This window comes from Lysinibacillus sp. NPDC097231 (genome assembly GCF_044761885.1).
Classification (GTDB): domain Bacteria; phylum Bacillota; class Bacilli; order Bacillales_A; family Planococcaceae; genus Lysinibacillus.
Genome location: NZ_JBIWDH010000041.1, coordinates 1 through 48,759 on the forward strand (window position 1 = coordinate 1; position 48,759 = coordinate 48,759).

Consider the following 48,759-nt stretch of genomic DNA (forward strand, 5'->3'; position numbering starts at 1 on the left):
TTGCGTTATTCATCTTAATTGAACCGCCGTATACGGATCCGTACGTACGGTGGTGAGAGAGGTCGGGGGTTAGTCACCCCCTCCTACTCGATTGTCATGGAAAGGCCATGAACTTAGTGAGTTCTTTCAAAACATATGAAAGGAAATTTAAATTTCAAAAATGAATGATGCTTTTCTATGAATGTTCATATAATTGAAAGAAAACAGTTCTATTCACTAAAATTAGGTGAAATTACCAATGGTGTATGATAAAATATTCTAGATAAAGAGATAAAATGAACGTTATGTAGTTGGAACTGGCGGGAAGGAGAATATATTGAATGTTTTCAAAAGATATTGGCATTGACTTAGGAACTGCGAACGTATTAATCCACGTTAAAGGTAAAGGGATTGTCCTAAACGAACCATCTGTTGTGGCGATTGATAAAAAAACAAATAAAGTATTAGCGGTAGGGGAAGAAGCTCGCCAAATGGTAGGGCGCACGCCAGGTAATATTACTGCAATTCGACCATTACGTGATGGTGTCATTGCAGATTTTGACGTTACGGAAGCGATGCTAAAACATTTCATCAACAAGTTAAACGTCAAAGGATTTTTAGCTAAGCCACGTATTTTAATTTGCTGTCCAACAAACATTACAAGTGTTGAGCAAAAGGCTATTCGTGAAGCAGCCGAAAAATCTGGCGGAAAAAAAGTATATTTAGAGGAAGAGCCAAAAGTTGCGGCTATTGGCGCAGGTATGGATATATTCCAACCTAGTGGCAATATGGTAGTCGATATTGGCGGCGGAACAACAGATATTGCAGTCCTTTCAATGGGTGATATTGTAACAAGTGAATCCATTAAGGTTGCAGGGGACGTTTTTGATAATGATATTTTACAATATATTAAAAAAGAATATAAATTGCTAATTGGTGAACGTACTGCAGAGGCCATCAAAATGACAATTGGTACAGTCTTTAAAGGTGGTAGAGATGAGTCTATGGATATTCGTGGTCGGGATATGGTGACAGGTTTACCACGTACAATTACAATCCACTCAGATGAAATTGAACGAGCGTTACATGAATCTGTAGCTATGATTGTCCAATCCGCAAAAAATGTTTTAGAAAAAACGCCACCTGAGCTATCAGCTGATATAATTGATCGTGGAGTTATTATTACTGGCGGTGGTGCATTATTACATGGTATGGACCTGCTTTTAATCGAAGAGTTAAAGGTACCTGTGTTCATTGCAGATCGACCAATGGATTGTGTAGCAATAGGTACAGGCATTATGCTTGAAAATATTGATCGAGTGCCTGCATCTTTATAAAAATATAATGAGGTGATTCCTTTGTTTAAAGGGTTTTATACAGTAGCAACGGGTATGATTGCACAACAAAGACGAACAGAATTACTAACTAATAATTTATCAAATGCGAATACACCAGGGTTTAAGGCAGATCAATCAACAATACGTTCATTTCCAGACATGCTAATGTCAAGCGTAGGGACAACGAATGCAACTGCCAAGCAGCAAGCGGGCTCTCAATATATGAGTCAAGTTGGCGCATTAAATACAGGAATTTATATGCAAGAAACATTGCCAAACTACATACAAGGCCAAATTTATAGCACGGATTTTACGACAGATATGGCTTTGATTGATGGATACTTACCTCAAAATGCAGATGGTGTTACTGGATCTATTTTTTTCCGTTTAGCGCATCCAGACGGTGGAGAGGCATATACACGTAACGGGAATTTTACGTTAGATGGTCAAGGTTATCTAGTGAACCCACAAGGACTATATGTTCTATCGGATACAGGCCAACGCATTCAACTACCGAATGATGATTTTCGCCTTGATGAGAACGGGGCAATTTACGTAAATGATCAGCAAGTTGCACGTGTCGGAGTATCATTTGCAGATAATCCGAACATGCTACGTAAACAGGATAATGGTTTAATACGTACAGAAAACGGTGACAACTTACCGACAGCTTATGGTGCGAATGGCGTATCATTTACACTACGTCAAAATTATCTTGAGGGCTCAAACGTAGATTCCAGTCGCACGATGACAGATTTAATGACAGCTTATCGTGCTTTCGAGGCGAACCAAAAAGTATTACAAGCCTATGATCGCAGCATGGAAAAGGCTGTTAATGAAATCGGGAAAGTATAATAAGCGAACTGGGGGCGTTTGATAATGCTACGTACAATGATTACTGCAACAAATACAATGGGACAACTACAAAATAAATTAGATACCATTAGTAACAATATTGCCAATAGCAATACTCTTGGCTATAAATCAAAAGAAGCTACATTCAATGAACTTCTTTATCAGCAATTTAATAATGATAAGCTAGACCAAGCTCAGCGTCAATCGCCTGTGGGTATCCGTTACGGTTCTGGCGCGAAGATTGGACAAATTCAGTCCAATCAAAAACAAGGCTCACTACAAACAACAAACCGTGATCTTGATGTAGCTTTCACAAAATCAAAACAATATTTCAATATTTTGATGCCAGATGGTGAAAATGGCACAAAAACAGTGTATACTCGTCAGGGTGACTTTTATTTATCACCATTAAATAATGGAACAGTAATGGTTGTAAATGCGGATGGGTATCCATTGGCAGATTCAGCAGGACAAGCTATTACATTACCAGAAAATGTGAAAAATTTTACTGTACGCGATGGGGGCGTATTAGAGGCATCATATCCAGATGGAACTAGTATTCGTACTGATTTAGCAGTGTCAGAATTCCAAAAGCCACAGCTAATGGAGCATATTTCAGGTGCTTACGTCGGATTGCCAAACAATCTTGCTCAGCTTGGATATACACAAGCAGAAGTAATCACTGAATTACAAGGAGCAAATCGTCAGCAAATTGGCATGCAAAATGGTACGCTAGAAATGTCGAATGTAAATCTTTCAAAGGAAATGACGGATTTAATCCAAACACAGCGCTCATATCAGTTCAATGCAAGAGCGGTAACTTTAGCAGACCAAATGCTTGGGCTCATTAATGGTATTCGATAGTAAATTCGTTATTACTGTTTAGTAAGGAATGAAGAGGAGTACAATCTATGACAAACGATTCACGTCCACGTTCTGTGCCGACAAAAGAAACCGATACGCCACCAGAAGAGAAGGAACGCCGCTCAAATGGAGAGCAACGTGAGGTTCGATGGGTGCAAATAAGGCTGATTCCGATTTGGCTACGCGTTGTACTTGTTCTCGTGTTAGTCGTTATTGCCGCAGTTTTAGGAGCAATGTTTGGCTACAGTGTGATTGGACAAGGTAAAGCTATGGATGTTTTCAAAACTGAAACATGGCAGCATATATTTGATATTATGAATGGTAAAGAATAAAATTATTCTTTACCATACTTTGTGTTTACATAATTTTTGATATTGAGGGGGAAAAGAAATGTTAACAGCAGAGCAAATTCAAGCAATTTTACCACATCGTTATCCTTTTTTATTTGTAGATCGTATCCTTGAATTAGAAGAAGGGAAACGTGCGGTGGGTATAAAAAATGTATCTATCAACGAAGATTTTTTTAATGGACATTTCCCAGGCTATCCAGTAATGCCAGGTGTTTTAATCGTAGAGGCGCTAGCGCAGGTGGGCGGTGTGGCATTATTAAATGCAGATGAATTCAAGGGGCGTCTAGCTTTCTTGACGGGTGTTGATAATTGTCGTTTCAAGCGCCAAGTAGTACCAGGCGATCAGCTTAAACTAGAAGTAGAGTTCGTAAAGCTTCGCGGCGCAATGGGCAAAGGACATGGAATTGCAACAGTTGATGGTGAGCTTGTATGTGAAGCAGATATTTTATTTGCAATTGGACCTGCTCAGCCAAACCAACCTTAATTTGCATTTATAGGTTAAAAGATATAAAATAGATAAGTCGAGTCAAGTCGAATACTGTCTTACTGTAATTTTTTAATGGTCCAGTAAAATTGCAATGGCGTATATGTTATTGGTAATTGGAGATATATGTAATATTTAGGCTTTACAAACGTAGGAGGATTATTAAGATGTATAAGGAATTGTCTTCAGGTGTTAAAATTAGCATTACACGTTCGATTTCAACATCTTTTGAATCATACTTAGCAAGTATTGGTTGGGATGAAAAGCACTTTTCTATGGAAGATTTCATTGCTAGCTGGCAGACTTATTTTCAAGAGAATGCCGCATGGATTGAAAAAATCCCATCAGATGTTTTGATGAGTACTAAGTTCCATGAAGAGATGGCACAAAAAATCGATGAAGTAATTGCCAAAATTTTAAATGAAGAACCGACAGCTAAGCAAGTAGAAACAATCGAGGCCTTGCAAAATGAGCTAGGTACAAATTATAGTTATGACTGTAAAGCAGAAGCAGCATACATTGAACAATTGTTAAAAGAAAAACAAAAATAGTTTGTACAAAAATCGGATAGTTCCCTCCTTTCCCGGGCAATCTATGTAGGATCACAAATGCACACGTTGTATTTGGTGACATAGCACCCATGAAAGGAGGTTTTTTACTATGTGGAAAATGTCATTTTTGGCCATTATCCTTGCTACCGTATTCCTTGGAGGATGTAACTGGGGTAACAGAGCGGTTGAAACAAGACCTGTGGAGAACGTTAAGAACGACGTTCGTCGAGGTGTAGAAGACGTTACAGAGCCAACTAGACGTCATGACCTTTACAACCGTGACGTGAATGGTGTCAACCGTAACACAGTTATTCCTGAAGCAGCAGCACCAGGAACTACTACAATGCCAGGAACAACTACAACACCTGGAACAAATGCTGATTTAAATGGTACAAATGGTTATAACAATGTACCAAATGCTAATGCTGTTCCGAATACTGGGAATGTCATTAAAGAAAAAGTTGTTGAAGAAAAAGTAGATGTTCGTAATCGTAACAACACGACTACGCGATAATATAAAAAAGGGTGTTTCCGATTTTTTTGGAAGCACTCTTTTTTTATTAAAATCCCGTGCGCGGGAGAGAAGGAAAACCCGCGGAAGAGAAGGGAATATCCGCGGGAGAGAAGGAAAAACCCGCGCGAAGAGAAAGAATACCCGCGGAAGAGAAGGGAATACCCGCGCGAAGAGAAAGAAAACCCGCGGAAGAGAAAGGAATACCCGCGCGAGGAGAAGGAATACCTGCGAAAGGAAGCCGAACCCTGCGAGAAGGTGAAAAGCCGCGGAAGAGAAGGAAAAACCCGCGCGAGAAGAAGGAATACCCGCGGAAGAGAGGGAAATACCCGCGGAAGAGAAGGTGAAAACCCGCGGGAGAGAAGGGAAAACCCGCGCGAAGAGAAGGAATACCCGCGCGAGGAGAAGGAATACCCGCGAAAGGAAGCTGAACCCCGCGAGAAGGTGAAAACCCGCGGGAGAGAAGGGAAAACCCGCGCGAGGAGAAGGAATACCGGCGGAAGAGAAGGGAATACCCGCGAAAGGAAGCCGAACCCCGCGAGAAGTGAATACCCACTTAAGGCAAAGCAAATCCTCATGAAGAGCGGAAAAATGGCAACATGTATTCCACTAAATTTTCAGGTAAATGGTAAACGCGATTTCTAAAAGATCCTGTATAGGGAAATTGAAATTTTCTAAGTAAGCGATTTGCAGCATCACTGGAATGGATATTAAAAAATTCACGTAACTGTTTGTTGGTAATTGTCGACCTAACTAAATATCGATAATCTTGTAAAGCCTCAGCAAAAATTTCTGCGCTTTCGTAGTGACAGCGTGAGCATATCCAAATACCACGGGCATAATGCATTTGAGACTTATACTGGCAATTTGGACAAAGTACGCCTTGACGAAATCGTGAAGGATCAATAGGGGGCTGAGCTTTCGAAGGATGATTCCTTTTAAGAAGTTTTTGAACAAATTGTGTTAACTGATCCTCGCTTAAAATAGCTTGTGGATATTTTTTAAAAAGGGAGTGAAGATGTTTTTGAAGTCCTGAAACATGGAAAATGGGGATAGTGTTTGGGTGACTTGCAATGATAGCAGAGGGATTAGAAATGATAACTGCACCCTCAATGGGGATAGAATAGTTTTGGGAAATAACTTTAAGGAATTCCAAATGTCTTTGTGTCTGAGTAAGTGCGTTAGGAAATCCTTCAATTGTTCCATCTGCCTTTGTACGTATACATTGATGAGTAATATCGTCAAAATCAAGTCGTCCGCTGATATTTTTAATTTCAATAACTAGCATAAAATTAGTGCAAATGAAAAGTGTATCTATTTGATGTAAATGCTGTGCGGAGTTCATTAAAATTACATTATGCACTATGGAAAAAGTATAGGGGCATACTAATTCAAGCCATTCACGGTCAACTCTCCTTTCACCAGCGAAGCCTGCATCTACTCTTCGTAATTGTTCATTATAATAGCTAAAGTCTGAATCCTCTTCTAACAACCTTCTCTTTAAAGCCTCAAGCCATAATAATTGTAACGGCTTTTCTCTAGTAGCAAAATTCAAGTATATGACCTCCTTTGATTTTTAAAGCGTATTTTACCTTAAAATCTCTGTCTGTCCAATAAAAAAATACGATGCAAGAATTTGCATCGTTAAATTCAATCATTTTTTAGTTTTGGTCGCTCTTTCATATCATGTGAGAAGCGGTCCAGTAACTTATTTAAAGAAACTCCCTCGGCTATCAGTTCAGCAAGTAATCGCTCAGCATATTTTGAGCGTTTTGCTTTTAATGTACCTTTTAAAAGTACAGTAATGTGTTCTCCAATCTCTTGAACAGTATGTACGACAACCTGGAAAGGTGCGGGCTCATTATCTGGAAATGAAATAACTGCACGTGCATTAAAGACAGTAGCATTTGCTAAAAGTTCATCGAAGGTTGAACGATATTGTCGGTCCATAAACAGTTCAAGAATCCAAGATTGATGGCTGTTTTCCTGGTTAATAATAATGCCATCGACTAAAGGAAACGATTGTATGCCATCTATTGTGACAAGGTCAAAGGAAAGCATTTTAAATGTTTTCATTATGTATTATCCTCCTAAGTCGGTCATCCTTTTTAGTATAACATATTCAAATATCTCTTGTTTACGATAGGGCCACGCTAAAATAACTCACAGTTTAACTTATTTTAGCGGCTGTCCAAACACCCGCTGAAATAGAGAAACTCAGTCTAAAAAACGCCTCGTCCTGTGGCAAACAAAACCATGTTGCTGCCACTACGCTTTCGCACAAAAAACATCTGCTGGCCTAAGTACAAAGCCGATTCCGGACGTAATTATGCCGAGGCAAAATTGATAAGAAACTTTGAAATTACATATTTCAAGATTTAGCATTTGCTATTACAGCCAAAAGCATTCTAACACATAAATGATTAAATTATTGAAAAGTAAAAGTTCCAATATAGTCAATTTATGATTGAAAAACAAGGGAAATGATAAAAACCGACTTTTGCCATAGTTCGATTCATTCTTGTAAGATGAAAGCAATCAAAAGGAAAGGAGGTGAAACAATGAATCAAGTCGGACTGGTTGGAAGGTTAACAAAAGATCCTATGTTACGACATTTATCTGGAAATCGTGTACAAACACATTTTTCATTAGCCATCAATCGCAATTTTAAAAATAGTCGCGGGGAAGTGAATGCAGACTTTATTCTTTGTACAGTATGGGGAAGGCTTGCAGAGCATATCGTCAAATGTTGCAGAAAAGGCTCATTAATTGGGGTAAATGGACGCATACAATCAAGGTCTTTTGTAAATGAAGAAAGCACGAAGATTTTTATTACAGAAGTAGTCGTGGAAGATGTCCGATTTTATCAGCTTAAGTCTAGAGATAGTGAAGAGGCTATTGCATCGGTGCAGCCACCTGATGAGCTAGAAAGCTTAAAGGATTTTGTTCTACCTGAAGAAGAAGCGAAATTACCAGTAGTATAGCATCCAAAAGGTTACATACGGAGCAAGTGTCAAGTTATCTGATCCGCCATTCTCCTATATTACTTGCACCGTCATGAATTTAGAAAGGAGTGATGTATACCATTCATGAATAAAGTTCATTGCTGAAGACCGCACAGCAATGATCAGTTTCACACAACTAAATATGAAATATGAAGTAAGTAGGAAGAAGTAAAATAATGTCCACTGATATTCTCGAAACGAAAAGAACGCCAAGAGCGTATGGCTCTTGGCGTACAATTAATAATCAAGCGTCATTAAATCACGAAGCTCCTGATCTTCTAACTCGGTTAACCATTGGCTTGATTGAATTAATTCTTCTGATAATGCAGATTTCTGCGCCAGCATTTTATCGATTTTCTCTTCAATTGTACCGATTGTCACAAACTTATGCACTTGCACAAATTGTGTTTGCCCTATTCGGTACGCACGATCTGTCGCTTGATTTTCAACGGCTGGGTTCCACCAGCGATCTGCGTGTAAAACATGATTGGCAGCTGTTAAATTTAACCCTGTTCCACCTGCTTTTAAAGAGAGGATGAATATAGGGAAATCTCCTGCCTGAAAAGCCTCTACTAAGCGGTCTCGTTGCTGCTTAGGCATTGCACCTGTTAAGAACGGTGCATCTACATTATATAATTCACTTAAACAATGCTGTAGTAATTGTCCCATCCCGATATATTGTGTGAAAATGAGGCACTGCTCGCCATTGTCCACGATTTCTGCTGCCATCTGCACAATACGCTCTAATTTTATAGAGCGTGTTAGCATTGTTTCAGCATCCTCGAAAGGTTCTTTTAAATACAAGGCAGGATGATTACATAATTGCTTTAACTTGCTAAGCATTTTTAAGACGCGACCTTTTTTTTGAAAGCCTGTTAATTGCTCAAGCTGATCGAGCGTCTCTAAAATATAGCCTTCATATAGAGATGCTTGCTCAGCTGTTAATGGGCAATACTCATGGGATTCTTGTTTATCCGGTAAGTTAAGCTGTAAATGTGGATCACGTTTTGTACGACGAAGTAAGAACGGTTGAATCTTCGCACGTAACTTCTGTTTATGCAATTCTGATTCATCTCGCTCTATCGGTAAAATAAATTCTTCGTTAAAGCGGCCAAAGCTTCCTAAATAACCCTTGTGAATAAAGTCAAAAATCGCCCATAGCTCTGATAAACGGTTTTCAACTGGTGTACCTGTCAGAGCAATATGATGTGTACCATGTAATTTACGAATGGCCTTTGACTGGAGTGTTTGCATATTTTTAATATTTTGTGCTTCATCTAATACAACCGACGTCCAATCCAATGCCTGTAAAAATTCAATATCCTGAGAAACCGTGCCATAAGTCGATAAAATCACATGTGGTTTTTCTCTTTCGACTAGTTGTTTAAATACATCCTCTTTTGCTCGATTGGCTTGATAATGCGTATGCACAATCAAGGAAGGAGCGAAACGAGCAAGTTCCTTTTGCCAGTTGCCTAGCACTGAGGTAGGACAAATAATAATTGATGGATTAGTAGCATCCGTTGTTTCATAAATATGAAGTAAATATGAAATAAGCTGTACCGTTTTACCAAGACCCATATCATCAGCAAGACACGCGCCAAAACCTTGTTCCCGCATAAAGACAAGCCATTCAAAGCCTTCCTGTTGATAGGGGCGTAATTCGGCCTGTAAAGTTATTGGAACGGGTACTGCTGGAAGACCCTTTTTCTCTTGAAGCTGGTCCATATAGGATTTAAGAGATTGCTGTAATTCGAAAGCAAAAATTGGATCGTCTCGCATTGCATCATCAGCATCCTCTTCCTCAAGAGGTAAGGATAAGTCCTCAGGTAGCTCACGAAATAATAATTCACGAACAGTCCAGCTCTCATCTTCGGCCTGCTGCATCAATGCCCGCATTTCTTGCATCCAGTTGGCATCAACTCTAAACCATTCGGTACCAATTCGTATGAATTCACGTTTCTCATCAACAAGTTTTTTAAATTGCTCAGGCGAAATGGATTGTCCATTCATAGAAAACTGCCATTTAAATGTTAAAATATCATCTAAGCCAGCTACCTTTTTGGCTGCCACATTGCCAGTACTTACACGAACACGAACTTTTGATTGTTTTAAATCCTTGAGCCAAGCTGGAAGTACAACGTCAAAGCCAAGTGCTTGTAATCTCGCTAAATCCTCACGTAAAAATGTTCGAACTTGTAAATCCTCAAGCATAATGCGGATGAAAATATCGCTACGTAAATTTTCAACTGTAAGAAGATCTACAATTTGCGCTTGTTGTTGTTCAATAGCATCAGCGGACATCTGCCATTTTACCGGTAATGCTTCTGCAATTGATAGTGATTGTTTTTTTACAGCTGGAGTCCAGTGGTTCTTTGATGTAGCAGTGCTAAGTACCGTTTCTAAAAGCCAATCATCTGAATCTTCCTCAGGTTCACTTAAGCGTAAGGAAACAGTAACTGCACCAGCCTGTCTTTCCTGCTCTAATGGCCAGCCACCACGCAAGAAAAACGGCATTAGCTTTGGTAAATCAGACAGTAAAAGACCAACATGTGCCAGTTTTTGCTGCACGGCTTTTTCTAATAATGCTGTGTCTATATCGTCAATAGAAAATGTTAGTGAGGAAAAATCATCTGCAATAACAGCATTCGACCAGAGTATTGGCTCTTGCCAGTACAATTGCAAAGCTGACACTTTTTCTAACAACGCATTACTTTCCGCATTCATTCCACGCCATTCAATAAAAGGATGCTTGTGGCGAGGAGAAAAAACATCAAGAAGCTCCGAGGTGGAAACTTCAACGGTATGATCCGTTCGATTGCTTAATACACCATAGATATTAGCTTCATAGTTAAAGAATAATGAAGAAATAAGCGAATCTACTCTCATTGCCGTACCATCGACAGTAAAGGCCTGTAATGTATAATATCCTTCCTGAGATTCTTCAATACGAAGTTCTAGATTTTTTGAAAATGGGGAAGGAGCATTTATAGTCATCATACTAAGTTTCCTTTCTCAATCTCTTCCTGTAATGCACGAAGTCGTTTAAACTCTGCACGAATTGTTAGCATATAGGTTTCAAAATAGGCAGTTTTGCCAGCTCGTTTTGCGGCACTACGCATGCTTTTCCAAATTCGTACTGCTTGCTTATAGTTCATACGTGATTTCTGCGTAATTTCAGCCATTGCAAATATATGATATAAGGGCAATACCGTTGCAGGAGCAACCTGTAGAACTTCCTTTAATCCACACATTTCTAAATAAGAAAGGGAGGATGGATTTAGCTGATGAAGGGCTGCCCATTCACGATAACGTCCTTTTTTAATAAGAAAGAATGAAAATGGCTGAAGCCCGTAAACACCAAAGGCACTATATAATATAGCTTCCTCTTCCTCAGTAAGCTGTATATCCTCGTACAAAAGCTGAAATTGTCTTACGTATTGTGCACGTTGAACAACCGGTACAGTTTGCTGTAAAAAAGCTTCGGTGAATGGTAGCATCGCACGCAATATAATTGTCTGTGCTTGTGTCTCTCCAGCACGCTTTGCAAAATTAGCAAGTTCATAAAAATCCTGCATGTGTTGCAATTCAATATGTGCAATGTTCTCTTTCAATAATTGCTCTTTTTGTAACAGCACATAAAATAGCATTTTTAATGACTGTAAGGAAATTTCTGATGAAGGATTTTCAAGCTTATTAATAAGCGTTAATTCCTGCTCTCGTCTTGGTCTCTCATAAAAAAGCACTGCCCAAAGTAGCATATAAATTTGTAATCGATTAGCATATAATCCCTGACGCTCCAATAAAAGCTCTCTGACCAGCTCTTGAAGTGCATCATAAAATGGGTCAGTAGCAAAAAGTCGTGATCGACCAGTTAGCTCTGTCAGTATGCTCTCAAATGATTGGACACTTTGATCGATAAAGTATTTCATATAAGGTGACTCCAATGAATGTCCTGGTGTTTCATTTAGATGACGCCATATCATATTAAAGATGGATAGCTCTATATAAAGCTTATAAAGTGGCTGCCACTCGCGCTCAAAAGGTAAATGTTTACGAAGCCTATCTAATGCATCTGTCCGTATAGCTGAAATGCCGTAGCCCTCTAAAATACGGCCAGGTGGTAATAAACGCTTCATCACTTCATTGACCATCAATTGCCAGCTTTCTGGACTTCGCTCATCTGCTAATGTTTTAAGTTGCACTGATTTTTGAGAGCGCCATGCACTAGACCAATTTTGAACTGAATCAAAATATTGATAGAGGGCAAGCAATGCTCCTACCTGATGTCTACACCATTTAGGCTGAGGACAGTTACAGTGTAACTCATCCTTTGCAAAATCAATTTCAACAGAAGCAGGTCTGACATCCTGTACGCTTGCATATAATATAGAACTTGCTCCATTAAAACGTTCAAATATAATTGACTTGTTCCGTACTGAAAAAACAGCACGACGCACTAGCTCTTCGTCTTCAGTAGAAGAAGGATGTAATGCTTGTTCAGCTCCCTTTAATTTGGTAAGGATAAATTCCCGGTGTTCTTTAGCTATTTGGGAAATCGATAATGCCATAACCTCACTCCTTTCAAATTATTTGGCTAGTGGCTATATTTTTTGAGTATAAGAAAAAAGACTGTCCTTCCATTATACGATTAAAATCCGTACATGATAAGCTGAATGATTAGAAAGAAAAAAATCAAGTTAAAGATAGTTAACAAGATAATTAATTTGTGTTAAAATCTGAATAATCAGATAACTAAGGAGGGATGAAGGATGATGCAAGTTCAATACATGAAGCCATTTTACACAAAAATTACTGGAGACAAACTGCGTCTCGTATTTGCTTATCAATATTTCTCTATATTAAAAGAGAATGAGATTTTTCATTTCATTCCCATAGAAGGTAAAGAGATGGTTATCAACTTGAATACACAACAAATTGAAAATTTATCTGAGGTATTTGTTTTCCAAAAGGGGAATCGTTTTATTCGACTACCTCTATACCAATTATTACTAATTACAAATGTTCATGAGCATTTAGCGCCAATTCTTGAAAACGCTACACCGAAGCCTCAGATACCACTTGTTTCTTCTGTGACTGTTGGCGAAATAGATCAGCTCATTGAAGAACTAGAGGACAAAAACATTGATTATTTAATCGATCAGGCATTATTAGACAACAATAAAACTCTCTTTTTTGAGCTGCTACAACAAAAGGGCCATCAACTCGGAGGTTTCGAAAATTGAATACACAGTATTGCAATTAAGCATCTACTTTTCGCATATGAGAAGCGGGTGCTTTTATACATTGAAGATTTTGCAGATTACTCATCTAGGTCTAAAGTCGAAACTGTAAGAACTAATTAGAAAATTTTACTATATATAACCCGATAAATTAGAATACATTACCAAAAACAACTTAAAAGATTGTTATGTAGACCGATATAAATGACAATAAAGGTGGTGAAATCATGCTTGGAAAGTGGTCAGCGACGGGTATGTCGATTTTAAATAATATGAATAGACATTACGATGCAATGAGCAAGGCAATGTTGCGAATCTCTACAGGCTACCGCATTAATAGTGCAGCAGATGATCCGGCAGGACTTGCTATTTCTGAAAAAATGCGTGCACAAATTCGTGGATTGAATATGGCAGCGAAAAATATTCAGGATGGTATTTCACTTGTTCAAACAGCTGAGGGTGCACTTAATGAGACACATGCAATGATTCAGCGCATGCGTGAGCTAGCAGTGGAGGCAGCTAACGATACATTGACAGATAGTGATCGACAGCAGCTTGATTTAGAGTTTCAGGAGTTAAAAAAGGAAATTCAGCGCATCTCAAAAGATACTGAATTTAATACAAAGACATTACTGAATGGGGATTATTCTTCAAACGGTATTAAAATTCAGGCTGGTGCCAACTCAGGTCAAAGTATTGAGTTATTCATTAACGATATGGGAGCTGGAGCACTGGGCTTGGATGATACGACATCCATCGCTACTCGTGAAGATGCCAGTAAAGCCATTTCCACAATGGACGAGGCTTTAAAACGTGTGTCAAGTGAGCGCTCAAGATTAGGGGCTTATCAAAATCGTTTGGAGCATGCTTATAATGTGAATGTGAACACTGCGGATAACCTACAAGATGCAGAGTCACGCATTCGTGATGCTGATATCGCTAAAGAAATGATGAATATGGTAAAGGCACAAATTCTGATGCAGGCAAGTCAATATGTAATGGCTATGCATATGCAACAGGCGCAGTCCATTTTAAAATTATTAGAGTTTGATAGAAAATGGTGAATCTCAATACCTATTCACCATTTTTTATTTTGGGAAAATAAAAGAGTACAGTTGGATGATTTCCAATTGTACTCTTTAAGCTTTATGCCTTTGTAAAAGCCTCTAACGCTAATTTTGCTGTTGTTGCCGCCGCATCTTGGAATGCTTGAACTTTGTTACGCATATTTTCTTGAACGGTCGTTAATTGTTCAAGTACTTTTGTAGATTGTTCAAACAATAAAGTCCCGTCCCAATCATCTACTTCAACATGTCCAACAATTGGTTGATCTACAATGTCAGCAAATGCATCGATTTTCGGGTCATAAGAAATCGCAATAAATGGGGTAGAGTAGATGGCTGAGAAAATTAATGAATGCAATCTCATACCAATTAGCAATTTAGACTGACCAATCACCGCAATTTTTTCTTCGATCGATAAATCGCCAGGTGCTATCATACTCTTTTCTTGCATAAGTGCAGCTACTTCTTGTGAAGATTTTGCATCATGCTCACCATGCATCGGCAAAAAGACAATTTGTTCACCATGACGTACTAATTGATCTAGGCTGTTCGCTATTTTTTGCTTGTAATCTACCGCTGTAGGCCAGTCACGAACACTTATAGCAATATACGTATTGGCTGATAAGGACTCTTCTGCTAACCATTTACTATGGAAGGTGCTACCGTTGAGTCCAATCACCGGATCTGGCACGACTAAAGCCTCGTTTTTGACACCAATCTCTGTTAAAAGAGACTGTGAGGCTTTATCTCTTACCGTTATTTTTACTTTATTAAAGGCTTTGCGGACAATAAATTTACTTAAAGGATGATTGATTGGGCCCATGCCTTGAGCGTAAACAAATACAGGTTTTTTCAACCACTTCGCTATTTGAATAACGCCCGCATAGTAAGGAATCGTCTTCATTCCTGTTTGGTCTTGCATGAGGCTACCGCCACCACTTATGAGTCCATCTGCTGTTTTTAGTACTTGTCTGATTTCGTTCATTTTCCAACGATTTACGGCCTTAACACCATATGTTTTTTCAGTGGCCGCTGGATTATTCGATAATACGGTAATGTCTATATCACTCTGACATTTTCGAAGTGCCTGGATAATGGAAAGCAGTATCGCATCATCGCCAACATTATCGAATCCGTAGTAGCCAGACAATACAACATGCATTATGACCACCTCGCGATTGCTTTAGAAATAAAACGGTAACCTATCTTGAAAATAAAGATAAACACTAGTCCTATAACAAAACCAAGTGAAACGCTATAAAGTGTACGTAATGCCGACACAGCAACAGGGATGTGTAAATGTGTAAAGGTATTAACGATAGACAAGAATCCAATTACTCCTGGTACAAGAAGGATACTGCCCCATTTTCGATTAATGCCCATCACATATAGCCCTAAAACAAAGAATGGGAAACCAATTAAAAATTCCTTAGTTCTTGGTCGAACATATAGTATGTTTTCAAGCCATTGTCTAAAAGCCAATTCTAAATTACTAACGGAACCAGAATTACCTGTTCTACTGATATAGAATAATCCTACTCCTGCAACGACAATTAGCAGTAAAACATGCCAATATTTTAATTCTTTATTTAATAATGTCACAGTATTCGAAAGTGTCTTCTTTAGATTTTGGTCAACTAGACGGTTGAGTTCCAGCATCACAAATAATAAGACACCTGCGATTGGAATAATATAAACAAGTTTAACGCCTTTAAATACTGCAAAGCCTGTCATAAATGCATTACCATTTAATAGCCCAATGACAATAACGATGCCAATGACGCTAATACCTACTGCCTTCAGATATTGTAATAATATCGGAACAATTTTAGTAGATCCTTTTGCTGTTTTAATGACTGCATAAGTTGGTGCCATGACTGCAATGATTAACGCGAATGCCTGTAAGAAAAGAGTACTTTTCAGAAGGAAGTACGCGATAGCTATAGCACTCATAAATACAACTGCTGTTATACGAAGTGGCATCCATTTCACTAGCTCTGATACAAGGTAAGTAAATAATATACCTGCTAATAAAACAAGTGCCGTTACCCATGTTGGTACCGCAACAACATCAAATAGTTTTGGAGCACCAGGATTGAAATGATTTGGCATTTGCTTATGAACACCAGTTAAATAATCAATGGTTTCCGCCAAGTTTTTCTCAGCATTACCTTTTGTTTTAATATGATAGAAGATAGATCGAATATTTCGCTCTTTCACTGCGCGTGTTGTACGATCAATGCTTGCATTAAGGGTCAACTTTGTCTCTCTGTTGACATTGATGCTGTGCAAGCGAATCATATGATAATCTGTACTTTTTGCAATACTGGCTTCACCTTTAAGGGGATTGCTTTCAATTGTGTAGAAATAATAGCCTGCCTTACTTAGCTTTTCAATAAATGCATTACCTGAATTCTGTCCAAATCCGATGGCCTCATCTCCTGAACCAAGTAAACGGCCAGCAGAGGCATCTTTTAATTCAAGCAATTGTGTAACGATTTTTTCGTTGGCTACTTTATTGTCTGCATTTTCTACTTTAAAGATATGAGACAGACCATGCTTATTGATCATCTCAATGGCAGGCTTATCGTAACCAATTGGTGTTTTTAAATCATAATAATGGTTTGAACTCGGAAGGAAATAGAAAGACTCATCTCCTATTTGTACTTCTTCAGGCTGAATGCTGTCCTTAATGAGCTGTTGATAGCTTGCATTTTCAGGAACGCTAATATAGTATCCACCCTTATTGATATCAATAACACCTTTATAAGGAGTGAAACGTAGTTGTGCCGCTAATTCATTTTCTTCGTAAATGGAAACCATGTTTTGACGTTCCATTTCCTTCAATGTTAAAGGCTCTAGGCTAACAGTTGTAAGCCCCGCATCTTTTAAAGAGGAAAGGATTTTATCCATTGTTAAATCGCTTTCCTTATTGACTACTTGAATTTCATCATAAGGAATAACTATTTCATAGGAATCATTCGATTGCTCTGCATTCCATCTCATCATGATGCCAGGTGAAGAGACGATGAGCAATAGGACCACAATTCCCCAAAGCCATTTCTGTTTCGACATAAATTTTTTACCTCTCTTAGTTATTGAAACCTTTTTTCCGATAATCGGGATTTTCTTCAAATCTTGTTCATGAATGGCATTCATTAGCCATAATAATAGGGAATAAATGACACATCCGATGGCAATCGCAACAGCTAGATAACCCATTGCCCACAGTCTTGACCACTTTGCAATATCAAACCAAAGTGTAGGTAAACCGACAGCAGCCCCCATTAGGATAGACGATAGGATGATTTTGATTGTATCTTTCCCAAATACAGTGAAGCGAATTGCACGATAAATAAAAATAGAATTTACAATAAATAACACAAAGTAAACAAATAATGTTGCATAGGCAGCCCCATCTAATCCGAAGGCCTGGATAAAGAAGATGTTTGAAAATACCTTTAATACAACGCCACCAATAATGATGATGGCACCTGTTTTTGCAGCATTCATCCCTTGCAAAATCCCTGTACCAAGTAGTGTCAGAGATGTAAAGACAGAGCTAAGGTTAATAATTGCTAACATTAAGCTTCCCTCTAAGTCTGTGAACAGAGCAAGGTTTAAAGGTAAGGTTAATGCTAGTAAACCTAAAGCAGCTGGCCAGGAAATGAGATGAGTAATACGGTGCGTTTGCTCAATAATCCCACGTGTTTCATCTAATTTACGTTCGGCTAATTTTGTCGTAATCAGTGGAACTAGCGGTAAAATGATAGAGGACGCAAAAACAGTCGTAATCTGAACGAGCGTTAGTCCTCGCCCATAAATCCCATATAGGAAACTAATTTCACTTGCATCAGCGCCAGCACTTCTCAAGCCATACGATACTGTAAAGGAGTCGACAAAGTTAAATAGTGCCATTGTGACAGAACCTATGGCAATCGGAATCGATATTTTTAAAATCGTCTTACTAAACATGGAGAAATCGGAAAACTTATATTTTTCCTTGCTAGTCACTTTTACAGATGAGCGGAAATATTTAAAGCGTAAATACAAAAGAGATGCAACAGCCCCGAGTACAGAGCCTGCCATAATACCCCCAGCAACAATGTCATTAGAATAATCCATTGCAACTAGGAAATAAGCAACGATTAAAATTAGAGCAACACGCACTAACTGTTCAATTACCTGAGAGATCGCAGTTGGACGCATATCCCCATAGCCTTGGAAAAATCCTCGATAGACAGCCATATAAGGAGCAACGAGCAATGTAAGGGCAACAACAATTAACGCAATTTGTGTTGACGGGCCACCTAAAGCATTTGCGATTTCAGTTGAAAAGCCATAAATGATGGCAAAACTTAAGACGCCAAAGGATAGCGCAAGGATGCTTGCTGTGACATAAATTTTCTTCACTTTGTCTGTATTTTTTTGGGCATTGGCCTCCGCAATAAGCTTGGAAATGGCAATAGGGATTCCAGCAACCGATAAATAGAGTGCTACCATATAGACTGGATACACAAGGCTGAATATACCAAGTACCTCATCGCCGGCTATATTTTGTAGCGGAATTCGGAAAATACTACCAATGACTTTAGAAAGCAACGTAGCAACTGTTAGGACAAGTGTGCTTTTGACAAATGTTGACTGACTCATTTTGCTGTTCCCTGACCTTTAATTTTTAATGAAAAAACCTTTAACGCAAATCGAGGAAGGACTAGCATTCTTCCAAAACGACTTGGCTGACGAAGCAGTCGATAAAGCCATTCGAGATTTAATTTTTGCCAGATCATTGGAGCACGTTTAACTGTTCCTGCAATGACATCAAAGGAACCACCAACCCCAATAAAAACACCTTTGCTAAATTGCTCTAGATTTTCGGTAATCCATTTCTCCTGTCTTGGTACACCTAATGCAACAAACACAAGATCTGGTTTCAATGCCGCGATTTCACTCGCAATATCATTGTTGTTCCAATCAAAAAATCCATCATGATAGCCTACTACGTCAACATTCGGATATGTTTGATGAATATTCTTCACAGTCTTTTCTATCGTTTCTTTTTGCGCACCTAACAAATAGATTTTAAAGTGCTTTTTATTGCCAGCTTCTAAAAGTCGTACCATCGTGTCGTAACCAGTGACACGCTCAGGAAGTGAATCACCAAGTATTTGCGCAGCCTTTACAACGCCAATACCATCTGCACAAATGTAAGTAGCTTGTTTTAGATAATTCATGACAGTAGGATTTTCATTTGCCTGCATCACGACTTCTGGATTTGCGGTGATGACGAATGTTTTTTCTTCATGTTCAATACGATTTACGAGTAAATCAACAAACCCTTGCTGATCAATATGTAAAAAGGGTACGCCCATAATCGTTACATGCCTCATATAGTGTTCAAACCTTTCTGTAATTCCATTTCACTTCTTTCAGCGGGTGTTCTGACACCCGCTGAAAGAAGTGAAAGCCTCCGGCGGATGTCACAGAATCGGAAAGGAGTTCTTTGTGCAAGCACAAAGCCGATTCCGGACGTAATTATGCCGAGGCATAATTATCTGCAATCTATCATACCACAAAAGCAATATTGACAGGAAATTTTCGATGAGGGTTTGACAATGTCACGAGAAAAATAATATGGGGGAAATAGTGAGGGAGTGGGGAGAAAAGGATTGAAGTTGTTCCCGCAATATTGGAAAGGATTAGCCCAATCTAATACCTTTCAGAAAATGATGAGAGCAATAAGATAATATGAGAATATAAGCCTAAAAATTTGAGTTTCTTCTATTATATATAGCATATAAATATTTCAGAAAAATAAGCGTATCATCATGGGGGAATTTGAGCTTTTTGAGGATATAAATAATGGGGGTATATAAAGAAAGAGTGCAAACATCTTTTGTTTGCACTCTACTATTCTTAAAAAACTATTTTGAATCAAGGGATTTGTTATTTACAACATAATCACCAAAAACCCATCCTGTTTTGCCATTAAAGATAACCTGATACCAGTTACCGTTTTTCACAAAATCACCATTGTCATCTACAACACCCATGATAAAGCCCTTTGGATTTACTGTACCTAAAATGGCAGATGTAGTAGATGGCTCGCTTCTTACATTCAGCGTGATGTTCATATCGACAATCTGCAATCCATTTTTCAGATTGACATATTCATTGAATACCCAACCTTCTTGTCCATTTGCTTTGACTTTGAACCAACTACCATTTTCACCGAGTAATGTGAACGATGTATCCTTTGGTAATGTCGTGATGATAGAAGAAGCATCCGTTGTATTCGGGTAGGTTCTCATATTTAGATTAATCGTAGCCTGTCCAGTTGCCCCAGCTAATGCAGTATCTACCGCATATTGCTTTGCAGGGGTAGGTAATGAAGTAGGGGAAGGCTGGCTTTGATAGACGGGAACGTCAAATACTAAGTTAGTCGTAGTGTCGGCACCAGTTATTTCATAAATGTCATAAATCTTTTGTGCTTGGAGCACTGCCCACATAACATGAGTGGCATACTGATGGACTGTTGGGTTATCAGGATTCCAACGCATTTTATACAATGTGTCTTGCCCTTTACTAATATATTGATCTTTCACAAATTGTGCCCCACCAATAATGGCATCATTAATCGTAAACCATCCATTTGTATAAGCACGCTCAGCACCATATTTATTGGCGTTTGCATCGATGGCCCCAATGCCATATACATTGTATGTTTTCTTAATATCAGTCAGGCTATCTCGGTTTTCAGTTGTTACCATGACGGGTTTGCCGCCCTTATCCAGTCCAACTTCAATACCCTTTGCCAGTGCAGAAGCTCCATTGGCTGTTTCATGTAATGCATGTGATACCAAATAGATGGCATTCACATCATGATCAACACCTGCCTGTATAAAGGCATCAGCTGTACCGACTAAGCTTCCTTTATTAGAGAGAACTTTTTCATTTATCACTTTTGCATTTAAATTATTAACAGCCGTCGATAATTTTAAAAATTGATAATAGGAAGGACTATCCTGCATAAAAGTTTTAGGGTGTACATAGTATGACACTAGTGCGTCGCTAGCTGTAAAAATGCCAGCACCATCTACTTTTGGATTATTATTTGCCTGTCTACCTACCACTGTCGAGTAGTCCTGTGAGTAGTTAGTAGTGGTATATTGCTTACCACCAACTTCAGGCGTATCTAAATGTATTAATCGATAAAGCACAGTAGCTGACTCAGCACGAGTTGCTTGGGCAAGTGGCGCAAATAAATTATTCGGTTTACCAACAATCAGCCCTAATGACACTACGGCTTGTACATCGCTATAGGCCCATTTAGCAATACTAGCATTGTCATTAAACTTAAGAGGGGAGGCAGTCGTCTTAAAGTTTAGATAATCGAGAGCTCTTTTTAGCATGGAAGCCATTTCCTGACGATTAATGTTAGCCTTTGGATTAAAATGCCCCTTGTCATCACCTTTGACTATTTGATAGTAACTGGCTTGCTTAATGACGTCGTAATACCAATCGCCTTCACGAACATCCGAGAAGTTCGGCTTAACAGATACTTCTGGTAAGTTTAGTGCTCTTACGAGGAATGCAGTGAATTCGGCACGATTGACGGAATCATTCGGGCGATAATTGCCTTGATCATCACCTTTCATTAAATCATGTGTAATTAAATAGTTCATTTCATAGTAGGCCCAATGCTTAGAAATATCTTCTGCCGCAACATTTGTAGGTGCTAGATATAACATCGCAATAAGCATGGCCCCGACAATAGAGAGTTTACCTTTCATTCTTTAAGCTCCTTTCAGTAGTTGATAAGATCCTATCAAACTACCAAAAGTTTAGCATAAAAAGAGCCAATCTATTATTACAACATGGGAACAGATGCATTTTGTCAATAATTAATAATGAAGAAAGTCTTTCTTATTGAAAGAGTATACTTTCATCCTATGAAAAACATGGTATATATTTCTGTTTCTTTACAAATATGACTATTTAATTACAGTGATCTTTAATTTTTGACAATTTCGTATCTATTCAAGAAAATGCTTGGATAATAATGAGAGTCAGGTATAATAGGTAACGGAACTATATGTTACCAACCAAAAAGAGGTAATAAGATAGTTGGGAGTATTATGAATACCATAATTTGCTGGGGAAAAAAATCCTCTATAGCTAAAATTATGGATTAATGCTTGAATTTAGATAAAGATAGTGTTATATTATTGTAGAAAGTGAATGATCTTACTAGAATGGTATTCTACTACTCTTTTTCTAGTGGATTTACCGAAAAATTTGCTTTAGTTTTGTATTATTCGAGGAAGCTATAATACATACATTTAGGCAACTAATAAGGCGGTACTATAGTTTTCATTGGAATAATATCAATTTAAGGAAATATTAGGGAGGAATACATTAATGGCAAAGCAAAACAAAGGCCGTAAGTTTTTCGCGGCATCAGCAACAGCTGCACTTGTTGCATCAGCAATCGTTCCTGTAGCATCTGCTGCACAATTAAATGACTACAACAAAATCTCTGGTTACGCTAAAGAAGCAGTTCAATCTTTAGTAGACTCTGGAGTAATTCAAGGGGATGAAAAAGGTAACTTCAACCCAACTAACACAATTACTCGTGCAGAAGCGGCTAAAATCTTCGCAAGCGCGTTAGATTTAGAAGCAGAAGGTTCTGTAGATTTCAAAGACGTTAAAGCAGGTGCTTGGTACGCTGATTACGTAGCAGCAGTTGTAGAAAACGGAATTTTTGAAGGTGTTAGTGCTACTGAATTCGCACCTAACAAAACTTTAACTCGTTCAGAAGCAGCTAAAATTCTTGTAGATGCTTTCGGTTTAGAAGGTAGCGAAAGCCTAAGCCAATTCGCTGACGCTTCTTCAGTTAAACCATGGGCTAAATCTTACTTAGAAACAGCTGTAGCTAACGGCGTATTCACTGGTTCTGAAGTAAACGGTAAATTAAACCTTAACCCTAACGCTTCAATCACTCGTCAAGACTTCGCAGTAGTATTCGCTCGTACGCTTGATCTAGGTGAAGCTGAAACTCCAGTTGATGCATCTGTAAAAGCTATCAACAACACAACTGTTGAAGTAACATTCGACGAAGAAGTTGATAACGTAGAAGCTCTTAAATTCAAAATCGAAGGCTTAGAAGTTAAAGACGCAGCTGTTAAACAAACTAACAAAAAAGTTGTTGTATTAACTACTGAAGCTCAAACTGCTGACAAAGAGTACGTAGTAACTCTTGATGGCGAAACAATCGGTAAATTTAAAGGTATCGAAGCTGTAATTCCAACAGCTGTTAAACTTACATCTACATCTGAACAAGGTGTAATCGGTAAAGAAGTTTCTCTTAAAGCACAAGTAACAGTTCCTGAAGGTCAATCTAAAGAAAATATTCCTGTGACTTTCAACATCGTTAACGATAAAAATACTAACGAAAAAATTGAAAAAGTAGCTTACACAAATGCTGAGGGCGTAGCTACTTATTCTTACACTCGTTACTACGCTTCAGTTGATTCTGTAACTGCTTATGCAACAAGCAAATCTACTGTGTTCTCAAGTGCAAAAGTTTACTGGGCTAACGAAATTCAATTAGCTATCACAGAAAAAACTGCGGACAATGTATTATCAAACGGTGCTAAAAAAGTATATGAAATCAGCGCACCTGCAAAAGCTGGTCAATATGTATTTGTTGCATTCGAAAACAATCTTGGTGTAACAACTGACAAATTAACTCGTTCAGTATTCGTTGAAGGTACTGGTTTATGGACACAAAATGCTGTGAATAATATCACAGAAACTCCTGCAAATACTGATCAATACCCATATGAAATTACAAATGGTGCTAATCGTGTAGTTCCTGTTTTACTTGATTCAAAAGGTAAAGCAAACTTAGTATTAAGTGGTACAAACGGTAAAGTTAAACCTGTAGTTTATGAAGGTGTATTAAAAACTAATTACAATTTCTTCAACAACAATAATCCAGGTTCTAGAATTACTGATTTCGCAAACATTCTATATAACCCAACAGCATTACAAGCAAAAGCTGCAGAAGTATCATTTGATATTAAACATACTTTAGGCTTAACTATTGAAGCTAAGGGTGTAGCGAACGCTGCAATTGCTCTTGATGGCAAACAAACAGGTGGTCGTGATTACGTAGCTACTTATGTAGATAAAGATGGAAAACCTGCTAAAGCTGGTGACACAGTACTTGTTGCACTTGCATATGATGCAAAACATCCAACTTATTTAGTAGATGAAGATGGTAAAGAGTTAGCTCATTATGTTGCTCGTCAAGATGGCAACACTTATTACCAAGTGCCTGTTAAAGGAAAAGAAGGAAAAGTTGAATTCACAGTTACTTCAAAAGATGAGCAAGCATTTGCTGAGCCAATCGTATTTATCAACAATGGTACTGGTCCAGATAAAAATAAATCACTATTAGACGCATCTGATTTACAAGCTAAAGGTGCAGCAACTTACTTCACTAAAGAAGTTCAATACCAAGCTGAACTAGAAGCACTTGATTCTAAAGGTGATGACACTAAATCAGTATTAGCTGGTGGTTCTGAGTTTGTAGAATATAAGTACAATTTAGTTGACCAAAATGGTAAACCACGTGCTTATAAAACTGCTACTAACGTATCATTTAATGTAACAGCTGGTACAAGTGAATTAACAGTAACTGGCGCTACTGAAGGCACTGTAACAGTTGCTCCAGGTAACCCACGTACAGTAACAGCTACAATTGCTGCTGGTGAATTATCTAAATCAATTAAAGTAACTGCAGATAAAGCTGGTTCAGCAACTGCATATGCAACAGCTTCACGTGTTGGTGCAGGAGTACTTCCATCAACTGATTCTATAACAGTTATTTTTGCTGCTACATCTACAGTTGCAGTATCTGGTACAGTTACAAAAGTTGATAAAGAAGTTGTATACATTGACGGTGTTCCATACAGCTTACTTGATGCAACTTACCTAAACAAAGGTTCTGTAGTTCCTACATTAGCTGCATTCAAAGCAGATTACCTAAAAGTAGGCGCTCCTGTAACTGTAAGTAAAGATTCAGAAGGTAAATTAACTTTCAATGTAGTTGATCCAACTACTACAAACCCAGGTGAATTAACATCTGTATTCAACCAAGTTAATGCTGCTACTAATCATGCACAAGTTCTTGCAGCACTTAAGAAATTAGACGGATTCAATAATTTCACTAAAGCTGACCAAGATGATATTGCTGATGAAGTATTAATTGATTTAGGAACTCAACTTTATGCAAGCCCATTAGCATTCCAAACTGCATATAATGCCTTAGCTGCTGCTGCAAAAGACACTGCTGCTGCAATCGCTGATCTTGATGCAACAATTGCTGATGCAGAAACTGTAGTTAAAAATGCTGTAGTTGGTACTGCTGTAGGTCAATACACTCAAGCTAATATTGATATCCTTAAAGCTGATATTTTAGCTGCAAAAGCTAATAAAACTGCAGTTGTGAATGGCACTGTTAAATCATCTGCTGGAACAAATGCTAACAAAACTGCTTTAACTACTGCAGATAATACGTTAAAAGCTGCTGTAACTACTTTCAAAGCAACAGTTGTTACAAATGGTTCAATTCAAGACGCTGCATTAGCTAGTGTAAATGTTTCATTACTTGCTCTATATGGTACTGGTACTGCACCAACAACTGGTGATGCTAAATATGCTGCTGCAGAAAAAGCATTAAAAGACAATGCATCAGTACTAGGTCTTGACTTAAAAGGTTACGATACTTACACTACAGCTTCAGATAAAGAAGCAGCTCTTTATGATTTAGCAACAGCTGCTAACACAGCTAGTACTACTGTTGGTTTTGGTTCTTCAGCTGCACTAAGCACATCTTTAGCTGCTGCAACTGATGTAGTTGCTCCTAAAGTAACTAAAGCTGTATTCAATGCTGTTAGTGATGAATTAGTGTTAACATTTGATGAAGCTATTACAACTGGTACTATTGATAACTTTGTAGTTAACTTCACATTAGCTGGTGGTGTTTCTACTGGTACATTAACTGGTACTGTTGCATCTTCAACTGGAAATACTTTAACTATTACTACAACTCCAGCTCAAGTTGCTTCACAAGGATTTGCAGCAGGTGTTAAAATTACTAATGTAACTTTAAAAGATAGCACAACAGCTGTTATCACTGTTAAAGATGCAAAAGGAAATGTAACTACTGATTTCGCTGTTGATGTAGTTAACCCTCAATAAAAACTAAACGAAATGTTACTTTATAAGCTAGCTTGCTAGTGAAATAAGTAGATTATGACCCCATGGATATAACTTTAATTAGTTAAACGCCATGGGGCTTTTCTAACTATTTATCTTGTATTCATCAGGGAAGTTTTGATGCCTGGTAAACTGTTCCGTTAGCCTGGATGCCTAACCCTTCTGAACTTGTAAAATCAAAACCATAATAACAGGCACTTCAAACAGTTAATATATTATTAATGCAATAATTTATTAGCCTTTACTTCGTCAACAGGAGTGAAGGTTTTTACATTTGAAGGAAGAATTTATTTGGAAGAAACATCATGTACCTGTACAGCTTGTAGACATTGTACAGGTGAATTTAGTTTGGGAAAAAACAATAAAGATAGATGTATTCGACACCTCATGATGCCTACAAAATATTTCAAGAGATAGTAAGGGGGAGTGACAGAGAAGTTTTTGCAATCGCTTGTTTAAGTACTTGTAACGAAATTAACTGTTTTCAAATTGTTCACATTGGTTTCATCAATATCAGCATTGCCCAACCTAGCGACATCATAAAGGCAGCAATCCTTTCAAACAGTGCAAGTATTTTTGCCTTACACAATCATTCATCGGATGACAGTACACCTTCATCTGAAGATATTGCTATAACGAAAGACTTGTAGAAGCAGGGAAAATTATCGGAATTGATGTTTTGGAACATTGGATTTGCCCATCAATTTAAAGGGTAGCAAAGTCCGATACGTGCCTTTAAGAAAGAACCTACTTGAGAAGTATTTTTTTATATCTAAATTTATTTTAGATTGTAAGCGAAGGTGACAAGTAGCATAAGTTTTAAGCTTTAACATTGTTTTATATTTATATTAACCTCATAGTCAAGAAAGGATAGTGTTCATACATAAGTGTTGTCCACCATATTGGTAGCTTTTTGTAAATCCTTGAATCTATTTGGAGCTTTAGGTGGAATGAGGGCTAGGCTTACCGTACCTAATTCAACTTTTTTCGATAAAAATCCCACATATTGGACTTTTTTCATGTTAAGATGGTGTATAGACTAATTGTGGAAAAAGGAGATTGGAATGTTTAAAAAATTTAAGACTTCATGTATGATTACCGCGGTTGCTTTGGCTTCGATATTACCTGGACAAGCTTCTGCATCTGCTGCTAGTGACAAAGGAATTCAAGTGAAAAATAATGTTTCTATTAATATTAATGGAGAAACTCTGCGGGTGAATGATCCTATTTTAAATAAATCTGACTTTCTTCTTTTACCAATGAGAGCTTTGTATGAGGCGGTTGGTGCGAGTGTTGACTGGAATAATGAATCACTTACTGCGTCAGCTACTCGCAATGGCAAAGTGGTTGATTTAACAATAGATTCAATGACTGCCTTAGTTGATGGACAAGCGGTGTCTATGGATGTGGCGCCATTTATGTATAAGGACCGGACGTATATGCCATTGCGTTTCGTCAGCGAAAACTTTGACGGAACTGTTAATTGGGATGCTACTACACAAACGGTTGATATTACTTTAACAGATGGAACGTCAGGACAACCTCAGGAAGATCCTTATATTCTACATATTAATAATCAACGTATTGTGATGAAGGATCCAATTGTCACGAAGCAAGGGAGATCCTATATTCCTGCTAATTATATATATGAATATTTAGAAGAATCTTCTGGCAAATGGCTACCGGATAACTCGTTCGAATTGCAAATTTCGGGAATGAGCTTTATTTTCAAGGAAAATAGTAACCAAGTTCTAGTAAATGACGAAGTTGTCACAATGGAAGAAAAACCATTTATGCAAAATGGCAAAATGTATGTCCCTGCTTCCTTTATTGTCAACGCATTAGGTGGGAATTTACGTTATATTACCGAGAAAAAAGAAATGTACCTTTATGTCTATCACTATATGTATACAAGTTCCTTCCTTGAAAAATCTTATGGTGCTACATCAGCGCCTGAGCCTGTCCCTTCTGCTCGTTTAGAAGGAGATCGTGATTTGATGATTAGTGATAATCCTGAAACGTTAACGCGCAAGCTGGTTCCTAAATCAAATGCAACGCTTGCTCAATATCAAGTGAAAGCTGATGCAGGAACAAATAAACACCGAATTTTTGGATGGCATTACAATACTTTAGGGTCAGAAGTGCAGATTGGTATTACGGTTCAGAATAATTCTAGCACGGAAAGCATCAAGGTCATTGATTCAAAAGGGATTAACCAAAAGACTGGGAATAACTGGGTTGGTCATGATATTGGTTTAACCCTTGCTGATGCAACATTAAATGAAAAGCTGAAAAAATCTAGTAGTAAAGGAATTGTCATCGCACCAGGGGAAACGAAGGTAATCGAATCATATGATTTGTTCCACGATTATATCATTGGATTTTTACATGATCTCGATATTCAAGCTGTCAATGGTGGGAAGCCAGAGTATACGATTCGCACAGTATTAACAAAGGATCAAAGTGATTTAACAAGTATTCTATCAGATCCTGTGGCGATAGATGAATATGCAAAGCATCCAAGAGGTGCCTGGACGAGCTCTACTATTCTAGCAGAACTTCCTGCTTATAAAGTAGATTCACCAGAGGTCGGCTATAACATTTCAAATGGTAGAACAGATAATTTGCAAACGGCAGAAAACTCACTATCACAAATCAATGGTGCAATGGGGAATCCGGGTCATTTCGGCATGAACTATAAGGTGTCGATTCCACTTGTCAATGAAACTGGCAAGACACAAACAATCAAGCTTAAATTAGCTGGTCGAGGCGGTTTATACAGTGGTGCCGTAAAGGTTAATGGCAACGTGTATCTAGTCCCTTCTCTAAGAGCAAGTACAGAATATGTTGAACTACCAAGTTACAAAATGAAGGGTTCATCTGACACAATTCAAGTAGAATTCATGCATGCAGGTGGAGTGAATCTTCCAGTAGCAATTTATGTAGAAACAAAATAAATGAAGTCCCTGGCACGAATGAGTTTCACAACATGACTTCGTGCCATACTTTTAAATTGGCGAGAAAACCTGTAACAATGGTTGTAGTATTTTTCATATTAATCAAGAGCCTTTTCTAACATCTTATACAATGGGCAAAAACCAATCGTGTACGTAATGATTTCACCGTTAAATAAGTCTAAAACATACAGCTTTTCTCCAAATAATTTAAACTCCGTAATGTCCGTAACTCATTTTCGTGTGGTGCTTCTGCTTTAAACTGGCAATCTAAAATCAGTTTCTAAGATAAGCTCCAAGGTAGAATGATTGTTAATTCTATGTTTCCTCCTAATGATTTGTATATGGTGAAAACTATAAGAATAGAATTACTAGACATTCAAGAGATTAAAAGAGGAAGTTCATAGGGTCTTGGAAAATCCTTAGATTTCCATGGAACTTTTGCAGGAATAGGGTTTAGGCTCCAGTACCTAATTCGACTTTTTTTGATAGTAATCCCGCATTTTGAACTTTTTTCATGTTAAGATGATCTAGAATTAATATGGAAAAAGGAGTTTAAGATGTTTAGTAAGTTTAAGACCTCATGTATGATTACCGTAGTTGCTTTGGCTTCGATATTGCCTGGACAAGCCTCTGCATCAGCTGCTAGTGACAAAGGGATTCACGTAAAAAATAATGTTTCTATTAATATCAATGGTGAGACTCTCAAAGTGTCTGATCCAATTTTAAATAAATCCGATTATCTTTTTTTACCTATGAGAGCTTTGTATGAGGCGGTTGGTGCCAGTGTGGACTGGAAGAAAGAAACACTTACTGCGTCAGCTAATCGAAACGGCAAGTTAGTTAATTTAACAATAAATTCAAAGACAGCCTTAGTGGATGGACAAAAGGTACCAATGGCTGTTGCACCATTTATGTATAAGGATCGCACTTACATGCCATTGCGTTTCGTCAGTGAAAATTTTGGTGGGAACGTGAACTGGAATCCTACTACACAAACTGTTGATATTTCCTTAACAGATGAGACTCAAGGGAACCCATATATTTTACATATTAATAATCAACGCATTGTGATGAAGGATCCAATTATCGTAAAGCAATCGAGATCCTATATTCCGGCTAATTATATATATGAATATTTAGATGATTCTTCTGGCACGTTGTTACCTGATAAATCGTTTGAATTGCGAATTGCGGGAATGAGCTTTGTTTTCAAGGAAAATAGTAACCAAGTTCTAGTTAATGATGAAGTCGTGACAATGGAAGAAAAACCATTTATGCAAAATGGCAAAATGTATGTTCCTGTTAGCTTTGTTGTTAACGCATTAGGTGGGAATTTACGTTATATTGAAGATAAAAGAGAATTGTACCTTTATGTCTATCAATATATGTATACAAGCTCCTTCCTTGAAAAATCTTATGGTTCTACATCAACACCTATGAATGTTCCATCTGCTCGTTTAGAAGGAGATCGTGATTTATTCATTAGTGATAATCCAGAAACGTTAACGAGCAAGCTGATTCCTAAATCTAATGCCACGCTTGCCCAATATCAAGTGAAATCAACATCAGCTATAAATAAACATCGAGTATTTGGCTGGCATTACAATACGTTAGGGACAGATGTACGAATCGGTATTACCGTTCAAAATACTTCTAGTACTGAAAGCATCGAAGTAATCGACTCCAAAGGGACTAGCCAACAAACAGGAAATAGCTGGGTTGGCCATGATATTGGTTTAACCATTGCTGATGCGACGCTAAATGATAAGCTTAAAAAATCTAGTAGTAAAGGGATCGTCATCGCACCAGGAGAAACAAAGGTGATTGAATCATATGATTTGCTCCGCGGTTATATCATTGGATTTTTACATGAACTAGATATTCAAGCTGTCAATGGTGGGACGCCAGAGTATACGATTCGCACAGTATTAACAAAGGATAATAGTAATTTAACAAGCATTTTATCAGATCCTGTTCCGATTGATGAATCTGCAAAGCATCCAAGAGGTGCCTGGACGAGCTCTACTATTCTAGCAGAACTTCCTGCTTATACAGTAGATTCACCAGAAGTAGGCTATAACATTTCAAATAGTAAAACAGACCATTTGCTAACAACAGAAAACTCACTTTCACAAATCAATGGTGCAGTAGGAAATCCTGGTCATTTCGGCATGAACTATAAGGTGTCGATTCCACTGGTTAATCAAACTGGAAAGACAAAAACGATCAAGCTTAAATTAGCTGGTCGAGGCGGCATATACAGTGGTGCAGTAAAGGTCAATGGCAAAGTGTATCTAGTACCTACATTGAGAGTAGGTACAGAATATGTTGAATTACCAGATTACAAGATGACGGGTTCAGTAGAAACGCTTGAGTTAGAATTCATGCATGCAGGAGGAGTAAATCTTCCAGTAGCAATTTATCTTCATTCAGAAGAATGAAGATAAAGCCTCCGGCGGATGTCACGGATTTTCAAAGGAATGAATTGTGATAGCACAATTCAAAATCCGGACGCAATTACGCCAAGGCGAAATTGATATAGTAACAAAATAAATGAAGTCCCTGGCACGAATTTGTTTCACAACATGACTTTGTGCCATACTTTTAAATAATTTGGAGTGAAAAAATTGGCAAGAAAACTAGTAACAATTGTAGTAGTATTTTTCGTTTTAATGTTTTCAGTGAATCCAACTTACGGACAAGCAGCCGTTTTTGATAATAAAATAAAAGAAGAAAAGAAAGAAGTATCACCACAGGTCACACATATCCAGCAAACCTATAGTTCTAATTCTATTCGTGAGTTTGTAAATGTTTTAGATATTAATTTAAATAATACATATACAGAACTTGAAGTCGGTGTACCGAATCCTATTAATTCCCTTCTAACAACGACGAATATGGCAAAGCAAAACACCTATGATGGACATCGTGTTGTAGGGGCTGTCAATGCTTCATACTTCTTAGGAAATGGTATGCCAGCCAACTTGTTAGCTGAAAATAATGAAATTATTAACTATGGTATTTTAGGAGATACATTTGAAAGTCCAACACAAAAGCCAGTTGCTTTTGGTCTATCAAAAACAGGGAAGGCGATAGCAGATTACTATTCTACGAATCTATCCTTTCAGGTAAATGGTAAAAGTTATCCGATTGATCTTATCAATAGTGAAAGATCTACAGATAAAACAGTATTATACACACCTGATAAACGAACAACAGGTACAAATAATTGGGGTATAGAAATTGTTGTCTCAAGTGCTAGTCAAGATATGCAAGTATTGCATTTTGGAGATCGCCTCTCAGGGACGGTATCCAATGTAACGACGTATGGTGCAGAAGGAAATTCAACAGTACCATCAGATGGCTTTGTCATTTCGGTGCAAAATAAAGAGCTGGCAACTGAACTAAGCCAACAAATTGCTGCAGGTACAGATATTGATGTAAAGCTGTCTATTGATGAAAAATGGATGGATGCTCAATTTATTTTAGCAGCAGGACCTATGTTGGTGAAAAATGGTAAGACGGAAATTTCTATGCCAACGAATTCTAACTTTGCTTCAGCGCGCAGCCCTCGTACTGCAGTGGCAGTAGATGCAACTGGTACCAAAGTGTTTCTTGTAACAATAGATGGTAGATTAAAAGGTCATAGTAATGGCGTAAGTTTAACAGAATTAGCTTCTTATTTAATCTCAATGGGTGCATCTTCGGCCATTAACCTTGACGGAGGCGGCTCTACAGCGATGGTTGTTCGAAATCCAGGCGGCTATTTTGCGAACCTTGTGAACGTACCTTCAGATGGCGGTGAGCGTCGCGTATCGGCTATATTACAAGTTGTCAATACAGCGCCACCAGGCAAAGTAAAATCCATTACGTTAAGCAATGTCAACCAAGTTACGAAAGGTTCATCCGTTGACATGAAAGTAGCGAGTGCCTACGATCAATACCTAAATCCTGTTTCAATCAGCCCATCTAATATAAATTGGACGGTTGAAGGCAATATCGGTAAGATGGACGGGGCAACCTTTACAGCTACACAAAAAGGGGAAGGCAAAATTATCGGTGAGTATGATGGTGTGCGAACATCCACAACTGTGAAAGTTGTAGATTTAGCAGAAAAACCTATTTTTACAGATGTAACGAATGATCATTGGGCTTTTTCAGATATCCAAAGTCTGTATAATAAATCTCTTATTAAAGGATACGAAAATGGAACGTTTAAACCAGAAGCGACCATTACACGTGCAGAGGCAGCTACCATTATTGCAAGGGCGCTTAATTTAACAACAACGAAAAATTCAAGCTTTAAAGATGTTAGCAAGAGCCATTATGCCTACAGTGCCATCGCTGCAGTAGAGCAAGCTGGAATTATTAAAGGGCAAGCAGCAGGGAAGTTCAACCCTAATGGACAGCTTTCACGTGCTGAAATGGCAGCGATTTTAACAAGAGCCTATAAATTAACAGGCACAAGTAAAGTAAACTTCACAGATGTTAAATCGACTCACTGGGCGTATAGTGATATCCAAGCGCTTGTAACAAATAACTTAACAGGCGGCTTCCCAGATAACACATTCAGACCAAACACACAAATAACTCGTGCACAATTCTCAAGCTTCTTGAATAGATGCTTAGCATTAAAATAATAAAATCACTTCAAACGATACCCTGTAGGATTAAAACTACAGGGTTTTTCATGTTGTTGAAAAATATAATCAGGGAAATAGTGTTGATATTTAGCGTTGTAAATGAGGTGATTTCCGTTCTAGGCTACTCGCTTGTATGAATCTTTGGCAGGTGGATATCGATAAAACGCAGAAGTTGGGTGATAAAACGTGAAAGTTAATCGATAAAATTCAAAAGTTGGGCGATAAAACAGAAAAGTGCTCCGATAAAACTCAAAAGTTGGATGACATGTTGTTAAAACATTTGTCTGGTGGATAAGTTGATTGAGCGAAGTGAAGCGCCCAATCGCAACAGAAATCAACCACTCTTTTTGCCGAAAAATTTATATAATAGGTCACTTTAATTTTAATAACATAAGGTTACAACAACATGGTTTCATTTATTATGGATAGAAACTAAATATTTATTCTTTTTTTATAATCACTAAATGAAAAAAATCCGCGTAGATTTCTGTGAGAAGAGCAAACCGTTGCTGCTCTTTTCTTGCTTACAGAAATTGAAGCGGATTTTTGTCGTATGTTATTTAAAAAACTATATATTTAATATAGTGTCTCCAATCTAATTCTTTAAAATGCTGCCATTGGATTTTCTCAACTGGCATTGTGCGGAAGGAATAAGAAAAAAGATTACGGTTTTTATTGGAGAGCATAGGTGTTCCTTCATCTAGATAATCAGTAAAAATAGCTGACTGTGCAGTATTAAACTCAACTTGAATATCTTTTAGCTCAATTTTTCCATCTTGGCCGATAATGTATACTTTTTTACCTTCCTTAGTAGCATGAACCCACGATTTATCTACTTTATAAGAGTTAGATGCTTCGTTGACAATAATGGAGGCTTTGCCAGTAGTCGAAAATGGAATGTCCTCCATTGTATCATCTTGTTGCAACACTACTTCATAATTCATTGGTTGAGGTAAAGCTGTTGTTTTTGCAAGTTCATTGCCCCAAATAGAATCAGTTGTAGCAATCATTTGTTTTTCTAGTACAATGCCAGATAAGGATTCTTTCAAATGCTTAACCTTAAAATCAACCTGTTGTCCTTCCATCACTTTTTGCCATTCATCCTCTGATAAATAAGCAAGCATTGCTTTTTCAGTAGAATAGATTTCAAATGTGACTGTCCCAGCTTCCTCTTTAACGGCGGAAATAACACCATCCACTGGGCTAACGACTCCTTGGCGAGACTGTATTTGTTCAATTTGTGCATCCATTAGCGCGATTTGACGATTTGTCTCCGCGATATGTCGATTTAAAATGGCGACTGCTGTCGATGGAGAGTTTTGCTGAGCTAGCTCCAATTTTAGTGTGACAGAAAGTTTGTCATTAACTTGGTCCGTATTGATGGAGCTTTTCGGATTGGCTGTATCACCATAATCATTCTCAATTTGTGAGAGCGCATCTTCTAAATCGTATAGTTCATTTTCATAGGCTGCACGTTCGGCCTCAAGCTTTGTTAACTCATCATCAACTTCTTCTGTTTTATAGGTAGCTAGTAAATCATTTGGCGTAACTTTTTGCCCACGCTTTACATTCACTGCTGATAAGCTTGTCGCATCGGCTGTGATTGTGTATGTTTCTGCAGGTGCGACAATCGTTTCCTTATTGACATGCTCTGAATTCGTACCTATATATGCTTTTTGAAATTCATCGATAAAGTAGGATCGTGTAACTTTGCTATCGTCTTTAAAGACAAAATAAGCATCTACGCCGACTAATAGCATTGTCATCACGATGGCCAGACTTGTCCATGGTTTTGATTTGATAAATGCCATTATCCTAACCCCCTAGTAATCCATTCTTTAAGTGGTAAAACACTGATCAAACCAACGAATAAGGCCATAAATAATTGGATGCTAATAATTTTTACTACTAACATTTTTCTACTCGCCTCTTCCTCCCATTTAGAAAGGAATGTGTATTGTACAACAATTGTCAGCACAGTGGCCACTGTCAATTGATTAATCGTGAATAAGACGTAATCCGTATCAATCATCTGCATGACAAGAGGAGCTAAAGAAAAGAATGAAAACAATGTTGAATAGCCAGCTACTGCGAAAACAACAAATAATATTGTTTTTTCAATTAATAAAAATGTGACAACATATAGTTGGACTTTTTTAATCCATGTATAGGGAATGTCCGTTAATAGATGTAAAAGGTATGTAACCCCGTAATAATGGAAGCAAAAATAGACAATAGCCCACAAAATGGCACCGAGCATCGACAGTAAACGAGCTACGTAGTATTCATTATGTAAATCCATTGCGAACAAAGAGGTTAAATTCTCAGTACCCATCCCCCAAAACTCACGTGCAGCGAATAATAGAATGAATAACAGGAAAACCGTCAATGAACGTTTTTTATATCCGATAATCTCGCCTTCTTCTACAATTTTAGTAAAGTAGGTTGGATTTCTTAAGCTATGCCAAAACTTATAATGGTAAAACATATACAGCTTCCTTTCTTTCAAAATAGTAAACATCAAATTTGTAGTATACACCTTGTTAAACAATATTGACATATGAAAATAGCTGTTTTCTATCAATAATTTCTTAGAAAAAAGCGATTTGTCAAATGAAATAAAACATCATACAAATCTATTGTATAGTATAATTGAAATAACTTCCTGTATTTCTAATTAGTTATTATTAAAAAATACCTTTGATATATTCACGTTTCTACAAATATAGCGAAGTTCACCAAAAACGCTTGAATTCACACGTATCACACCGATACTAAAGTAATGGATCTAAATGAAAATGAACACAATTATTTTCCTATACATAAAAGATGAAAGGGTGGTTCAATTGAATCGAAAATTGACGGCAGGAGTCATAACGAGTCTATTACTAGCACCTACGGCTATAGCGAACGCACAGGAAAATGATGCACAATCACGCGTATCAACTCAAACAGAGCAAGTGGCTTATGTTAATGCAGTAGCAGCCGCAACGACAAAAGAACAAATTATCGCGCAATATGGAAAGCTTTCTGAAAGTTCAACGGCAGATGAAATGGTTATCGCAAAAGGTGATTTAGCCATCCTAAGTGAGCTAGATTTTAATAGTGATGAGATTGTATTTATTAAAGCAAAGTATGAATATGTTGAGGAGCAACGCCGACTATTAAATGAATTAAAGGAAATAGAGAAAAGCATTAGTGCATTAACGTATACAAGTAAAACATTTATAGACGATGTCGCATCTGTTGAAAAAAAGTATGATGATTTTTTAAATAATGGAACAACAAGTGGTTCATCTTATATAAGTGTCCAAGAAGATTTTGAAATGGCTTTCGACGACGCATATTCAAATGAAGCTAAAAGTATTGCCTCTACTATTCGTGGTACATCCCTACAATATGGCTATACTGAAGTAGAGCGTAATGCCTACTTTAAAGGTAAAGGTGCAGATATTGATAGATTGAAAAAATTAGTGACTGATGCGGATGAGGCAAAGAAGGCAACTACCAAATTGGATGCTTTAGTTATTATGTTGAAGCAAACATCAGCGGATCCTGTGGATATTGCTAAAGCAGTAGAAGATGTTACGACAGCTTATAACTCACTAACAGCAGATCAAAAGAAAGTAATTGTAGCCTATAATCCAAATAATGACACCGTGACACCTTATAAAAAGTATACGGATGCCTTAACAAATATGTCAGCAGCTAATAAAGTAGTGTCGAGTATATCACAGTTAAAGGCAAAGCAACCGACAGCCTTCACATCGGCAACGAATTTTATCAGTGCAGTGACTGCTATTGAAACAGCTTATACTAAGCTGGATGCAGATTCACAGAAATTAGTAACGAATTATCAAGATTTTATACCTTATAAAGATGCCGCAGATATTTCTAAACAAATTACAGCACTACGCATTTCAAGTGATCTTTCCTATCGTACTGCTGTAGGAGAGCTAAAATTAAAATACGATAGTTTATCTACTAAAGAGTTTGTGAAAAATGGGGCCGATCTGGAAACAGCAGCTGCTAATATCGCTTCTGCAGAAGAGATTGAAGGGCTTATTGAAGCAATAGAAGGTGCTTCGGGCACAGCAAAAGTGGCAGCCATTAATTCTGCTCGTAAAGCGTATGATGCACCTTCTGGAACAAATATAAATGCGGCAAATGTCAAAAAGATCGTTAATAATCTACCAAAGCTGACAAATTGGGAGAAGGTTTATAGTGCTTCCTTAAGCGTGGACAAATTAATTGACAGTATAGACCCTAAATCTTCAACGTTCGAAAGCAAAACAATAGCTGCTCAGGCGGCTTTTGACAAACTTGGAGAGAGTGAAAAGGCATTAGTTCAAAATAATAATAAATTAACATTATTTTTCCAATATGCTGATTTATCGAAACAAGTGAATGCACTCAATCCATCCATGAAGGATTACAAAACACAAATTGAGACATTACAAACTAAAGTGGCTGCTTTAACAGGAAGCGGCAATGATGCTGCTGCGTTGGATGAAATAAAAAGTAAACTTGAGGCTAAATTATCGCAACTTGCAGCTGAAGAAAAAGCAGTGGCAGACGTTAGAGATTTAATTGACAAATTAAGTACATCGCAAGATCTAGTCGGGGATATGCTAGCGGCACGCGCTGAATACAATGCTCTTCCATCAGCTGCTGCAAAAAATCGTGTGACGAATATTAAAATCTTAACTGATTTAGAGAAATCACATAAGGCTGTTGTCAACGTTATTTCTCTATTTGAAAAGCTAGATCCAGCAACTAAAAGTTATATTTCAAAAGCGAAATCTGCCTATACAGCTTACACAAAGCTAGATAAGACTAAGCAACAGTATGTCTTAAATTATAATGAATTAAATAAAATCGTACCTGTGATAGATGTAATTGTTCAAATTAATGCTTTAAATCCATCTAAAAAAACCTATAAAGACGATGTAAAAGTAGTTACAGATGCCTATACAGCATTAGCAGATAATACACAGGTTATCAATTATACTGATCTCACAAAAGCACAGGGCTATATCGATACAGCGAAAGCATTCGATGACCGTGTCATTGCATTAGCGAATGAGAACCCTGACACATTTGTAAAGAAAGTAGCCGACCTAGCTGCAGAGTACAAAGCAATGGATAAAAATGCGAAGAAGCTAGTGGAGCAAGCAAAAACCTTAACCAACTACGAAAAAAATAATAAAGCTGTTGTCAAAGTTATTCAAATGATCGACGCCTTAAATCCAACAAGTAAGGATTATACTAAAAAAGTACTTGCTGCCCGAAAGGCTTATAATGCGCTAGATGAAATCTCACAAAAACGTGTGACCAACTACGCAAATCTAACGGCAGTTGAAGACGTAGCTTCATTAATTGGTTTAATTGCATCATTAAAACCATCAAGCAAGACATTCTTCCAAGATATGAAAACGGCACGTGAGATGTATGATGCATTACCAAATGACAAGCAACAAGCGATCATTAATTATGATGCACTTGTAGCTGCGGAAAGTGAGCAAGGAGTGGCACATAAGGTTGTCGAGCTTATTGATTTAACTCAAGAAGAGGATGCAGACTACTTAACAAAGCTTATGAATGCACGTGTGGCGTATGATCAGCTAACTTCTAATCAAAAGAAATTAGTGACAAATATTAAAGATTTAACTGCACGTGAAAAAGCGGTAAAACCAATTTTAAATGTGATGGTGCAAATTAATAATTTGGATCCGGAATCAAATAATTTTGTAAGCAAGGTCAATTCTGCGCGTAAGGCGTATGATAATTTAAATAAAGATCAGAAAAAATATATCAATAATATTGATATTCTCCAAACCTATGAGCCTGTATCAAAGGTGATTGAATTAATTAGTAAGCTGAAATCTTCAAGTAATACATTCCTTGAGGATACAACTCGAGCACGTTCACTTTATGAGGCGCTATCAGCAGATATGAAGCAATATGTAACAAACTATTACTTATTACAAGCAGCGGAAACTAGCATTTTAGGTGCTGGTAATGTTATGCAGATGATTGAGGAATTACCGTCTGTAGATCCGAAGCAGTATGTAAAACGTATCCAGGAAATTCGTGCGGCTTACAACGCTTTACCAAAGGATCAACAAAGAGCCGTACAAAATTACCGAGTGTTACAAGACCAAGAGAAGCTTGTGAAGCCTGTCATTAGTGTTGTAGAGGATATTGATAGACTAATGACTGCCAAAGACATGAACAGTCAATATCAAAAGATTTTAAAAGCCTACGATAAGCTAAATGCCAATCAAAGACGATACGTTTATAATGACCAATTATTATTATCATTAGATAGCGTAATAAAAGTATATAAGAGCATTGCTAGTTTAAATCCTAAGGACAAATTTTACTTTGGGATGGTTGAGGCAGCACGAAAAGATTATGATAGCTTAAACACGATAGATAAACAAAGAATTACCAATTATTCAATCTTGCTAGAAGCGGAAAAAAGTATGGCTGATGTAAAGAAGGTCGTTGAAATAATTGCTGGCCTTTCTCCAACCTCTCCAACGTATATAGAAGATGTAGCGAATGCAGTCGCGGCCTATAAAGCTTTAGACTCAAAAGTAAGAGGACAAGTAATCAATGAGGATGAATTAAAGAAAGCGGAAAAGGATGTAGCTGCTGTTCTAAAAGTAGTTCAAGCTATCGCTGTTATTGATCCAGACAACACATCATTTGAGAAAAAGGTGTTAGCGGCTCAAAAACTATATAGTTCCTTGACGTTTGAGCAACAGGATTTAGTGTATAACTTCCGTATTCTAGAAGAATATCAAAAAATGCTGCAATATTAGAAAGAAGGAGTTTTCCCAATGCATATTTTGGGGAAACTCCTTCTATACTATATAAAACAAATTATAAAGTTTTAGCCTATGAAATTTCCAAAAAAGTGAAACTTTATCAATCAAGAAATCGTATGTATATAGGGAGTTTTACTACAACGTTTGATGGATATTCAATTACACAATTTTAGGAGGTAGCCATGTTTAAAAGGATTATAAGTATATTGGTACTTTCAATTGTTTTACAAGCTACAACTATTGGAAATTTATCTGGGATTAGTAAGGTAGACGCTGCATCCTCCAAAGCTGTTGATGTGTCTAGTTCATACTGGGCAAGTTCTTCGATTCAACATATGCTATCAAAGCAATATATGACTACATATACAGATAATACATTTAAGCCTGAGCAAGCTATTACGAGGGCAGAGGCTGCATCTGCAATTGCTCGGTCTATTCAAACAAACGTAGATACTTCGATTTCATTAAACTTTAAAGATGTTCCTGGATCACATCCGTATTACAAGGAAATTTGTCAACTTGTAGAATTGGGCGTTATCCAAAATAATGATGCCTTTCATCCAAATGAGCCTTTAAAGCGTATGGAAGTTGCAAAAATGCTAGCACTAGCCTATCAGTTTAAAGTAGATGGCAAAAATAAAAGCGAATTTGATGATGTTCCTCGTACACATTGGGCAAAAGACTACATCGAATCTCTAGCAGATATAGGAATCATTAGTGGAACAGATTCTAAGCATTTTGCACCCGAAAAATTAGTGACACGTGCGCAGTTAGCGGTTTTTGTTGAACGTAGCATAAATTTTCAGCAACAAATAAAGCAGCTTGAAGTAGCTTATGATTATTTAGCAAAGGATTATATACCAACAGTAAATCTTTCGACAACTTGGTCTAAAGAGGTCATTCGGTTAATCAATGTGGAAAGGGAAAAGAATAAGCTAGCGCCTGTTGTCTATGATTCGAAGCTGACACAAATCGCTATTATAAAGGCGCAGGACATGGTTAAACGTAATTATTTTGAACACGTTTCCCCTTATTACGACGCCCCTTGGGATTTAGCGACATTATTTGATTATTCCTACACCAGCTTTGGGGAGAATATTGCAAGATATTTCAAAACGCCAGAGACCGTTGTAAAAGGATGGATGGCTTCTCCAGACCATCGGGATAATATTATGAAGGAGCATTATACAAATACAGGTGTAGCCGTCGCACAGGATAATAAAGGAGATTATTATTGGGTTCAAATGTTTTCAAGTCAATAATTGGTTATGTAACAAAGAGTTGCTAATGTTACATTTATGTTACGAAGGTCAAAAATAACAACTAAATTTATCCATTTTAAAACGCTGATAATGCCAAGAAACGTTGGTATATCAGCGTTTTTGTTAATTCTGAATTCGTTACACAATTGAAAAATTAAAATACCACTTTTTATGATAGTCTATGTATAGGCAAAAAAGTTCAGAGAGGGGTATAACGAAAGTATGAATAAAAAATGGTTATTACCGATTTTTGCTTCTTTTATGTTATTTTCAACAACTCAGATAGATACAGCTGAAGCAGCGACTAAATCTGAAGTCACTGAAGCAGCTTCTAAATATGTAGGTACTCCATATAAATATGGTGGCACAACGACAAGTGGTTTTGATTGCTCTGGTTTTACTTCTAAAGTATTTGCAGATTTGGGCATTACATTAAACCGTACATCAGGCTCACAATACCAACAAGGTACAGCAGTTGATAAAAGCGATCTTCAAGTTGGAGATTTACTATTTTTCAATACAAGTGGTGGTGGTATCTCGCATGTTGCGATATACATAGGTGATGGTAAAATGGTCCACTCTCAAACTAATCAAGGCGTTAGTTATTCAAACGTAAACGATCCATATTATTGGGGTTCTCATTACGTAGGCGCTAAACGCGTTGCTTCATTTGATGGAGAAAAACAAGCTGAAGTAAAGCAAGCGTCAATTGACTTTACAGTATATGCTTCACGTGTGGAAGTTGCTTCCCAAATTGCGAAAGCTTTAAACTTAGATACATCTGACAAAAATTCTGGTTTTATCGATGTAAAACCAACAAATGAACATGCAGGTGCTATTGCAGCTGTTGCCAAATTAGGTATTTTTGAAGGCGATGCTAATGGTAAATTCAATCCGTCCTCACCAATTACTCGAGCGCAAATTGCAAAAGTATTAGTAGTAGCTTTCGGACTTGAGAATAATGGTGAAGCAGTAGAATTTAATGATATGAAAAAAGATAGCTGGGCTAATCAATATATTTCAGTTCTTGCATCTAATGGTGTAACAACTGGAAATGATAATGGTAGCTTTGGTTCTGACGAATTACTAAAAATTAAAGAACTTAAAGTGTTTATCGAGAGAATTCAACAATAATTCGAGATAATCTTTTAAAAAATTTATTGATTGCAAGAAAAGATCTTTTAAATAGCGTATAATGGGAGAAGGGTTTGCAATTGCAGACTCTTCTATTTTTATGATAATTTCACAAAAAAGGATGTGATTGAGAAAAATAGAGTCGAACATTGCAATTGTATGATGATTTATTTAGTTAATTTTGTTAAAATGAACACGTTAAGAGAACAAGAAGGGAGGAAATAAGACATTGAACATTAAAAAAATTAGTCTTATCTTGTGCGTCTTATTCATTTCAGCTTCTATGTTTACTATACATAGTGCAAGTGTATTGGCGGATACAACTACAAATATAAAATTTGAAGATATCCCCAACAATCACGAAGCTTATGAAGAAATCAATTATTTAGTAAATTTGGGTGTTATTCAAGGGTATTTTGTAAATGGGAAAAGAATCTTTGGCCCAAAAGAATCTGTAACTCGAGAACAAGTAGCTAAAATGGTTGTAGTTGCCTCAGGGAACAAACCATTAGTCGTAAACAAATCTAGCTTTTCAGATGTAACAGTCGGTACTGAAATGTCAGGCTATGTCGAACGTGCTGTACAATTAGGATTCTTTTCAACGAATACACAAGGCAAGTTCTTACCAAAAAAACCTATAACTCGTGATGAAATGAGTTATGTATTAACAAAGGCATTTAACTTGGACACAAGTGAATATAAGGGAATAGATTCACCATTTGCTGATGTTAGTACAAAAGATTTTTATGCTGAATATATTAATACAATTTACTATAACGGCATTACCAATGGGACAGGTAAAAATTATTTACCGAATAATACTGTTACACGTGCACACTTTTCATTATTTGTAGCACGTGCAAAAAATGAGAAGTATCGTTTAGAGCTACCTGTTAAAGGATCAGCTGTACCGGATACAACTCAGGTTATAGGGCTAATCCAAGTGACAACTGACGCTCTTAATATTCGCAAAACAAAGGATACTGCTTCAGATGCTAACATTGTAGGTAAAGTCGATAAAGGCGGAAAACTATCAGTATATCAAGTTGAGGACAAATGGCTGAAAGTAACATATAAAGGTGCATTTGCCTATATTTATAAAGATTACGCACAATTTTTAGATGCAGATGGCAATGAATTAGGGTCTGTCCAAAAAGAAGTAACATCTAAAGGAGCTATTAACTTATACGTTAAAGCAACCTCTTCATCAAAAGTTATTTTATCTATTAAGGCTAATGAAAAATTACCAGTTTACAATACTGTTGGTGGCTATTATTTAACGCAGGTAAATGGTATACCGGGTTATATTGTAGCGAACAGCACAACAGAAACGGATATTGAAGAGCAACCTGATCCAACACCAACACCACCTACAGCTTCAGGAGATGTTTTAGGACGAGCTACTGTTGGAAACCTAAATGTCCGTAGTCAAGGAAATACAACTTCTGATGTGTTATTTAAGCTGAATAAAGGTGACAGTGTTAAAGTTAACCAAATTAAAGGTTATTGGGCAGAAATCGAATACAATGGTCAAGTAGGTTTTGTTCATAAGTCTTACTTAAAACTATTAAATCAAAATGGCAAACCATTGCAAAATCGTATCATTATCCTCGATCCAGGTCACGGTGGTAAAGATCCAGGTACAGTAAAAGGTTCTGTTTCTGAAAAGAACATTACATTAAAAGTCGGCACAATTGTTAAGCAAAAGCTTGAGAATGCCGGTGCAAAAGTGTATATGACACGTACTGGTGATACGTACCCTTCCTTACAAGATCGTGTAGATTTTACGAGTGCAAACTATGGTGAGGTTTTCGTGAGTATACACGTAAACTCTGCTGCTAATACCTCAGCACAGGGTACTGAAACATATTATGCTATTTCTACAGGAGATATGTATCAGGAAGATATTGATTTAGCCACATTTGTAAATAATCAAATTGTAAACAATTTAAATATGAAAAATCGTGGCGTTAAAGAAGAGCAATACTACGTAATTCGTAATATGGTCATTCCATCCATTTTAGTGGAACTTGGCTTTTTAACGAATAATGAAGATCACAATAAAATGACAAATGATCAATACGTAAATTTATTTGCAGAATCTATTTATAACGGAATTTTGCAATACTATAAAAAACAATAATTGATAAGCATGATGTCCCAAAGTGAGTCAATCACTTTTGGGACATTTTTTTGTATGCCCGGCAGGAGAGAATGCGGAAGATAGGCAAAAACCCGCGCTCGTTAGGAGAATACCCGCGGAAGAGAGGAAAATACCCGCGCGCGCCAAGGGAATACCCGCGGAAGAGAGGAAAATACCCGCGCCTGACAGGAGAAAACCCGCGAAGAAAGAGATACCCGTGCTCGCCAGAAGAATACCCGCGGAAGAGAAGCAAAACCCGCGCTCACCAGGAGAAAAAAGAAAGAGATACCCGCGTTCGCCAGAAGAATACCCGCGAAGCGAAGCGCCAGCGGCAATTGCGTCGGAATCAAAGCTATATCAATCAAAAAAGACTGCCCGATAATAATCGGAGACAGTCTCTGATGCTACTTTATGGTATTGATGAATTTAACATAGTCTTTACTAATGTAGGCTGGTTCTGTGTAGAGTTTATCAGAAAGCACCTGATACCAACCATTGTCATTTGTATCGGTTACAATAATAGGCATGCCGCTTTTATTAAATGTGAAAAGTGGACTTTGGCTTGTTGATGCATCTGGACGAACATTTAGGCCTGCTGTTGTCGTAAGACCAATTTTATATGGATTTTTTGCATCTTTAAAGCCTAAAGCTTTTTCGGCACGGTAGTAGTGTCCAGCAATTTTAGCACCCCAAAATGGATCAGATGCATACTTTACATTAAAACCAATTGCCTTAGAGCCTACCACCGAGCCATTCGTATAGCGACCGCCTGGTGTAATGTAGTTTGGCTGTAAGAACTTTTCTACAAGTTCATTAATATTAGCAGGGACACTATCAAAATTTTTATTCAGTGGATTCGTGTCATATACATATAAACCAAACAAGTTGTTATAGTTTTGAGCATTTTCACTCATACCATAAGAACTTTCATGCTGGGCAAGAGATAAAATGAGCATGGCATTAATGTGAGAATTTATTTCTACTTCTTTTAAAACTTCCCCTAAACCAATTAACTTACTTTTCTTTGTTGCATCCTTATAAATACTAGCACCTGAGCTTTCTACCTCAGCTAGCTTTTGCAAAATATAATTATCAAGTTCTTCTGCTGTATACTGAGTTGTTGCACGGGCAGGTAAAAATTGGTAGTAATTATAGGCCTCACCTTTCGAAGAGCCACTAGCATTTGTGAAATTCATACCATCCCAGCTAAAGTATTTTTCGCCTTGCTTCATGAAGTCTGGTGCTTTTCCATACACATAGCTAGATGAATATTTATTTGATTTATAATCATATAAATTATGTTTAATCTCACCATTCTCGCTTGTGTAGTAGGAACGACCCTTACTTAGAGCAGAAGGAATTAATGTGACATCGGCATGTTTTAAATAACCTACGTGACCTGCTAATCGAACTTTTACTTGTGTCGCATCACTGCTTAAATACTCCATCTCGGTATTAGCAGTAACAGCGATTTGGTCTTTAATCGTTTCAGAATTAAGGACTACGTAATCATTCGTTACAACATAACCTGATGACATCTTCATAATTTTATCATTTAGCGTAATGACAAGTGTGTTTTTAGACAAAGCTTTTTCAGCAGCGTCAAAGCTAGAAAAGGCTTGGTTTCCAACAAGATTGCCATTTGAAATTTCTTTTACGATGAACTTAGTAGAGTCGCCATTACCAGTTTCACCGCTATTTCCTGTATTTCCGTTATTGCCATTGTTTCCAGTATTACCACCACTGTTTTTAACATCATCAGCTAGAAGTATCAAGCGTAAAATAAATGTAGATGCTTCGCCAATTGTGGCATTATCTTTTGGTAAAAATAAGCCATTGGAGCTACCCTTAATAAGCCCTAATTGTGCGCCAATTGCAATGTCTTGGCGGAAGTCTTTAAAAATAGCTGCATTATCCTTAAATGTAATGGATGATGTACCTTTTGGGATTTTTAAATAGTCAACAGCTCTTATAAGCATAACGGCCATGTGCTCTCTTGAAATACGTTCATTTGGTTTAAATGAACCATCTGTATAACCAGTGATAATTCCAGCAGTAGCGGCCAGCATAATGTCTGTTGCAAACAAATATGTATCTGGGAGATCAGTAAAAGTAAAGTTACCTTTCGTCTCAAGGTTTAAGGCTCTTGCTATGTAAGTGGCAAATTCACCGCGTGTGACAGTGTCATTTGGACGATAGCTTCCATTTTTGTCTTGTACCAATGCATCTTTGGAAATTAAATAACGAAGTCCACTTTCATGCATATGTCCTGAGAGCTCATCAGCATAGGCCATTTGGGGTTGCCAAATGAGCAAGCTAACAAGTGTTATTAGCATCATTATGATTGATAGTTTTTTCATAGTTTTTATCCTCCTAGCTTCTACTATTTTATCAAAGTTAGAGATTCAGGATAAGGGTCAAATGTAAGAAATGCTATAAAATATTCCAACTAAAAATTAACATTGACTATACTTTTGAGCTATGTTAATTGAAAAAGATGGTTTGGCATAGTGGGGAAAGACATGTACATTTTAGAGGCTTAAAAAAAGGAGAACTATCGATGATGGAAAAATTTATTATGAGTTTCTTCTATTATATATGTATCTTGTAAACTCAATAAAATGAAAACAAAATGGTCAAGAAATCTTTGTGAATATTTGGCACTTTAAATGAGCTAATTTCCGTTCAAGGCTACTCGCTTCTGTTACCCGGACGCTTTGCTCCGTGCGAAAGCGAAGCGACAGCAACAAATTGTTTTCTGTGCGAAAGCGAAGCGACAGCAACAAAGCACCCAATTGAAACAGAAATCAACCCCTTTGTTTGCCAGAGTGTCATACATTATTTAATAGTCACTTTAATTTCATTGACACAATAGTTTTTCAAAACAAAACAGTACATTACCTATTAGGCAATGTACTGTTTTCGTTGATTAAAGCATTTCTGAAGTTGTTTTTGCTTGCATATGAAGTTGTAGGTAGTCAGGGCCACCAGCTTTTGAGTCTGTACCTGACATGTTGAAACCACCAAATGGTTGGTAACCAACGATTGCACCTGTACAGCCACGGTTGAAGTATAAGTTCCCTACATGGAAATCTTCACGAGCTTTTTCTAGGTTCATACGGTTATTTGTAATCACTGCACCAGTTAAGCCGTATTCTGTATCGTTTGCAATGTCGATGGCTTGATCGAAATCTTTTGCTTTTGTAATCGCTACAACTGGTCCGAAGATTTCTTCTTTCATAATACGTGCAGA

At 37.4% G+C, this 48,759-nt stretch carries 32 protein-coding genes and 2 pseudogenes; 19 read left to right on the forward strand and 15 right to left on the reverse strand.

The features are described 5' to 3' along the window. Window positions 1-320 precede the first annotated feature (320 nt). The 7 genes from mreB to ACIQXF_RS19750 all read left to right on the forward strand — a co-directional run bounded on the left by mreB (window position 321) and on the right by ACIQXF_RS19750 (window position 4,934). Window positions 321-1,316, forward strand: coding sequence for a rod shape-determining protein (gene mreB / locus ACIQXF_RS19720; RefSeq protein WP_402786449.1), 996 nt, complete (start codon window positions 321-323; stop codon window positions 1,314-1,316). A gap of 21 nt (window positions 1,317-1,337) precedes the next feature. Beyond that, window positions 1,338-2,171, forward strand: a complete 834-nt coding sequence (locus tag ACIQXF_RS19725; protein ID WP_402786452.1) for a flagellar hook-basal body protein — start codon at window positions 1,338-1,340, stop codon at window positions 2,169-2,171. 24 nt (window positions 2,172-2,195) lie between these two features. Then, window positions 2,196-3,035 carry a flagellar hook-basal body protein gene (locus ACIQXF_RS19730; protein ID WP_402786455.1) on the forward strand — a complete coding sequence of 280 codons (840 nt, stop codon included), beginning with the start codon at window positions 2,196-2,198 and terminating at the stop codon, window positions 3,033-3,035. A gap of 47 nt (window positions 3,036-3,082) precedes the next feature. Next, window positions 3,083-3,367, forward strand: a complete 285-nt coding sequence (locus ACIQXF_RS19735) for a DNA-directed RNA polymerase subunit beta (RefSeq protein ID WP_402786458.1) — start codon at window positions 3,083-3,085, stop codon at window positions 3,365-3,367. Window positions 3,368-3,425: 58 nt separating this feature from the next. After that, the gene (fabZ, locus tag ACIQXF_RS19740; RefSeq protein WP_402786461.1) at window positions 3,426-3,869 is read left to right on the forward strand and encodes a 3-hydroxyacyl-ACP dehydratase FabZ; all 444 of its coding nucleotides are present in this window, start codon (window positions 3,426-3,428) and stop codon (window positions 3,867-3,869) included. A gap of 167 nt (window positions 3,870-4,036) precedes the next feature. Beyond that, window positions 4,037-4,420, forward strand: coding sequence for a hypothetical protein (locus tag ACIQXF_RS19745; RefSeq protein WP_402786464.1), 384 nt, complete (start codon window positions 4,037-4,039; stop codon window positions 4,418-4,420). A gap of 109 nt (window positions 4,421-4,529) precedes the next feature. Further along, entirely contained in the window at window positions 4,530-4,934 is a 405-nt protein-coding gene (locus ACIQXF_RS19750; RefSeq protein WP_402786466.1) for a hypothetical protein, read from the forward strand. A gap of 571 nt (window positions 4,935-5,505) precedes the next feature. On the opposite strand, the gene ACIQXF_RS19755 is transcribed toward ACIQXF_RS19750, so the two are convergent. Together ACIQXF_RS19755 and ACIQXF_RS19760 are read right to left on the reverse strand one after the other, a co-directional pair. Next, on the reverse strand, window positions 5,506-6,486 hold the full coding sequence (locus ACIQXF_RS19755) for a nuclease-related domain-containing protein (protein WP_402786469.1): 981 nt from the start codon (window positions 6,484-6,486) through the stop codon (window positions 5,506-5,508). Window positions 6,487-6,581: 95 nt separating this feature from the next. Beyond that, window positions 6,582-7,007, reverse strand: a complete 426-nt coding sequence (locus tag ACIQXF_RS19760) for a YwpF family protein (protein ID WP_402786472.1) — start codon at window positions 7,005-7,007, stop codon at window positions 6,582-6,584. 485 nt (window positions 7,008-7,492) lie between these two features. On the opposite strand from ACIQXF_RS19760, the gene ACIQXF_RS19765 reads away from it, so the two are divergent. Then, entirely contained in the window at window positions 7,493-7,915 is a 423-nt protein-coding gene (locus tag ACIQXF_RS19765; RefSeq protein WP_402786475.1) for a single-stranded DNA-binding protein, read from the forward strand. 258 nt (window positions 7,916-8,173) lie between these two features. Here ACIQXF_RS19765 and ACIQXF_RS19770 read toward each other — a convergent pair whose 3' ends face one another. After that, window positions 8,174-10,936 (reverse strand): DEAD/DEAH box helicase, encoded by a 2,763-nt coding sequence (locus ACIQXF_RS19770; RefSeq protein ID WP_402786478.1) that lies wholly within the window; start codon window positions 10,934-10,936, stop codon window positions 8,174-8,176. Beyond that, window positions 10,933-12,507, reverse strand: coding sequence for a hypothetical protein (locus ACIQXF_RS19775; protein ID WP_402786481.1), 1,575 nt, complete (start codon window positions 12,505-12,507; stop codon window positions 10,933-10,935). Before ACIQXF_RS19775 ends, ACIQXF_RS19770 begins: the two co-directional genes overlap by 4 nt. A gap of 201 nt (window positions 12,508-12,708) precedes the next feature. Between ACIQXF_RS19775 and ACIQXF_RS19780 the strand changes: the two genes are divergently transcribed. Then, the gene (locus ACIQXF_RS19780; RefSeq protein ID WP_402786483.1) at window positions 12,709-13,182 is read left to right on the forward strand and encodes a transcriptional regulator; all 474 of its coding nucleotides are present in this window, start codon (window positions 12,709-12,711) and stop codon (window positions 13,180-13,182) included. Between the two features lie 224 nt (window positions 13,183-13,406). Continuing rightward, on the forward strand, window positions 13,407-14,243 hold the full coding sequence (locus tag ACIQXF_RS19785; protein ID WP_402786486.1) for a flagellin N-terminal helical domain-containing protein: 837 nt from the start codon (window positions 13,407-13,409) through the stop codon (window positions 14,241-14,243). 82 nt (window positions 14,244-14,325) lie between these two features. On the opposite strand, the gene csaB is transcribed toward ACIQXF_RS19785, so the two are convergent. The 5 genes and pseudogenes from csaB to ACIQXF_RS19810 form a co-directional block, all read right to left on the reverse strand. After that, on the reverse strand, window positions 14,326-15,405 hold the full coding sequence (csaB, locus tag ACIQXF_RS19790) for a polysaccharide pyruvyl transferase CsaB (RefSeq protein WP_402786489.1): 1,080 nt from the start codon (window positions 15,403-15,405) through the stop codon (window positions 14,326-14,328). Then, complete coding sequence (locus ACIQXF_RS19795) at window positions 15,405-17,318, reverse strand: DUF5693 family protein (RefSeq protein ID WP_402786537.1); 1,914 nt, start codon at window positions 17,316-17,318, stop codon at window positions 15,405-15,407. Before ACIQXF_RS19795 ends, csaB begins: the two co-directional genes overlap by 1 nt. A 24-nt stretch (window positions 17,319-17,342) precedes the next feature. After that, window positions 17,343-18,896, reverse strand: a pseudogene (locus ACIQXF_RS19800) (putative polysaccharide biosynthesis protein); the annotation flags it as partial. Continuing rightward, window positions 18,893-19,633: a WecB/TagA/CpsF family glycosyltransferase gene (locus tag ACIQXF_RS19805; protein WP_402786492.1), complete on the reverse strand. Its 741-nt coding sequence runs from the start codon at window positions 19,631-19,633 to the stop codon at window positions 18,893-18,895. The pseudogene ACIQXF_RS19800 and the gene ACIQXF_RS19805, both read right to left, overlap by 4 nt. Before the next feature lie 534 nt (window positions 19,634-20,167). Beyond that, window positions 20,168-22,036, reverse strand: a complete 1,869-nt coding sequence (locus ACIQXF_RS19810; RefSeq protein ID WP_402786495.1) for an S-layer homology domain-containing protein — start codon at window positions 22,034-22,036, stop codon at window positions 20,168-20,170. A 628-nt stretch (window positions 22,037-22,664) separates the two neighbouring features. Between ACIQXF_RS19810 and ACIQXF_RS19815 the strand changes: the two genes are divergently transcribed. From ACIQXF_RS19815 to ACIQXF_RS19825, 3 genes are all read left to right on the forward strand, one after another. Further along, window positions 22,665-26,513, forward strand: a complete 3,849-nt coding sequence (locus ACIQXF_RS19815; protein WP_402786498.1) for an S-layer homology domain-containing protein — start codon at window positions 22,665-22,667, stop codon at window positions 26,511-26,513. Between the two features lie 389 nt (window positions 26,514-26,902). Continuing rightward, window positions 26,903-27,181, forward strand: a complete 279-nt coding sequence (locus ACIQXF_RS19820; RefSeq protein WP_402786501.1) for a JAB domain-containing protein — start codon at window positions 26,903-26,905, stop codon at window positions 27,179-27,181. 414 nt (window positions 27,182-27,595) lie between these two features. Further along, window positions 27,596-29,488: a copper amine oxidase N-terminal domain-containing protein gene (locus ACIQXF_RS19825; protein ID WP_402786504.1), complete on the forward strand. Its 1,893-nt coding sequence runs from the start codon at window positions 27,596-27,598 to the stop codon at window positions 29,486-29,488. 101 nt (window positions 29,489-29,589) lie between these two features. Here ACIQXF_RS19825 and ACIQXF_RS19830 read toward each other — a convergent pair. Next, window positions 29,590-29,762: pseudogene (locus tag ACIQXF_RS19830) on the reverse strand (IS3 family transposase); the annotation flags it as partial. Window positions 29,763-30,045: 283 nt separating this feature from the next. Between ACIQXF_RS19830 and ACIQXF_RS19835 the strand changes: the two are divergent. Both ACIQXF_RS19835 and ACIQXF_RS19840 read left to right on the forward strand, forming a co-directional pair. After that, window positions 30,046-31,929 carry a copper amine oxidase N-terminal domain-containing protein gene (locus tag ACIQXF_RS19835; RefSeq protein ID WP_402786507.1) on the forward strand — a complete coding sequence of 628 codons (1,884 nt, stop codon included), beginning with the start codon at window positions 30,046-30,048 and terminating at the stop codon, window positions 31,927-31,929. A gap of 186 nt (window positions 31,930-32,115) precedes the next feature. Then, window positions 32,116-34,128, forward strand: coding sequence for an S-layer homology domain-containing protein (locus tag ACIQXF_RS19840; protein ID WP_402786510.1), 2,013 nt, complete (start codon window positions 32,116-32,118; stop codon window positions 34,126-34,128). 563 nt (window positions 34,129-34,691) lie between these two features. Here ACIQXF_RS19840 and ACIQXF_RS19845 read toward each other — a convergent pair. Then, window positions 34,692-35,942 carry an efflux RND transporter periplasmic adaptor subunit gene (locus ACIQXF_RS19845; protein ID WP_402786513.1) on the reverse strand — a complete coding sequence of 417 codons (1,251 nt, stop codon included), beginning with the start codon at window positions 35,940-35,942 and terminating at the stop codon, window positions 34,692-34,694. Further along, window positions 35,942-36,619 carry a hypothetical protein gene (locus ACIQXF_RS19850; RefSeq protein WP_402786516.1) on the reverse strand — a complete coding sequence of 226 codons (678 nt, stop codon included), beginning with the start codon at window positions 36,617-36,619 and terminating at the stop codon, window positions 35,942-35,944. Before ACIQXF_RS19850 ends, ACIQXF_RS19845 begins: the two co-directional genes overlap by 1 nt. Window positions 36,620-36,968: 349 nt before the next feature. Here ACIQXF_RS19850 and ACIQXF_RS19855 point away from each other — a divergent pair, with 349 nt between their 5' ends. The 4 genes from ACIQXF_RS19855 to ACIQXF_RS19870 all read left to right on the forward strand — a co-directional run bounded on the left by ACIQXF_RS19855 (window position 36,969) and on the right by ACIQXF_RS19870 (window position 45,506). After that, window positions 36,969-40,961, forward strand: a complete 3,993-nt coding sequence (locus ACIQXF_RS19855) for a cell wall-binding protein (protein ID WP_402786540.1) — start codon at window positions 36,969-36,971, stop codon at window positions 40,959-40,961. Window positions 40,962-41,149: 188 nt separating this feature from the next. Continuing rightward, on the forward strand, window positions 41,150-42,229 hold the full coding sequence (locus tag ACIQXF_RS19860; protein ID WP_402786519.1) for a CAP and S-layer homology domain-containing protein: 1,080 nt from the start codon (window positions 41,150-41,152) through the stop codon (window positions 42,227-42,229). Between the two features lie 222 nt (window positions 42,230-42,451). Next, entirely contained in the window at window positions 42,452-43,363 is a 912-nt protein-coding gene (locus ACIQXF_RS19865) for a C40 family peptidase (RefSeq protein ID WP_402786522.1), read from the forward strand. A 229-nt stretch (window positions 43,364-43,592) separates the two neighbouring features. Continuing rightward, entirely contained in the window at window positions 43,593-45,506 is a 1,914-nt protein-coding gene (locus tag ACIQXF_RS19870; RefSeq protein ID WP_402786525.1) for an N-acetylmuramoyl-L-alanine amidase, read from the forward strand. A gap of 101 nt (window positions 45,507-45,607) precedes the next feature. Here the strand turns inward: ACIQXF_RS19870 and ACIQXF_RS19875 are convergent, their stop codons facing one another. The 3 genes from ACIQXF_RS19875 to ACIQXF_RS19885 all read right to left on the reverse strand — a co-directional run. Then, window positions 45,608-45,856 carry a hypothetical protein gene (locus tag ACIQXF_RS19875; protein ID WP_402786528.1) on the reverse strand — a complete coding sequence of 83 codons (249 nt, stop codon included), beginning with the start codon at window positions 45,854-45,856 and terminating at the stop codon, window positions 45,608-45,610. Window positions 45,857-45,910: 54 nt separating this feature from the next. Further along, window positions 45,911-47,866: an S-layer homology domain-containing protein gene (locus ACIQXF_RS19880; RefSeq protein ID WP_402786531.1), complete on the reverse strand. Its 1,956-nt coding sequence runs from the start codon at window positions 47,864-47,866 to the stop codon at window positions 45,911-45,913. 569 nt (window positions 47,867-48,435) lie between these two features. Then, window positions 48,436-48,759 (reverse strand): aldehyde dehydrogenase family protein (locus ACIQXF_RS19885; protein ID WP_402786534.1); only part of this gene is annotated, 324 nt, incomplete at its 5' end.

Coding starts and splice junctions, on each gene's coding strand:
- ACIQXF_RS19770 (WP_402786478.1), bottom strand. CDS start 10,936: ATGATGACTATAAATGCTCCTTCCCCATTTTCAAAAAATCTAGAACTT.
- ACIQXF_RS19780 (WP_402786483.1), top strand. CDS start 12,709: ATGATGCAAGTTCAATACATGAAGCCATTTTACACAAAAATTACTGGA.
- fabZ (WP_402786461.1), top strand. CDS start 3,426: ATGTTAACAGCAGAGCAAATTCAAGCAATTTTACCACATCGTTATCCT.
- ACIQXF_RS19795 (WP_402786537.1), bottom strand. CDS start 17,318: ATGTCGAAACAGAAATGGCTTTGGGGAATTGTGGTCCTATTGCTCATC.
- ACIQXF_RS19815 (WP_402786498.1), top strand. CDS start 22,665: ATGGCAAAGCAAAACAAAGGCCGTAAGTTTTTCGCGGCATCAGCAACA.
- ACIQXF_RS19850 (WP_402786516.1), bottom strand. CDS start 36,619: ATGTTTTACCATTATAAGTTTTGGCATAGCTTAAGAAATCCAACCTAC.
- ACIQXF_RS19865 (WP_402786522.1), top strand. CDS start 42,452: ATGAATAAAAAATGGTTATTACCGATTTTTGCTTCTTTTATGTTATTT.
- ACIQXF_RS19745 (WP_402786464.1), top strand. CDS start 4,037: ATGTATAAGGAATTGTCTTCAGGTGTTAAAATTAGCATTACACGTTCG.
- ACIQXF_RS19825 (WP_402786504.1), top strand. CDS start 27,596: ATGTTTAAAAAATTTAAGACTTCATGTATGATTACCGCGGTTGCTTTG.
- ACIQXF_RS19835 (WP_402786507.1), top strand. CDS start 30,046: ATGTTTAGTAAGTTTAAGACCTCATGTATGATTACCGTAGTTGCTTTG.
- ACIQXF_RS19820 (WP_402786501.1), top strand. CDS start 26,903: ATGTATTCGACACCTCATGATGCCTACAAAATATTTCAAGAGATAGTA.
- ACIQXF_RS19730 (WP_402786455.1), top strand. CDS start 2,196: ATGCTACGTACAATGATTACTGCAACAAATACAATGGGACAACTACAA.
- mreB (WP_402786449.1), top strand. CDS start 321: ATGTTTTCAAAAGATATTGGCATTGACTTAGGAACTGCGAACGTATTA.
- ACIQXF_RS19805 (WP_402786492.1), bottom strand. CDS start 19,633: ATGAGGCATGTAACGATTATGGGCGTACCCTTTTTACATATTGATCAG.
- ACIQXF_RS19750 (WP_402786466.1), top strand. CDS start 4,530: ATGTGGAAAATGTCATTTTTGGCCATTATCCTTGCTACCGTATTCCTT.
- ACIQXF_RS19810 (WP_402786495.1), bottom strand. CDS start 22,036: ATGAAAGGTAAACTCTCTATTGTCGGGGCCATGCTTATTGCGATGTTA.
- ACIQXF_RS19765 (WP_402786475.1), top strand. CDS start 7,493: ATGAATCAAGTCGGACTGGTTGGAAGGTTAACAAAAGATCCTATGTTA.
- csaB (WP_402786489.1), bottom strand. CDS start 15,405: ATGCATGTTGTATTGTCTGGCTACTACGGATTCGATAATGTTGGCGAT.
- ACIQXF_RS19860 (WP_402786519.1), top strand. CDS start 41,150: ATGTTTAAAAGGATTATAAGTATATTGGTACTTTCAATTGTTTTACAA.
- ACIQXF_RS19735 (WP_402786458.1), top strand. CDS start 3,083: ATGACAAACGATTCACGTCCACGTTCTGTGCCGACAAAAGAAACCGAT.
- ACIQXF_RS19845 (WP_402786513.1), bottom strand. CDS start 35,942: ATGGCATTTATCAAATCAAAACCATGGACAAGTCTGGCCATCGTGATG.
- ACIQXF_RS19785 (WP_402786486.1), top strand. CDS start 13,407: ATGCTTGGAAAGTGGTCAGCGACGGGTATGTCGATTTTAAATAATATG.
- ACIQXF_RS19760 (WP_402786472.1), bottom strand. CDS start 7,007: ATGAAAACATTTAAAATGCTTTCCTTTGACCTTGTCACAATAGATGGC.
- ACIQXF_RS19880 (WP_402786531.1), bottom strand. CDS start 47,866: ATGAAAAAACTATCAATCATAATGATGCTAATAACACTTGTTAGCTTG.
- ACIQXF_RS19775 (WP_402786481.1), bottom strand. CDS start 12,507: ATGGCATTATCGATTTCCCAAATAGCTAAAGAACACCGGGAATTTATC.